The organism is Exiguobacterium sp. LL15, from assembly GCF_024436095.1.
Classification (GTDB): domain Bacteria; phylum Bacillota; class Bacilli; order Exiguobacteriales; family Exiguobacteriaceae; genus Exiguobacterium_A; species Exiguobacterium_A indicum.
The window spans coordinates 1,009,080-1,066,750 of sequence record NZ_JANFNX010000001.1 but is presented as its reverse complement, the minus strand read 5'-3'; the positions used below and the strand labels follow the sequence as shown (position 1 = coordinate 1,066,750).

The 57,671-nt window shown below is 47.1% G+C and carries 61 protein-coding genes (1 of these 61 only partly in view); 7 read left to right on the top strand and 54 right to left on the bottom strand.

Annotated elements, in window-relative coordinates:
* Positions 1–33: 33 nt before the first annotated feature.
* Positions 34–1,551, bottom strand: a complete 1,518-nt coding sequence (locus NOM72_RS05250) for a diguanylate cyclase (RefSeq protein WP_255998019.1) — start codon at positions 1,549–1,551, stop codon at positions 34–36.
* Positions 1,552–1,631: 80 nt separating this feature from the next.
* Positions 1,632–3,026: a class II fumarate hydratase gene (fumC, locus tag NOM72_RS05245; RefSeq protein WP_050677406.1), complete on the bottom strand. Its 1,395-nt coding sequence runs from the start codon at positions 3,024–3,026 to the stop codon at positions 1,632–1,634.
* A 118-nt stretch (positions 3,027–3,144) separates the two neighbouring features.
* Here fumC and NOM72_RS05240 point away from each other — a divergent pair, with 118 nt between their 5' ends.
* Positions 3,145–4,449 carry a hemolysin family protein gene (locus NOM72_RS05240; RefSeq protein WP_255998016.1) on the top strand — a complete coding sequence of 435 codons (1,305 nt, stop codon included), beginning with the start codon at positions 3,145–3,147 and terminating at the stop codon, positions 4,447–4,449.
* Between the two features lie 22 nt (positions 4,450–4,471).
* On the opposite strand, the gene NOM72_RS05235 is transcribed toward NOM72_RS05240, so the two are convergent.
* From NOM72_RS05235 to NOM72_RS16170, 3 genes are read right to left on the bottom strand one after another with little or no spacing between them, the layout of a single operon-like run.
* Positions 4,472–4,873: a reverse transcriptase-like protein gene (locus NOM72_RS05235; protein WP_023468589.1), complete on the bottom strand. Its 402-nt coding sequence runs from the start codon at positions 4,871–4,873 to the stop codon at positions 4,472–4,474.
* On the bottom strand, positions 4,866–5,825 hold the full coding sequence (locus NOM72_RS05230; protein WP_255998014.1) for a CobW family GTP-binding protein: 960 nt from the start codon (positions 5,823–5,825) through the stop codon (positions 4,866–4,868). The genes NOM72_RS05235 and NOM72_RS05230 overlap by 8 nt, the downstream gene beginning before the upstream one ends.
* An 11-nt stretch (positions 5,826–5,836) precedes the next feature.
* Positions 5,837–7,027, bottom strand: coding sequence for an HD domain-containing protein (locus NOM72_RS16170; RefSeq protein WP_255998012.1), 1,191 nt, complete (start codon positions 7,025–7,027; stop codon positions 5,837–5,839).
* A 139-nt stretch (positions 7,028–7,166) separates the two neighbouring features.
* Here NOM72_RS16170 and NOM72_RS05220 point away from each other — a divergent pair, with 139 nt between their 5' ends.
* Positions 7,167–7,652, top strand: coding sequence for a hypothetical protein (locus NOM72_RS05220; RefSeq protein ID WP_023468592.1), 486 nt, complete (start codon positions 7,167–7,169; stop codon positions 7,650–7,652).
* 270 nt (positions 7,653–7,922) lie between these two features.
* On the opposite strand, the gene NOM72_RS05215 is transcribed toward NOM72_RS05220, so the two are convergent.
* From NOM72_RS05215 to yvfG, 11 genes are all read right to left on the bottom strand, one after another.
* Positions 7,923–8,489: a deoxycytidylate deaminase gene (locus NOM72_RS05215; RefSeq protein ID WP_023468593.1), complete on the bottom strand. Its 567-nt coding sequence runs from the start codon at positions 8,487–8,489 to the stop codon at positions 7,923–7,925.
* 47 nt (positions 8,490–8,536) lie between these two features.
* A complete protein-coding gene (locus NOM72_RS05210; RefSeq protein ID WP_023468594.1) occupies positions 8,537–9,745 on the bottom strand; it encodes a toxic anion resistance protein in 1,209 nt (402 codons plus the stop codon).
* Positions 9,732–10,475: a 5-bromo-4-chloroindolyl phosphate hydrolysis family protein gene (locus NOM72_RS05205; RefSeq protein ID WP_023468595.1), complete on the bottom strand. Its 744-nt coding sequence runs from the start codon at positions 10,473–10,475 to the stop codon at positions 9,732–9,734. The genes NOM72_RS05210 and NOM72_RS05205 overlap by 14 nt, the downstream gene beginning before the upstream one ends.
* Before the next feature lie 256 nt (positions 10,476–10,731).
* Complete coding sequence (locus tag NOM72_RS05200) at positions 10,732–12,075, bottom strand: sodium-dependent transporter (protein ID WP_133207474.1); 1,344 nt, start codon at positions 12,073–12,075, stop codon at positions 10,732–10,734.
* Between the two features lie 170 nt (positions 12,076–12,245).
* Entirely contained in the window at positions 12,246–13,118 is an 873-nt protein-coding gene (locus NOM72_RS05195; RefSeq protein WP_035396868.1) for a diacylglycerol/lipid kinase family protein, read from the bottom strand.
* Entirely contained in the window at positions 13,115–14,632 is a 1,518-nt protein-coding gene (locus tag NOM72_RS05190) for an ABC transporter permease/substrate-binding protein (protein ID WP_255998008.1), read from the bottom strand. Before NOM72_RS05190 ends, NOM72_RS05195 begins: the two co-directional genes overlap by 4 nt.
* Positions 14,629–15,360 (bottom strand): ABC transporter ATP-binding protein, encoded by a 732-nt coding sequence (locus NOM72_RS05185; protein WP_035396921.1) that lies wholly within the window; start codon positions 15,358–15,360, stop codon positions 14,629–14,631. Before NOM72_RS05185 ends, NOM72_RS05190 begins: the two co-directional genes overlap by 4 nt.
* 184 nt (positions 15,361–15,544) lie before the next feature.
* The gene (locus NOM72_RS05180; RefSeq protein ID WP_023468600.1) at positions 15,545–16,180 is read right to left on the bottom strand and encodes a 3D domain-containing protein; all 636 of its coding nucleotides are present in this window, start codon (positions 16,178–16,180) and stop codon (positions 15,545–15,547) included.
* Between the two features lie 347 nt (positions 16,181–16,527).
* Positions 16,528–16,737, bottom strand: a complete 210-nt coding sequence (locus NOM72_RS05175) for a hypothetical protein (protein WP_023468601.1) — start codon at positions 16,735–16,737, stop codon at positions 16,528–16,530.
* 60 nt (positions 16,738–16,797) lie between these two features.
* On the bottom strand, positions 16,798–17,409 hold the full coding sequence (locus NOM72_RS05170; RefSeq protein WP_023468602.1) for an NUDIX hydrolase: 612 nt from the start codon (positions 17,407–17,409) through the stop codon (positions 16,798–16,800).
* A complete protein-coding gene (gene yvfG / locus NOM72_RS05165) occupies positions 17,406–17,636 on the bottom strand; it encodes a protein YvfG (RefSeq protein WP_217448908.1) in 231 nt (76 codons plus the stop codon). Before yvfG ends, NOM72_RS05170 begins: the two co-directional genes overlap by 4 nt.
* A 79-nt stretch (positions 17,637–17,715) precedes the next feature.
* Between yvfG and NOM72_RS05160 the strand changes: the two genes are divergently transcribed.
* Positions 17,716–19,290: an FAD-dependent monooxygenase gene (locus tag NOM72_RS05160; RefSeq protein ID WP_023468604.1), complete on the top strand. Its 1,575-nt coding sequence runs from the start codon at positions 17,716–17,718 to the stop codon at positions 19,288–19,290.
* A gap of 33 nt (positions 19,291–19,323) precedes the next feature.
* On the top strand, positions 19,324–19,641 hold the full coding sequence (locus NOM72_RS05155; protein WP_023468605.1) for a hypothetical protein: 318 nt from the start codon (positions 19,324–19,326) through the stop codon (positions 19,639–19,641).
* Between the two features lie 44 nt (positions 19,642–19,685).
* Here NOM72_RS05155 and NOM72_RS05150 read toward each other — a convergent pair whose 3' ends face one another.
* The 7 genes from NOM72_RS05150 to recU all read right to left on the bottom strand — a co-directional run bounded on the left by NOM72_RS05150 (position 19,686) and on the right by recU (position 28,100).
* Positions 19,686–20,240 carry a nuclease-related domain-containing protein gene (locus tag NOM72_RS05150; RefSeq protein ID WP_255998004.1) on the bottom strand — a complete coding sequence of 185 codons (555 nt, stop codon included), beginning with the start codon at positions 20,238–20,240 and terminating at the stop codon, positions 19,686–19,688.
* A 129-nt stretch (positions 20,241–20,369) separates the two neighbouring features.
* The gene (gpsB, locus tag NOM72_RS05145) at positions 20,370–20,684 is read right to left on the bottom strand and encodes a cell division regulator GpsB (protein ID WP_050677422.1); all 315 of its coding nucleotides are present in this window, start codon (positions 20,682–20,684) and stop codon (positions 20,370–20,372) included.
* A gap of 5 nt (positions 20,685–20,689) precedes the next feature.
* Positions 20,690–21,250 (bottom strand): SLOG family protein, encoded by a 561-nt coding sequence (locus NOM72_RS05140; protein ID WP_255998002.1) that lies wholly within the window; start codon positions 21,248–21,250, stop codon positions 20,690–20,692.
* Positions 21,247–22,431: a ribonuclease H-like domain-containing protein gene (locus NOM72_RS05135; protein WP_255998000.1), complete on the bottom strand. Its 1,185-nt coding sequence runs from the start codon at positions 22,429–22,431 to the stop codon at positions 21,247–21,249. The genes NOM72_RS05140 and NOM72_RS05135 overlap by 4 nt, the downstream gene beginning before the upstream one ends.
* Before the next feature lie 17 nt (positions 22,432–22,448).
* Entirely contained in the window at positions 22,449–24,713 is a 2,265-nt protein-coding gene (locus tag NOM72_RS05130) for a DEAD/DEAH box helicase (RefSeq protein WP_058264838.1), read from the bottom strand.
* Between the two features lie 103 nt (positions 24,714–24,816).
* Positions 24,817–27,453: a PBP1A family penicillin-binding protein gene (locus NOM72_RS05125; protein ID WP_052017100.1), complete on the bottom strand. Its 2,637-nt coding sequence runs from the start codon at positions 27,451–27,453 to the stop codon at positions 24,817–24,819.
* A 20-nt stretch (positions 27,454–27,473) separates the two neighbouring features.
* Complete coding sequence (recU, locus tag NOM72_RS05120; RefSeq protein WP_035396916.1) at positions 27,474–28,100, bottom strand: Holliday junction resolvase RecU; 627 nt, start codon at positions 28,098–28,100, stop codon at positions 27,474–27,476.
* 74 nt (positions 28,101–28,174) lie between these two features.
* Between recU and NOM72_RS05115 the strand changes: the two genes are divergently transcribed.
* Both NOM72_RS05115 and NOM72_RS05110 read left to right on the top strand, forming a co-directional pair.
* Positions 28,175–28,477, top strand: a complete 303-nt coding sequence (locus tag NOM72_RS05115) for a DUF1798 family protein (protein WP_023468613.1) — start codon at positions 28,175–28,177, stop codon at positions 28,475–28,477.
* Positions 28,478–28,652: 175 nt separating this feature from the next.
* Positions 28,653–29,567, top strand: coding sequence for a DUF3800 domain-containing protein (locus tag NOM72_RS05110; protein ID WP_023468614.1), 915 nt, complete (start codon positions 28,653–28,655; stop codon positions 29,565–29,567).
* A 39-nt stretch (positions 29,568–29,606) separates the two neighbouring features.
* On the opposite strand, the gene nth is transcribed toward NOM72_RS05110, so the two are convergent.
* The 13 genes from nth to bshA form a co-directional block, all read right to left on the bottom strand.
* Positions 29,607–30,263 (bottom strand): endonuclease III, encoded by a 657-nt coding sequence (gene nth / locus NOM72_RS05105; protein WP_023468615.1) that lies wholly within the window; start codon positions 30,261–30,263, stop codon positions 29,607–29,609.
* 4 nt (positions 30,264–30,267) lie between these two features.
* Complete coding sequence (locus NOM72_RS05100; protein ID WP_023468616.1) at positions 30,268–30,846, bottom strand: DnaD domain-containing protein; 579 nt, start codon at positions 30,844–30,846, stop codon at positions 30,268–30,270.
* 75 nt (positions 30,847–30,921) lie between these two features.
* Positions 30,922–32,211 (bottom strand): asparagine--tRNA ligase, encoded by a 1,290-nt coding sequence (asnS, locus tag NOM72_RS05095; RefSeq protein WP_255997997.1) that lies wholly within the window; start codon positions 32,209–32,211, stop codon positions 30,922–30,924.
* Positions 32,212–32,240: 29 nt separating this feature from the next.
* Entirely contained in the window at positions 32,241–33,422 is a 1,182-nt protein-coding gene (locus tag NOM72_RS05090) for a pyridoxal phosphate-dependent aminotransferase (protein ID WP_058264834.1), read from the bottom strand.
* Positions 33,423–33,436: 14 nt separating this feature from the next.
* A complete protein-coding gene (locus NOM72_RS05085) occupies positions 33,437–33,904 on the bottom strand; it encodes a hypothetical protein (RefSeq protein WP_023468619.1) in 468 nt (155 codons plus the stop codon).
* Entirely contained in the window at positions 33,901–34,071 is a 171-nt protein-coding gene (locus NOM72_RS05080) for a YpmA family protein (RefSeq protein WP_012370646.1), read from the bottom strand. Before NOM72_RS05080 ends, NOM72_RS05085 begins: the two co-directional genes overlap by 4 nt.
* A gap of 62 nt (positions 34,072–34,133) precedes the next feature.
* Entirely contained in the window at positions 34,134–36,950 is a 2,817-nt protein-coding gene (dinG, locus tag NOM72_RS05075) for an ATP-dependent DNA helicase DinG (protein ID WP_255997988.1), read from the bottom strand.
* 102 nt (positions 36,951–37,052) lie between these two features.
* The gene (gene panD / locus NOM72_RS05070) at positions 37,053–37,436 is read right to left on the bottom strand and encodes an aspartate 1-decarboxylase (protein ID WP_029341994.1); all 384 of its coding nucleotides are present in this window, start codon (positions 37,434–37,436) and stop codon (positions 37,053–37,055) included.
* A gap of 2 nt (positions 37,437–37,438) precedes the next feature.
* Positions 37,439–38,269 (bottom strand): pantoate--beta-alanine ligase, encoded by an 831-nt coding sequence (gene panC / locus NOM72_RS05065; protein ID WP_023468622.1) that lies wholly within the window; start codon positions 38,267–38,269, stop codon positions 37,439–37,441.
* Positions 38,266–39,105: a 3-methyl-2-oxobutanoate hydroxymethyltransferase gene (gene panB, locus NOM72_RS05060; RefSeq protein WP_255997986.1), complete on the bottom strand. Its 840-nt coding sequence runs from the start codon at positions 39,103–39,105 to the stop codon at positions 38,266–38,268. Before panB ends, panC begins: the two co-directional genes overlap by 4 nt.
* Positions 39,106–39,353: 248 nt before the next feature.
* A complete protein-coding gene (locus tag NOM72_RS05055) occupies positions 39,354–40,325 on the bottom strand; it encodes a biotin--[acetyl-CoA-carboxylase] ligase (RefSeq protein ID WP_255997983.1) in 972 nt (323 codons plus the stop codon).
* Complete coding sequence (locus tag NOM72_RS05050; protein WP_235515908.1) at positions 40,295–41,428, bottom strand: CCA tRNA nucleotidyltransferase; 1,134 nt, start codon at positions 41,426–41,428, stop codon at positions 40,295–40,297. Before NOM72_RS05050 ends, NOM72_RS05055 begins: the two co-directional genes overlap by 31 nt.
* Positions 41,415–42,557, bottom strand: a complete 1,143-nt coding sequence (bshA, locus tag NOM72_RS05045) for an N-acetyl-alpha-D-glucosaminyl L-malate synthase BshA (RefSeq protein ID WP_023468626.1) — start codon at positions 42,555–42,557, stop codon at positions 41,415–41,417. The genes NOM72_RS05050 and bshA overlap by 14 nt, the downstream gene beginning before the upstream one ends.
* Before the next feature lie 170 nt (positions 42,558–42,727).
* Here bshA and NOM72_RS05040 point away from each other — a divergent pair, with 170 nt between their 5' ends.
* Complete coding sequence (locus NOM72_RS05040; RefSeq protein ID WP_023468627.1) at positions 42,728–43,615, top strand: YitT family protein; 888 nt, start codon at positions 42,728–42,730, stop codon at positions 43,613–43,615.
* A gap of 42 nt (positions 43,616–43,657) precedes the next feature.
* Here the strand turns inward: NOM72_RS05040 and NOM72_RS05035 are convergent, their stop codons facing one another.
* The 18 genes from NOM72_RS05035 to NOM72_RS04950 form a co-directional block, all read right to left on the bottom strand.
* Complete coding sequence (locus NOM72_RS05035) at positions 43,658–44,338, bottom strand: zinc metallopeptidase (protein WP_023468628.1); 681 nt, start codon at positions 44,336–44,338, stop codon at positions 43,658–43,660.
* Positions 44,339–44,383: 45 nt separating this feature from the next.
* The gene (locus NOM72_RS05030; protein ID WP_023468629.1) at positions 44,384–44,986 is read right to left on the bottom strand and encodes a DUF1405 domain-containing protein; all 603 of its coding nucleotides are present in this window, start codon (positions 44,984–44,986) and stop codon (positions 44,384–44,386) included.
* A 54-nt stretch (positions 44,987–45,040) separates the two neighbouring features.
* Positions 45,041–45,832: a menaquinol-cytochrome c reductase cytochrome b/c subunit gene (locus NOM72_RS05025; RefSeq protein ID WP_023468630.1), complete on the bottom strand. Its 792-nt coding sequence runs from the start codon at positions 45,830–45,832 to the stop codon at positions 45,041–45,043.
* 40 nt (positions 45,833–45,872) lie between these two features.
* Positions 45,873–46,544 carry a menaquinol-cytochrome c reductase cytochrome b subunit gene (qcrB, locus tag NOM72_RS05020; protein ID WP_012370658.1) on the bottom strand — a complete coding sequence of 224 codons (672 nt, stop codon included), beginning with the start codon at positions 46,542–46,544 and terminating at the stop codon, positions 45,873–45,875.
* A 3-nt stretch (positions 46,545–46,547) separates the two neighbouring features.
* Positions 46,548–47,054 carry a ubiquinol-cytochrome c reductase iron-sulfur subunit gene (locus NOM72_RS05015; RefSeq protein ID WP_023468631.1) on the bottom strand — a complete coding sequence of 169 codons (507 nt, stop codon included), beginning with the start codon at positions 47,052–47,054 and terminating at the stop codon, positions 46,548–46,550.
* 104 nt (positions 47,055–47,158) lie between these two features.
* Positions 47,159–47,599, bottom strand: coding sequence for a DUF2487 family protein (locus NOM72_RS05010; protein WP_023468632.1), 441 nt, complete (start codon positions 47,597–47,599; stop codon positions 47,159–47,161).
* A 181-nt stretch (positions 47,600–47,780) separates the two neighbouring features.
* Entirely contained in the window at positions 47,781–48,311 is a 531-nt protein-coding gene (locus tag NOM72_RS05005) for a ReoY family proteolytic degradation factor (protein WP_023468633.1), read from the bottom strand.
* 28 nt (positions 48,312–48,339) lie between these two features.
* On the bottom strand, positions 48,340–49,602 hold the full coding sequence (locus tag NOM72_RS05000) for a tetratricopeptide repeat protein (protein WP_255997978.1): 1,263 nt from the start codon (positions 49,600–49,602) through the stop codon (positions 48,340–48,342).
* 35 nt (positions 49,603–49,637) lie between these two features.
* Entirely contained in the window at positions 49,638–50,894 is a 1,257-nt protein-coding gene (gene aroA, locus NOM72_RS04995; protein WP_058264830.1) for a 3-phosphoshikimate 1-carboxyvinyltransferase, read from the bottom strand.
* Positions 50,885–51,946 carry a 3-dehydroquinate synthase gene (gene aroB, locus NOM72_RS04990; protein WP_023468636.1) on the bottom strand — a complete coding sequence of 354 codons (1,062 nt, stop codon included), beginning with the start codon at positions 51,944–51,946 and terminating at the stop codon, positions 50,885–50,887. Before aroB ends, aroA begins: the two co-directional genes overlap by 10 nt.
* A complete protein-coding gene (gene aroC / locus NOM72_RS04985) occupies positions 51,943–53,097 on the bottom strand; it encodes a chorismate synthase (RefSeq protein ID WP_255997976.1) in 1,155 nt (384 codons plus the stop codon). Before aroC ends, aroB begins: the two co-directional genes overlap by 4 nt.
* A gap of 19 nt (positions 53,098–53,116) precedes the next feature.
* Positions 53,117–53,893, bottom strand: coding sequence for a CheR family methyltransferase (locus NOM72_RS04980; protein WP_023468638.1), 777 nt, complete (start codon positions 53,891–53,893; stop codon positions 53,117–53,119).
* A 192-nt stretch (positions 53,894–54,085) separates the two neighbouring features.
* Positions 54,086–54,502 (bottom strand): nucleoside-diphosphate kinase, encoded by a 417-nt coding sequence (gene ndk / locus NOM72_RS04975; RefSeq protein WP_023468639.1) that lies wholly within the window; start codon positions 54,500–54,502, stop codon positions 54,086–54,088.
* Between the two features lie 93 nt (positions 54,503–54,595).
* The gene (locus NOM72_RS04970; protein WP_023468640.1) at positions 54,596–55,558 is read right to left on the bottom strand and encodes a polyprenyl synthetase family protein; all 963 of its coding nucleotides are present in this window, start codon (positions 55,556–55,558) and stop codon (positions 54,596–54,598) included.
* Between the two features lies 1 nt (position 55,559).
* Positions 55,560–56,267, bottom strand: a complete 708-nt coding sequence (locus tag NOM72_RS04965) for a demethylmenaquinone methyltransferase (RefSeq protein ID WP_023468641.1) — start codon at positions 56,265–56,267, stop codon at positions 55,560–55,562.
* Positions 56,268–56,289: 22 nt separating this feature from the next.
* Entirely contained in the window at positions 56,290–56,868 is a 579-nt protein-coding gene (locus tag NOM72_RS04960) for a heptaprenyl diphosphate synthase component 1 (RefSeq protein WP_023468642.1), read from the bottom strand.
* 140 nt (positions 56,869–57,008) lie between these two features.
* Complete coding sequence (locus NOM72_RS04955; RefSeq protein WP_012370671.1) at positions 57,009–57,281, bottom strand: HU family DNA-binding protein; 273 nt, start codon at positions 57,279–57,281, stop codon at positions 57,009–57,011.
* Positions 57,282–57,366: 85 nt separating this feature from the next.
* Positions 57,367–57,671 carry the end of a hypothetical protein gene (locus NOM72_RS04950; protein WP_035396816.1) on the bottom strand. Its footprint extends 430 nt past the window's final position, so the window shows 305 of its 735 coding nt (coding positions 431–735); its start codon lies off the right edge, out of view — the gene reads right to left on this strand; its stop codon occupies positions 57,367–57,369.

The following is a 57,671-nucleotide window of genomic DNA, read 5'->3' as shown; positions in this document are numbered from 1 at the left end:
TGCTCCGTATGATGGACGAATGTGGCTGTTTTTTTAAGGAATTTGCATGATCCATTCAGCAATCCATTCCTCCATATCAGAATCGATCTGTGAGGTCATGATATAGTCTGTCGCACCGCATGATAGCGCATTGGCTAAACGATCGTCTTCTTGATCCGTCACGACCAAAGCATCAATGATCGATTCCCGTTGTTGTCTCCACTCCTCTAATCGTACAAAGTTCTCGCTTGCTAACTGATCGAGTGAAAGAATCGCCAATTGTATTGGCGACGTCCGTTGATCATCTAGCGGAATCACCTCAATATGGTATTTCGGATGACCCGGCATATCAAGCGTATGTACCTGTTTAAGGAATCCTTCCTCGACACGGATATAGACTGGTATTTTTTCGATCGATATCGCTGTCGAATAGGACACCACTTGATTACGACCATTACGTTTCGCTTGATACAGAGCTTCATCTGCCTCTGCTGTTGCTTGCGCCAGGGATGTGAGGAGATCAAAAGCAAAGGAGAGACCAATCGAAACCGTTACTTTTAATCCGTTCGCAAAAATATGGCGCTCGACACGCTCGCGAATTTTATTCATACTCGCAACGGCTTGCGGTACTGTTTCTGCTGAAAACAATAAGATGAATTCCTCACCACCGAAACGAATGAATTCATCATCGAGACGAGCGGCTTGTTGAACGATGGTAGCTAGTTCGGAGAGGACCAAATCCCCCGTTGGATGTCCATGTAAATCATTGATCCTCTTAAAATGATCGATATCAAAAATCGCTAACCCAAATGTCCGCTGTTCACGTTCGAGACGTGCTACGCGACGATCAAAGGCATTTTGGAGGTATTTCCGGTTATAAGCTCCCGTCAGTTCATCGACCAAGATCGTCGAAGATACGACCCTTAATTTTCGTAATAGTCTCGCTAGACGAACATGTCGTTCTTCATTCGTCACTGTCTCATCCCAGTAGTCATCGGCTCCCATCTCATAGCTGACTTGACGAATATCAGACCGGTTTGGACCTACGATGATGACGGGAACGAATGCTGACTCCATTTGTTTGATCAGTTTTTGGAACAACTCCAATGATTCCACGATAGATGAATGGTCGATAATGACGGCATCCATAGCAATATCATGTGATATCGACAACGTGTCTTCCACCGAACTGAAGAATCGTGACATATAGCGCTCCTGTTCGAGCGATTTTTTCCATTTGATATTCTCAAGAAAACGTCTTGTCACAGTGACGACCAATTCTTTTCGAATCCGGTTGGCGCGTGAACGGTCCGACAACTGATCGACGATTGGCTGCAGTAATTCTTTAACGATTGGCTGCGTGATGACCGCATTCATTTGTTCCCACGTCGCTTTTTCCCGACTCACTTGATCGGCAAGTCCTTTAAACAGTTCCTCTCTCCCGAGTCCTTCAAGCCAGCTTGCCAATGCGAGTAGTTCTGTTCGTGGCACGGCCGGCATCCGAAGTAACGTCTCGACCATGATGATCGTCTGTTGCAGTTGTTTTTCTATTCGTTTTCGACTTCGTTCCATCCAATCCCCTCTCTTTCTATACATCCGAAGAACAATCCTCGGATAAAGAGAAAGCGAGGGAAATCCCCCGCTTTTTCAACTCACGCTTTTAAGTTCGGACGGACCATATCTGCTGGTACGATCCATTGATCATATTGTTCTTCTGTTAATAAACCAGTCGCAAGTGCTGCTTCTTTTAATGTCGAACCTGACTGATGCGCTGCCTTTGCAATTTTCGCCGCATTCTCATATCCGATATGCGGGTTGAGTGCAGTGACAAGCATCAACGAACGTTCGACGTTCTCAGCGATGACGGACTGTTCTGGTTCGATTCCGATTGCGCAGTGGTCATTGAACGAATGCAAGGCATCTGTCAGTAAACGAACCGATTGTATGAAGTTATACATGATGACCGGCTTGAAGACGTTTAGTTCGAAGTTTCCTTGACTTGCAGCAAAACCAATCGTCGCATCGTTTCCAAGGACTTGCGCTGCGACCATCGTCAACGCTTCACTTTGAGTCGGATTGACTTTCCCCGGCATGATTGAGCTTCCCGGCTCATTTTCTGGAATCGTGATTTCGCCGATTCCTGCTCGTGGACCTGACGCGAGCCAGCGAACGTCGTTTGCGATCTTCATCGCGTCCATCGCTAACGCTTTGACCGCTCCATGTGTAAAGACGAGTTGATCGTGGCTCGTTAGGGCGTGGAATTTGTTTTCTGCGCTCGTGAATTCATATCCCGTCTCCTCGCTCATCTTTTGCGCAGCCAAATCACCGAACTCAGGATGTGCGTTGATACCCGTTCCAACAGCCGTACCTCCGATTGCTAATTCTGTTAACGGATCAAGCGTCCGTTCGATCATCTGCTTCGAAAGTGCAAGCATCCGGACCCAACCGCTGATTTCTTGACCGAGTGTGATCGGTGTAGCATCTTGCAAGTGTGTCCGTCCAATCTTGACGATATCCGCAAACGCGTTCGCTTTTTCGTCAAGTGTCGCATGCAACGCATCGATTGCTGGGAATAGTGATTCCAGCAAGACTGTCTTCGCCGCTAAATGCATCGCTGTCGGATATGTATCATTTGAACTTTGTGATTTGTTGACGTCATCATTCGGATGAATCGTCGTCTCACTGCCTTGTTCTTTTAACTTGCGTGTCGCGACCCGAGCGATCACTTCATTGACGTTCATATTCGACTGTGTACCTGAACCCGTTTGCCAAACGACAAGCGGAAACTCATCATCGAATTTCCCCGCGATGATCTCGTCACATACTTCAGCGATGACACCCGCTTTTTCTGCCTCAAGCACGCCTAAGTCGCGGTTCGCAAGCGCCGCTCCTTTTTTCAGGACTGCAAAGGCACGAATAACTTCAATCGGCATTTTTTCCGTTCCGATCTTAAAGTTTTCTAGACTACGTTGTGTTTGTGCGCCCCATTCCTGCGCTTCTGGTACACGAATTTCCCCCATCGTGTCACGTTCTACACGGTATTCCATAAACAAATTCCCCCTTTTGATTATTTCTCTTTTAGTTTAACGCAAAAGTAGACAGAATGGGAATGAGAGAGACAGTTTTCGGGAATAGTTTATTATCGAAAAAAGGAGTGAAGATTTCATGTGGTTGATTAACTTAACGATTGTACTGCTTTTGATTCTAGCAAACGGTATTTTTGCGATGACTGAACTCGCTTTGCTTTCCTCAAAACGGTCCAAATTAGAGAAAGCAGCGAATGATGGCAAAAAGTCAGCCCATGTTGCGTTAGAGTTACTTGATCGACCAACCGATCTGTTATCGACTGTTCAAGTCGGCATCACGTTAATCGGCATCGTCAATGGTGCCTTTGGTGGTGCCGCTCTCTCAGGACCGGTCATCAAGTGGCTTGCTCAATTCGCGTGGCTCGCCCCTTATGCCAGTACGATCGGCTATATTCTCGTCGTAACGATCATCACCTATATTTCTCTCGTCATCGGTGAACTCGTTCCTAAGCGTGTCGCCCTTGTCAGTCCAGAACGGGTCACGATGTGGCTTGCTCCACCGATGCGTTTTTTCTCGATTGTGCTTCGACCATTCATTTGGGTTCTAAGTAAGTCGACGAGTTCCATCTTCCGTTTGATTGGTCTGGATCGCCTGCAAACAGAAGACGAGACGGAAGACGAAGTCCGGCAATTACTGATTCGTGGTACGCAAGAGGGAACCTTCAATCGATCAGAAGCGGAGCAAGTCTCTCGTGTGTTTGATTTTCATGATTTGTACGCGTACGAACTGATGGAGCCGCGTACCGTTACCGAATGGATTGACTTAGCGGATGACTCCGACACGATCTTACAAGAGCTCCGGCAAGCACGACATCGAAACTTACCGGTTGGTCATGGTGACTTGGATCACTTTGTCGGTTTCATCGATGCGAAAGAGGTGCTATCAACGGAACGACCTGTTCAAGAACTTGAACGACTGATTCAATCACCACTGATCGTTCCCCGTCAATTAAAAGCAACCGTCTTGCTTGAACGGATGCGCAAAGAGACGGTATCCATCGCCTTTGTTCTTGATGAATACGGTGGTTTCCTCGGCATGATCACCTTATTCGACATCCTCGAAGCATTCGTTGGCGAAATTTCAAGCGTCGAGGAAGAACCGGAACTCGTCATGCGAAAGGATGGCTCCTTCCTCGCGGATGGTCTATTGCACATTGATGATTTAAAGCGGACGCTCGGTTATACAGAAGTCTTACCCGGTGAACAGTTGAACGCCTATCATACGGTTGCTGGTTTGATTCTATATACGTTAGGTGATGTACCCTCCCGTGGAAGTACTGTCGAAATTGGACCGTACCGGTTTGAAGTCGTTGATTTAGACGGACGACGCGTCGACCAAATTCTGATCGAGCGCATCGAACATGAACAAACACCCCTACCGTGAGGATAGGGGTGTTTGTCGTCAATCATGCTTCGTATAATCGTAACGCTTCTCGTGCGACACGATCTGCTTTGTTCTCCGACCGTGGAATCCACTTCACGAAAGCGAGTGGTAAGAGTTGATAACGCGCAAAGGCAGGATCAAAGATCGTCTGTGTTCGTTTGTTCTTGACGAATTCGCGTTCGACTGCGAGTGCAACCGCTTCTGAATCCGTCCGAAACGAAATGACGCTCTCGCCTTGTGCAATCAGTTCGTGCGCCCAATCGACGGCTTTCGCAAAAGCAATAAATTCTGCTTCATGATTATTGATCGCTTGAATTTGATACATTTTTTCCGTGACTTCTCCCTCGGAATTTTTACTGAAAAGCCCAACCGCCGCTTCATCATTTGAAGGACGGACCGTACCGTCAAAATAAAGTTCAACCATGTTCAATTGCCGCCTCGATTCCTTTTCGTATCGCTTGTTCATCTAGCCCTTTCCCAATGAAGACGAGCGTCGTCTTTGGTTGTTCGCTAAATGGTTCTCTGATTGCTGTGCCGTAAATCATGCCAGTACCTTGTAAAATGACCTTTCGATCCGTATCTGCAAAATGAATGATTCCTTTATAGCGATAGAGATCTTCCGCATACGCTTCTAACACCTCACGTAGGACCATTCCGAATCGATTTCGGTTCAAGGGTCGTTCCTCGACAATCGTCAATGCCGTGAAATCCTCAACCGACTGATGAATCTGATCCGTTTGTTGACTGAGTCGTACTTGCTCTTCTTTTGGAAAATGGAACGTTTCAAACAGTCGGTCCGATTCAAGTTGAGCCTGTTCCGTTTCAATGATAGCTGCAGAAGGATTTCGTTCGCGCAGTAAAGCGGACAACGTTTCGCGCTTTGATACGTCAATCAAATCCATTTTATTCAAGATCAGGACGTCAGCAAAGCCGATTTGTTTCACATTTTCTTGGAACGTCAGTTGACGTTCCAAGTGGTACGCATCGATGACTGTGACAACACTTGAAATCTGATAGGACTGTTCAACAGCCGGCTCAAAGTAGAATGTCTGTAGAATCGGTCCTGGATCCGCAACGCCTGTCGTCTCAATCAATAATCGATCAAACGATAACTCCCCATCTCGACGGCGTTTTGCGATCCGTAGCAACGCATCCCGTAAATCGCCGCGAATCGAACAACAAATGCAGCCATTCGTCAATTCGATCATCTCTTCGTCACTTCGTTCAATCAATACTTCATCAATATGAACAGAACCTACTTCATTGACGAGCAAGGCAAATTTTTCTGTCGGTTGAGAAACGAGATGATTGAGTAGCGTAGTTTTACCGGCACCTAAAAAACCAGTGATGACAGTCGTACGTATTTTGTCTTGCATGATTTCACTCCTTAGCGTCCTTGTTGCTGACGCCATTTTTCTTTTCGTGCATCGAGTAGATCAATCGCATGAAGATACCAAGCATCTGTCGTTTGCGGCGTAACACTTGATCCCCACTCGCGTTTACCATGGTGTGATAATACCATATGCATGAGACGGTGATAAACAGCACGCGGTAATCGGATATCTTCTTCTCGAAGTGTTTGTTCAAGAACAAAACAACCATATGGCATATGACCCATCAATACACCGTCCGGATCAAGCGCAATACCTGCCAGTTCTTCCTCTTCCTCTGTTACGTGCAACAGTCTTGAAAAACGATCTGTCGATGCACCCGCATGCGTATACTCCCATAGCTTTCCGATGTCGTGCAATAAAATACCGAGCAACAACTCATTCGGATTCGGTCGTTGATCTAACAGAGCAATCCCTTTTGCCGCTTGATAGAGGGCATCAAAACTGTCATCCCAAGAAAATTGACGTATCTCTCGTTCAGCTGCTTGGAAGAGTTCATTTTTATGATCGGCTTCTGCTTCTTGAATACATTTGAGTAGCGTCAAGTATGGTTGTTCACTATCACAGATTCCTCGACCAATCGTCATCATACAAGCAGTATGTTTCAGCAACCCACCGATATAGGCATGGTGATGAAACAGAGCAGCCGGTCGTGTTGAAAAATCCGCCCAGTACTGTCGCAGAATCGATAGTGCGATTTCTTGGTAAGGAGAATCAAGTTGATCGATTAGTCCAAACAACTGATCACGATACGTTTCAAGGGATTCATCTGCCGGTAATTGCGGCAAGAACTGCGTCGGTGAGGCATCATGAATCGGAGTGACGCGCTGAACGGTCAATGACTTGTTTCCGGATTGCGGCGGATATTCCTCTACCTTCGCCTCGACCCGAACGATTCGTGTTTCGAGATATGGACGAAGTGCTTCTTCTGCCGTTCCTTGATTGATCCACTGTTTTCCCTTACAAGATCCAGCGGGCGAATTGAACGTGAACTGTAACCATTCTCTCCCGGTTTGACCAGTACGGATTTCACCAGAGGCAACGAGTAACACTTCTTCGATTCGCTCACCCGGAACAAGCGTCTCTATCGAAAGTCCAATCGGTTGATTCGATTGATGGATGGAAAAAGCATCATTTCCATAAGAAGGCATTGTCACTTCCGGAAGTGCTTTGAATAATTGAATCACGTCATCTCACTCCTTTTTCTTCACTCATATCATAGCAGACACGATTTCATCACGACTACTAATAAACAGATATTGTAAGCGTTTTCTAAATGAATTATGATGAAACTGGAAGTCCATTTATGCTTAAGGAGGAGAAACGATGATTCGACCACTTACTCAACTATACAGTGAAGCTGTTGGCACACTCGATCAATGGACGGTATCCGAAATTGTGACACGCGATCAAATTCGGCAAGCTGTCCAGGTGTACGATCCATATCAAATGCATACGTCGTATGCTTTGGAACATTTGTTGATTCATGAATTGCGTGAGGCTTGTCATCATGTCCAAGAACAAGGGCTAACGTTGGCTGATGCGCAAACAGAGCTTCTCATCCTCTCTGCTTTCCAAAGTGATGCTGGCTACCAAGCAGAGGAAATTCAAGATATGTCTCCCACTGCAATCAAACGGCACTTGTCTTCGCTAGACGCCGCCTTCAACCGACTATTACATCAACTGTTTTTACATCAATCGCAACCAGACATCCTCTGTCAGCGATTCATGACGATCCTCTCAGGTGCGGTCGCCACAAAATGCGCAATCCGTGCTAAACGCCTCAAGGAAGCGACACTTGTTCATCCATAAAAAAATCCTGACTCATGTGAGTCAGGATTTTTCATTCAACGACCTGGCATTCCAGCTCCTTGATTGGTTTTGTATGAAAATGCGGCGTTCCGCTTCGTCATATTCTATAGTCATCATGCCAAACTATTCAAGTCCTGTCAATTCTTTTCTAAAAAAAAAAGTGGACCGATTTTCGATTGAAAATCAGTCCGAATGGAAGAGTGAATAATTACCATGGCAATGCTTGATTTCATCATACAATGCTATGGAAGCGTTTACAACCCTTTTTCGTTAAATTTTTTCAAGAAAATATTCGTTTGCGAGTGGCAAGTGGATGACTTCGATTCCACTTTGTCGCATCAGGTTCAGTCCGTCCCCATACTCATACCCTGTCGAATAAACGACACGATCGATTTTAGAAGCGATGAGCGCTAAACTACACGCATGACACGGACTATGTGTGACATAAGCTGTTGCATGACGCGCGCTCGTCGAATCAGCTGCTAGCTTACCGAGCGCGTTGATTTCAGCATGAATCTCATGTTGCTTCGACCATTCATGGTGTTCTTCCTGATTTTCGCACCGATAAAAGAGAGTTCCGTTTCGTTCAACCGATTCTTCAACAATCGGGTGGTCAGGACGTGATGTATAGAGAATACCATCTTGCTTTAAGTAAATTTCGTTGCAATTCACATGCTGACTAGGTGTTCCGTTTATTCCGATCGAAATTGGCTTTTCATCTTTAACGATGACACAGGCAACGGATTTTGAGGCACATTTTGAATGACGGTCTGCCATCATCCGTGCGAATAATAACCATGTCGTATCCCATTTCAACTGCTTCTCTTCATTATTCATTCAAACTCTCCTTTCATGAAGGAAAGGAACACGAAATGTCGTGTTCCTTAGTATGGTCGATTCGGTAATTCTCTACTTTTTGAGGCGACTTCGATGACTTTTTGTTTCAATTCATTCTCCATTCGCTCTAGTTCATGCTCTGCGTCGCGTCGCTTTTGTTTTCCTTCTTGTTGGATACGTAATGTCTCATCCAGTGTCTCGATCAAGTTTTGGTGCGCCACTTTTAACGATTCGACGGATACGATGCCTTTTTCGTTTTCTTCCGCAATTTCAATCGACGATTCCTTCAGCAACTTCGAATTTTGCTCAAGTAACTGGTTCGTCGTATTGGTGACATCCTTCTGCATTTCAAGTGCTGCTTTTTGACGCGACAGACTCAAAGATAGGACAACTTGGTTCTTCCAAAGTGGAATCGTATTGACGACTGCTGATTCAATTTTTTCCGCTAGAATTTGGTTATTTTGTTGAATGACACGAATTTGCGGTGCCATCTGCAAGCTAATTGTTCGGGATAATTTTAAATCATGGATTTTCTTTTCAAAACGATCCGTCAATTGAATCAAGTCATTCAATTCCTGTAACTTCGTTTGATCCCGCGATACCTCGACTTCCGTTCGTAACGGTTCGATTTCATGTTGACGAACGTGAGCGATTTTCGTCTCGCCAGCTGCAATATAGACGTTTAATTCCTCAAAATAACGCTTGTTCTTTTGATACATTTGATCGAGTAACGTGATGTCTTTCATCAATCCAAATTTTGATCGATCAAGATTGTGTACGACTTCTTCGAGATAAGCGCTCATTTTCTCGTATTGCAAGAAATACGTTTCCGCTTTTTTCTTCGCCCGACCGATGACCGGCACGTTCGACCAGAAGCTCTTTTTTTCTTGAAGCGTATCTGGATCCATTTGGCGGACACGCTGCATTAAGTCACTCAGTAATTTCCCTGCTTCCCCGCCGTCCTTCATCTTCACTTCACTTAAGACTTGATCAGAGAATTGGGATAGTTCACGCTGAACGGGCGCCCCGAATTGCATGACGGCATCCGTTTTTTGTAGATCGATCACCTGCAGTAAACGTTCAATCTTTTGTCGTTGTTCTGCCGGAACATCCGAAGGAATCATTTCTTCGACAGGGCGAGCCGGCATTTTGGGCGGTGTCTCCGCTACGTTTAAGTCGACCGACGGATCAGAAATCGTCGGTTGATCTTGCTCATCAGGCCATTGTTGCCATGTATCTTTATCAGAATGGGTCATGTCGGTAACTCTCCTCCTGTTTTCGTTGTTCAGTCTCTTGCGTCAATACCTTTTCAATCGTTAAGAGTTCCCGTTCTAAATCAACGGTATCCCCTTCAAGCAACAAGGTTTGTTGTTGCTTTAATTTTTGTCCGATCATTTTCAAGTTCGAAATCAATTGATTTTTCGTATCCAATTGAACTTGAGCGCCACGGCGTTCCAAATCGGCATATTTTTCTGAAATCGACAGTAAGGAATCCAGATAGAACGTAAAGAAGTCCCGAACTTTTTTGACGTCGCGTGGACTTTCATATAACTCCTCGAACAAGACATGTGCTTCCCGTGAGACGATGCGCATCTCACTTCTGATTTCACTATCTCGAATAGAGGGAACGATTTGATCGTACGTCTGGATTTTTGTGAATCCTTCTTCGATCGTCCGTTGCAATACTTGAAGTTCTAAATCATCCGTCTCTTCAAATCGGCGTGTCGCCCGTTCCGGTTTTAAAATGACACTTCCGACGAACTCGTCTTCGTCATCAAGTAGTAATTTCTTTTTCACATTTTTTCGCTTAATTTCGGTCGATTTCCGTTCTGTCCGATATCGTCGACCTGGTTTTGTTCGATAACCGCTCCAAATGAACCACAAACCAAGAGCGATGAAGATTCCCGAGAAGTTGAACGTATCGGCCAATTGTAGAAATACGAACATCATACCGATGGAACCAAATATCCACCATGAAGACTTCATGTCATCCCCTCTTCCTTCTTGCTGATTCTTCTATCAGGTTTACGTATCTTTATTTTAACATTACGTACGGTCTAACAAAAAGTTTCCCGTTTTTGCGAAATGTTATGCCTCATGTATTTATATTTCACCATACTTTTTAACGAATGACATCCGACCGAAGAATGAACTATTCTTACTTTCCTTCATAGTATCACCTCACAACAAATAAGGTAGTCGACCGTATTGATCGACTACCTTATGGAGAATACTTGATTTGTTATCCGAACAATGGCCAGACAAGAATAATGAGAATCGCGATTGGACTCAAGTAACAGACACTAACTCGCCAGATCGGAACCATTTTCTTCATCATTGGACTAGTCACCAATTCTTGCTCGACAAGTGCACGGTCTAACTTATAACCGGCAAAAATTGAAATCAATAATGCACCGATTGGCATCAAAATATTCGAGACAAGGAAATCGACGCTATCAAAGAACGTTTTTCCCATGAATTGAGCATCACCTAAGATTCCGAATGAAAGTGCAGACGGAATGCCGACGATAGCGATTGCGAGTGTCGCAAGCCATGTCGTCCGCTTTTTATCACGCGATGTCGCATTTTCCTTACGATCCGTTAATGAAGCAACAACGACCTCGAGCATAGCAATCGATGAAGTGATCGATGCGAAAGCAAATAGAAGGAAGAACAGTGTCAAGAACACCGATCCAAACTGGATCTGACTGAAAACGGTCGGCAATACGATAAAGAGTAACGCCGGTCCTTCTGCAGGATCAAGACCCGAAGCAAAAACAGCTGGGAAAATCGCGAATCCAGCTAATAATGAGACGGCGACATTCATCGCAACGATCCATGCGGCGGAACGATTAATCTCGCCACGTTCCTTCATGTAGGAAGCATACGTCAACATCGCTGATACACCGAGCGATAAGGAGAAGAACGCTTGACCAAGCGCACTCAGGACAGAAGTTCGGTTGAGGACCGAAAAATCAGGCTGTATGAAGAATTTAACACCTTCCATTGCACCATCAAGAGTCAACGATCGAACGACAAGGATGATGAAACACACGAATAATAATGGCATCATGATTTTACTCATTTTTTCAATACCGGATTGAACACCACGTAAGACGATCCAACATGTCAAAGCAAGGAAAATCAATTGCCCTGAAATGACATATAATGGTGAGGCGGAAATCGTTCCGAACAGTTCACCAAGTGAACCACTATCCATCGTCGTTAAACGACCAGTAAACCCAAGAATGGTATAAATTAAGACCCATCCGCCAATGACGCTGTAGAAAGACAGCAACAAGAAGCAGGCGATGACACCAAGTACACCAATGAATGTGAACTTCTTATGACCAAGTGCCGAGAACGCTTGAAGTGCCGTTTTTCCACTCGTACGACCGATTAAAAATTCGGCAATCAAAACAGGTAGTCCAAGTAGCAAAGTAAACACGAGGAACAAGAGTAAAAAGGCGCCTCCTCCGTTCGTTCCAGTCGTGTACGGGAATTTCCAGATGGCCCCCAGACCAATCGCAGATCCCGCTGCTGCTAAAATAAATCCAACTTTTGAAGCCCATGCGTTTCCTTTCATGGTGCTTCACCTCCTTTTCAAAATACTTTTTCATTGTACAGAAAGAATCTGTGAAAGTCATCCTTTATCAAATATTTTCTTTAAAGCGTCAAAGCATAACCGCATATATGTACTGAAATATAAAAAAGAAGGTCGTTTTTTATGACGACCTTCTCTTCATTCGTAATTTATTATTGTGTGCCTCCATACATGCGCAGGTACTCCGGCAACACTTTAACTGTAACCGGCGTATGGATGGCTTTCTCACCATCTGTATCAATGACTTTTGCATCTTTTGTTTTCAGCTGAAAACCACTCGTCAAGATATGTGTAAAGGAAGGATCATTAGCAAGACCAATTTTTTGAAGGATCACATCTCGAATGGTTGTCAAGTTTACTTCATCGACGATCACTAAATCAAGTTTCCCGTCATTATAGGCTCCATCTGATAAGTTCGTCTCGATTCCACCGAGTGATTCTCCGTTTGCCGCCAGAATGAGAACCGCTTCGCCGGTCATGTGACGACCTTCATCTAAAATCAGTTCATATTCGAAGGGTTGTGCTTCTAGACTTGAGCGAATCGTCGATAGATAATATCCCATCTTCCCGAGGCGTGCTTTTTCTTCTGTATCGATGCCAATCGATGCCTCTGCGACAAGACCGACACCAAGGAAATTCAAGAAATAGCTATTTTCGACTTGTCCGAGATCGACCTGAACAACGTGTTGCATCGCGATTGCTTCCGCAGCAAGCCGAGGAGCCATCGGTAAACCAAGCGTTCGAGCGAAGTCGTTACAGGTCCCTCCAGGAATGATACCGAGTATCGGGCGATCATCCAGTTTTGCGACCCCGTTGATTGTCTCAAACACCGTTCCATCTCCACCGATGACGACGACCGCATCAAATGCGGATGAATCTTCCGCAAATTGCATCGCATCTCCAGCTTGCTTCGTATTCTTGATGACGATTTCATCGAATAATGTACTTAATGGTTCGATGACTTCTCCAAGTAATCCGGTGCCGTTCGTCCCAGCTGTCGGGTTACTGATCAGTAAAAGTTTCATTGAATGACGCCTTCCTTCTTCAGGTAATCATGAGCGACCTCATTCGCCGTCTTTCCGCCGTATGCGACAGCTTCATTCATTTTTGACATCTCTTCATCTGAAATTTTACCTGATAATTGCTCAAGTGCTTGTTTTACTTCTGGATACTCCTCGATCGTCTCTTGTCGCAGAAGAGGAGCTCCTTCATATGGAGGAAATAGTTGCTGATCGTCTTTTAAGACGACCATGTCGTATTTCGCAATCTCCGGATCTGTCGAGTAAGCATCAATGACATCGATTTCACCTGACTCGATTGCTTTATAGCGCAATTTTGGTTCCATCGTGACGACTTTCTGGAAATTGACATCATATTTATCTTGAATCCCTTTATACCCATCCTGTCGATCCTTAAATTCTAACGTGAATCCAGCCGTCAACTGATTCGCGACCTGTTTTAAATCAGAGATCGTCTTCAAATCGTAACGGTCTGCTAATTTCTTTGGAACAGCTACAGCATAGGTATTGTTATAGTTCATCGGTGGTAGCAAGGCTAAATCTTGTTTTTCAAGACCGGCTTTTGCCTGTTCATACACTTCTTTTGCATCATTCGACTTCGGTTTTTCATTCGTCAAACTAGCGAGCACCGTTCCTGTAAACTCTGGATAAGCATCGATATCACCTGATTCGAGCGCCTTATAGACGAAGGTCGTCTTCCCGAAGTTCGGTTTGACTTGTACCGTCAAATCCGTTTCATCTTCAATGACAATCTTATACATGTTCATTAAAATTTCCGGTTCTACACCTAGTTTTCCAGCGACGACGAGATCTGGTCGTTCACTGCGACCGACAGCAAAAGGTGCGACGACGATCGCAACCATCAAGACGACTGCCGTTACGAGACGTGCTGTTTGTCGTTTACGAGTCGCTACTTCCGTTTGACGTAATAAGCCGTCAAATAAAAGCGCGAGCAGTGCTGCTGGAATCGCACCGAGCAATAATAGATAGTTATCATTACGGTCAATCCCGAGAAGAATGATCGAGCCTAATCCTCCAGCACCGATCAGGGCGGCAATCGTCGCCGTACCAATGATCAGTACCATCGCGGTCCGAATCCCGGCCATCATAACAGGTAAAGCTAGTGGGAGCTCGACTTTCCAAAGGCTCTGCATCGGAGTCATCCCACATGCGCGTGCCGCTTCCTTAATCGAAGGATCAACTTCGGCAAGCCCTGTATAAGTGTTTCGAACGATCGGTAATAAAGAATACAAGACAAGTGCAATGATCGACGGTACTGTACCGATCCCGACAAGCGGTATCATCAAACCAAGTAATGCGAGTGATGGAATCGTTTGGATGACTGAGGTCACACCAATCGACCACTCGCTCAGACGCTTGTTACGTGATAAGTAAATCCCAAGTGGAATAGCGATCACACAGGCAATGAGCAAGGAGATGACAGATAATTGGATATGTTCGATCAACGCTTGAAGCAATTCAGTCTTCCGGTCTTGATACGTTTCGATCAATCCATTCATTCGACACTCCCCCTGACTTGACGCATGAATTCTTGAACGAACGGATCGTTACTTGCTAGTACCTCGTCCTTCGTACCGATGAAAGCAATCTCTCCAGCGTTCATCAGACAGATGCGACTCCCTAGTTTCAACGCTTCATTCATGTCATGCGTGACGAACAAGATTGTTTTACCAAGCTCTTCGTTTAGATGCAACAAATCATTTTGTAATTGTTCCCGTGAAATGGGATCAAGCGCAGAAAATGGTTCGTCCATCAAGATGACGTCTTGTTCTGCTGCGAGTGCCCGCATAACCCCAACACGTTGTTGCTGTCCACCAGAGAGTTCACTTGGATATTTTTTCTTAAGTGAGGTGTTTAACCCAGTCAACCGAAATAATTCATCGACCCGTTGTACTACTTTCTCCTTATTCCACTTCAATAACTCAGGTACGACGCTGACGTTCTCCTCAATCGTCATATGTGGAAAGAGGGCAATCTGTTGTAAGACATAGCCAATTCGCCGACGGAGTTCATGTTCATTGATCGACATGATCGGTTCACCATCGATCCAAATTTGTCCTTCAGTATGATCAATCAATCGATTAACCATTTTCATCGTCGTTGTTTTACCGCATCCTGAAGGACCGATCAAACAAAAAATCTCGCCTTGTTCAACCGTAAAATTCACGTGTTGCACTGCCTTTGTTCCGTCTGCATACGTTTTGCCGACATCCTTGAATTCAATCACGAACCATCCCTCGTTTCCCGGTTTATTATCTTTGTAAAATTCCCCTTTCTTGGACATTCTAAAACCTATTCCGTCCACTCTTTCCCCTGTTTTCTAAATCCAACATCGAACAGATCGTTCTTTTATCCTTCCTCAAAACAAAAAAGACGATGGAAACTATCCATCGCCTAACCGTATACTGCTCTTATTCGAACGTCACCGTGACTTGACGGCGACCCCATTCTAAAGCTTCTTGTTTTGAACCGACAAGAAGATCCATGATTTTCCCGCGAATCGCACCACCTGTATCGAGCGCAATTGCGTCGCCGAAACCTTCTACATGTACCTTAGTTCCAAGCGGTACGACCGATGGATCGACAGCAACGATGCGACGTCCTTCGTATGTAATCGTATTCGTGACGTCATAACCCGATGCTGTTAAGGCACGACCATTATACAAACGGCTTCCATTGTTTTCTGGATTCGTCGTATATGCTGTCGTCTCAAACGTTTCCGTACGCTTTGTGGAACGGTTAGCGTTTGCTTGTGTTCGACTTTGTTTCTTTACCTGTCGTGTTTCCTTTTTGGCTTCTTGTGCTGCTTTTGCTTTTTGCTCTGCGTCTGCTTTTTGCTTAGCCAAGGCTTTTAGACGCGCTTGTTTTTTCGCCTCTGCTTGTTCACGCTTCTCTTGAGCAGCTTGACGCTTCATCTCTAATGGATTTTGTACAATCGTTTTCTCCGTACCGATCCCGATTTGTGCTGCCGACGCTTCATGATGCGGCAAAAGAATAAATATGAATCCCGCTAAACAAAGGGATAAAAGGAATGATGTTCGTTTCATGTTGATGCCAACCTTTCTCGCCGTTTTACGACCCGCACAACGTATCACGGTGACAAATAGTTTGAAAAGCGAACACCATGAATTGAAATATATCTGTTAAAAAGTAACGAAATGGTTACACGCTTACAAAAAACGCTCTCAATCGTTGTATATCAACGTTTTTATATTTTGTAACCGTTCTGTTACGAATTAATCTTTGTTACTCTTTTGTAATAAATGTATCTTTTCGATGTTTTCAGTCATTTTGTCCAATTCTTCAAAAATCAAAAGAATGTAGGATTTCATTATTATTCAGTTCGCTGGATGAACATAAAAAAACACACCAACATGTGGTGTGCTTTCATGTGTTACTTTGTTTTACGTTCTAACAATTCAATCTCTGACTTTAATAAGACTTGTTTTTCAAACTCTAATCCAAGTGCCTCAAAGTTTTTCGTGTGGGATACATCACCAACGACCGTATTTGTCAATACTGCCGTTACTTCCGCTACCCAGCCTTCTTTCGTTTTTACCATATCGCCAACGATATAATCGAATAACTCTTCTGTTTCTTCCATTTGACTCATCTCCTGACACGTTCAATTACAGTTAATCATATAAAATAACGACCGAAAAAGCTAGTCACGCGTCAATTGAGCTAAGAACTGACGCAAGATTTTAGCGGTTAATCCCCAAATCAGATAATCCCCGTGCTCATAAAAGTGCTCCGTGACTGTATACGTACGATCCAGATAGGCTTCTCGATTCGCCATGCGTTCGGTTGGCACTTCCTTACCGGGGCGGATCCGCCACTCCATATCTCCTTTAATCGGCTTCGAAGTCATCAATTCCGTTAATGACACGAGAAACACATGATCGACTTCGGCCGGCGAAGGATTAAAGTCCGTCGCATGAAGAATACCAAGATACGGGTAAATGATCGACCGGTTCGGTGTCACGAGTGGTTCAAGCGTTCCAATCACTTCAATCTCAGAAGCACTGACATTTAATTCTTCGACCGTTTCACGGACAGCTGCTGCTTTCGGTAATTCACCACCATCGATCCGACCACCTGGAAAAGCGATTTCACCTGGTTGCGAACGTAGTGTCTTAGCTCTCACTTGAAATAACAAATAGACTTCGCCATCTTGCTCGACTAATGGAACGAGTACAGCTGCCGCATGACGAGGTAAACGTTCTTCAGAATCTACGTAATGCTTTCGGATATCGGCTAAGTTCACCTGTTTCATCGCCCTTCTTGTGCAACGTGTTGGTACGCCTCTTCCAGATGGCGCATACGGACGATGAGATCCGCATTCTTAGCAATCCGGTCCGATAAAATCGATCCTGCTACCGTCTTGTAATAGGCGTTTAACGCATGTCGTTTCGTCAGATGTGCCTCATTCTGACGGATATATTCTTTAAAATTCGCAATCAATCGTTCTGTCGTAAAAAGTTGTTCGTTCACAAGTTTCATCCTTTCACACGTCAAGCGTGTCATCAATAGTTTAATGGTAACGAGTTTTGGCTAAGATGTAAATTAAGGGGGGTTATCCGTGAATAAAAAATTAGATGTCCTCATTATCGGTGCCGGACCAACCGGTTTAACACTCGCACTCGCACTCTCACGCTATGGATTATCCTTTCGCATCGTCGAACGTGCAAGCGGACCATCTGTCGTCTCAAAAGCGATCGGGATTCAAGCGCGTTCTCTGGAGTTGTTCGCAAGGCTTGGTGTTGCAGAAGACTTGATGGAGAATGCAATCAAAATCAATCAAGGAAACCTCTATGTCAATGGTGCATGGCAGGCAAAACTTGATTTTACGGATTTGAATACACCTTTTCCGTTCGTCACGCTGTTGCCTCAAAGTGAGACGGAACGGATTCTCGAAGCGCAACTCGCCAAATATGGACACGTAGTCGAGCGCGAAACAGAATTAACAGGGTTTGCTCAATTTCCAACATTCGTTACAGCATCCTTACAACATAAAGGAGAAACAGAGACGGTCGACGCTTCCTTCATCATCGGAGCAGATGGTGCAAACAGTTTCGTCCGTCGTGAGCTCGGGCTTCCGTTCAGCGGGAAGTCGTTTAAAGAATCGTGGGCACTGGCTGACATCGAGGTCGACTGGCCGCTCTCTTCTGAGGAGGTTCATATCTTTTTCTCTGATCATGGCGTTATCGAGTCGTTCCCTCTCCAGTCGAACTTGTTCCGGATTACCGGCAATCTAACGAGCGGACCTGTTCCGACCGACCATAAAGCGATTGACGATTTTTTACAAAATCGAGCAAAAGTACCGTTTGAGCTCAAAAAAGTCCATTGGTATTCCATGTTTCGCGTCCATAACCGGATTATCGAGAAATTCGGACACCACCGGATTTATTTGATCGGGGATGCAGCACACATCAATTCACCCGTCGGTGGTCAAGGAATGAATACCGGAATTGCTGATGCGATGAACCTCGCTTGGAAACTATGGTGTGTTCATCAGTTCAAGGCGAGTTTTCCGTTACTTGATTCTTACAGCGTCGAACGCCGAGAAGCAGCACAAGGTATTTTACGATCAACCAATCTTGCGACGGAACTCTTGCAAATCAATATCCCTTTTTTATTGCCCTTGCAGGAAAAAGTCATTCGAAATAGTCTCAAGATCGCACCCTTACATCATTTCGTGACGAACCGGATTGCACAGCTCAACAGCCACTACCCAGCGAGTTCGACCTTCGTCACACAAGGACACTTTAGTCCATTGACACCAAAACCAGGTGAACCGATGCCTTACAGTGAAGTCGTTCACCCGCGGACGAAAAAGAACGAACTATTGTTACGTCGTGCCGATCGGAATTTCTTATTACTACTGTTCTTACCAAAAAATGCAACCGATGATCTTCTTGAGCCATTCAAGGAACTCGCCTATACCTATCCCGATCTATTTGAGACAGTACCGATCCATCAATCCCTTAAAGAGGATGGTGTCGTCGATCAAGGTGGTGAACTGGCACGACGCTTTGGCATCAAGCAATCTGGATTATATTTAATTCGCCCTGACGGTTATATCGCGTATCGCCAACAAGGTTTGAAAAGTAAATCGTTCGCCCGCTATGTTGAACGTTTACTTTATGCGCGTTAACTCGGTATGATAGTAGGTGAGGTGAAGGCAAAGATGGATATACAGCTAGTTCGAACGGTTTTAATCATTCTTTTAGTCATTGCATTTCTCGTCATCGTCAGCAGACGAACGAAGGAAAACCTTCGATGGTCACTGATCGGGGAAGCATTTGGTGAAAAAGGAGAAGATTTATTAAAGGACGCTGCGCGACTCGAAGCAGCTGACTTAGAGATTCGAGTCGAACGCGGCGTCAAGACTTCGTTTTTATTCCGACGTTTCAGTAAAGACTTGGATGATCGCGTAGCGGTGTATGTCTTGAAAGAAGACTTGGATCAAGCTGAAGACATTCTTGCGTCTCGACCAAGACGATGAATTCAAACGAAAAGGCAGTGAAGCGAGCGCTTCACTGCCTTTGTTCATTCCTGTTGCTGCGCGAGATAAAACGCAACTTGTTTTCGTTCTTGCTCTTGAACAGGGGAGGATTTCTTTGAGACGATGAACGCCCGCACATCTTTAAAGCTGTGCCCCGTCGGGAATTTAATTCGTTCCGTCCGCATCTGTGGTGCATTCGGAAAAAGTGTAATGCCATGAATCGGAATGATGATCCCTTGTTCTTTTAGCGTTTTTCGAACCGCTTGAACGATTTGTTTCGACTGATGGATGGGATGAGGTGCAAACACTTTTCTTCCATGCTCAGCATCCATGACATGGCAAGATTCCTCCGTCATCCATTCTACGACCGCATCGTTTTGTAACACGAGGAACAATCCTTTTGGTCCGATCAGCGCAAAAGGAATGACTATCGTGTCAGAAAGACGAATCCGATCAAACAACATCCAATCAAAACGACAAACATGACGGATTTCATTACAGAGTGCATCCGTTTCACTCGTCGTCGTATTCACTTGTTTACTTGCAAAAAAACGACGGCGCGGTGGTTGAGGAACAGAAGCAGTCATGACTTGTAACATGGTTCATCATCCTTTGTAGTATGTATTATTAGTTATCTTAACACCGTTTTCGTTCAGATGACGATTCTTTCAAAAAGAAGGAAATAAAAAAGACACTTCTGATCTGACAGAAATGTCTTTTTTGATGCGTCAATCTTGGTGCGGACGTCCGAAAACGGCCTTCTCTAGATTCGAAATACGACGTAACATATCATAGTTCGATGAACTTGATACTTGTGGTTCCGCTTGTTCGACGCGGCGTTCTTCACGTCTTACCGGTTGTGCTGGTGCTTGTTTTAACGCCTCGTTCTCTTTCTTCAGACGTTCGATCTCACGTTCGAATCCTTCATAATCTTTAATGATTTGATCCAAATATCCATCGACATCTTCGATGACATAGCCACGGAGGCCGGTTTTGAATTCCTTTTTGTAAATATCGTCCGCTGTCAACAATGGCTTATACATCCTCTTCACTCCCACTGATCATTGTATTGTAATTCTTGTTCGAGCCAAGATAAATCATCTTGTGTAATTAAAAACAACTGATAATCGGATTGTTCCATTTCTATTCTAGCACGCTCTACTAAAAATTTCGCCGATCCTCCATGTTCTTCATCAAATACCGATAATAATCCTTGGCTTTTTTGAATCATGAACTCGGTTTTATTGCGTAACTGCGATGGATCCGTATACGGTTTCTGACTGATTGCTTCGACGAAGTCCGCTTGTTCAAGAATGGAAAGGTACTGCGCTTGAACTGGCTCTTTCCAGCGTGCTTCCTGTTCCAAGAACGGCAAAAGAATACCGAGACGAACATGGGGATACTCTTCCTTTAAATCAAGTATGACCTCGCATGCCCAGATTTCGCAACCCGGTGAGGCATTCGTGATAAACCACTCTGTGCCTCGATCCTCAATTAAGCGAATCATCCGCTCTCGATATGCTGCCTTTAAGACCCGGATCCCAGGGTGTTTTTGATCAAAGATACCTAGTTCATTGGGTTTGTATCCTGTGATGGCGACAACTTTCACGCGTCACACTTCCTTTTCAACCGACGTCCTCGATGATCCAGCTCTGCTAAGATTCGTTCTTTTTTCGTAATCAACCAATGATGTCGCTCGACGTGTTGTCGTGCTCGTTCCGTATAATCATAAGCAAGCACTGGATCTTTTGCAATGTGCTCTGCCCACTTCGCAAGCTCAACATACCCTAAATAACTGTCGCTCTTCAAGAAACACTCTCGAGCTTGTTCATGGTTCTTCATTTTTTTATGCAAATATCCTTGGCGCAACCATCCTTCTGCTGATAGTTCTTTGACTTGCTGAAAATGAGCGTGTGATCCTTCATGAATTCCGAGATCTGCCAGCCAAATCGCGATGTTTTCTTGAATTGGGGAAGGCGCCTCCGCTCGATGTGTGACGAGTCGGTTGCACGCATCATAGAGTCCGACAAGCGTCAGACAATCATCCAGATGATGTTGCAAGACCCCTGTCATGATATCCGGATGCTGGTGTTCGACGTACTGAAAGTAATGCATCGGCGCCAAAAATCCAGGTAAATCCCCTTCCCGTTCAAATCCGATTCGCTCTTCCATCGCTGTCAATCGATAGGAATCATACATTCCTTTAAAGATTCGTCGCGCGACATGAAGTAAATCGAGATGACCGACTTTCGGCAAACGCGGAACACGTTCCCGAACGAAGACATGACGTGTCTTGATTTGCGGCCAATCAAAACTTTTCCCGTTATAGGTCACAAAGCGGACATCATCTCCGATATCGTGCAGGAAGTGATGGTAAAAGGCAGCTTCAAAGTGCGGATGCGGTAAGAAATATTGTCGCATCAGCAATCCGCCCTGCTCAAAGCGCGCAAACCCGAGTAAAAAGATCGTCGTTCCAGTTCCTCGTAATCCTGTCGTCTCCGTATCAAAGAAAATGACTTGCTCAAGTGGAACATCTAGTGCAAGCGGTGGATGAGGAAGTTGTAAGGACTCATACACTTCAGCAAAGCTTCGGTCTCCATGCCGATCTGTTAATGCATATCGCTTGTCGATCCTGACAATCCACTCTTCTTCGAACGTCAAGATATCGGCCCCACGATCAATCCAGGCTTGCTGTTCGTCAGTCCACCCGATTGGTGTTTTCAGCGTCTCCACTTCAGGAGCGGAAGACACTTGATCCTCCGGTGCGGCGTCTGATGTAGATTTCAGCATACGTCTAAGACGATTTTTCATGATAGTTCCTTCTCCATTTCTGCCAACAACTGAATCGTTCGTTCTTTCTCGTCTGCTACGCCAACCATACCGATACAGGCAGGACAACCGTCCTGACACGGGCATGTGACGATCGAATCACGGGCGGCACGCAACATGACAGCGCGTTGCTTATAAATCGACTCCGCGAGACCGACACCTCCAGGGTAACGATCATATAGATAAACAGTTGGCTGTTGCGTGTGTGTCGCCTTGACTTGTGGCACGACGAAGACATCACTGGCATCACACATCAAATAAAGCGGTGCGACACGTCTGAGACTATTCGCGACTCCTTCTAGCACTTGTTCGAGCTCTGTCGAAGAGCGTGCGTGATCGGGTAACGTGAACCAGACACCTGTCGTATGAATTTCTCGTTCCGGTAAGTGAATTGGACCAGAGCCGATGTTCTCATGCGTACCGAACTTAATCTTCTTAAACATCGTCGCCATTCCGCGGACGCTGACATCACCGCGCGCAACACTATATTCTCCCTCTGCATACTGTTCATCTTCTTCGAGCACGGAAAGGTCGACTGAAAAATTAGCATCCGTATAATAATCAACGTCCACGGCACGGACGAATGCTTTTTTCTCTTCGAAATCCAAATGCTCAACTTGGTATTGATCAGCTCCGTGAAGATAAATGGCCTCGTCATGTAACAATGTCATCGCACTAAACGTATCCATTTCACCGATGACTCGATTCGGTACCTCGGTCTGATCGACGATGATGACGTTCTCTTGATCACTCGACCGAAGTGATATTCCATGAGCCGGAAACGCATCGTTCATCCAATAAAATCGATCGCCCCGTTCGTGCAGGACACGCTCTTCGACTAAGTATTCGAGGATATCTTCCGTCTCGAGCGTTCCAAATGATTCTCCTTTCGTAAAAGGCAGTTCAAACGCTGCACATTTGACGTGATCGACGGCAATGATCAGATTATCTGGATCGAGTCGGGCTGCTTCCGGGGATTGATTCAAGAATAACTCTGGTCGTTCTGCGACATATTGATCGAGCATACCGGAAGAAGCGACAAGAATGATTAACGCATCATCTTGACGGCGCCCCGCTCGTCCTGCTTGTTGCCAAAGCGAAGCAATTGTTCCCGGATAACCATTCATGATACAGACTTGCAGTTGACCGATGTCGACACCAAGTTCGAGAGCGTTCGTCGAGACGATACCGGTGATCTCTCCTTGACGTAACCGTCGTTCGATATCGCGACGCTCACTCGGCAAATAACCGCCCCGGTACCCTTCGATCGATCGCGGACCGAGCTCATGCGGATAGATGCTTCTTAGATACGTCAGTAAGACTTCAACGCGAACGCGTGACCGTGCAAAGACGATCGTTTGGAACTTTTTCTTGATGAAACGCATCGCCAGTTGTTTCGTCTCAAGCGTCGCAGAACGTCGAATGCCGAGTTGTGCGTTGACGATCGGTGGTTGATAGACAAGAAAATGTTTACGTCCTGTTGGCGCACCGTTGTCATCAATCAAACCGACTGTTTTTTCCGTCAGACGTTCTGCCAGTTCCTTGGGATTGGCAATCGTCGCACTCGTCATGATGAAGACGGGATCACTACCATAATACCGACAAATCCGTCGTAAGCGACGAATAACATTGGCGACATGACTACCAAACACGCCACGATAGGTGTGAAGCTCATCGATGACGATATACTTCAAGTTCTCGAACAGTTCGATCCATTTCGTATGGTGTGGTAGGATGCCGGAATGTAGCATATCCGGATTCGTGATGACGATATTACCAGCTTTTCGTACTTTTGTTCGAATCGTCGGTGATGTATCTCCGTCATAGGTAAAACATCGGATCGGCGCCTCTAATTGATCGATCAGTTCAAGTAATTCACTATTTTGATCCTGTGCGAGGGCCTTTGTCGGATAGAGATATAATGCCCGCGCGTTCGGATGCTCGAGCAGGTGCGATAGGACCGGTAAGTTAAAACAATAGGTCTTTCCGGAGGCAGTCGGTGTGACGATGACCGTCGATTCTCCCGCTTGTACACGTTCAAACGCTAACCCTTGGTGACGATACAATTGTGTGATCCCACGTGTGCGAAGGGCTTGTCGTAAACGCTCCGGGAGTCGTTCTGGAAAATCGACATAACGCCCAGCTGTCGCTTCCATCGTTTTCATATACGTAATCCGCTCCATGAACGAGCGGTCCTGTTTCAATTCTTCGAGAAATGCAACGAGCGTTTGTTTCGCTTGCATGCCTTCACTTCCTTCCACTTCTCATTATACAAAAAAAGAGGCAAGACCAAAGAACGAACTACTCGTCTTTGGCCTTGTCTACTTTACAAGTGACGCTCCTTTATTAATCTTCAGAGTCGTCTCCACTGTTATTCGGATTGTTCGGATTGTTGTTTCGTTCCGCTGGTACATTTGAGTTATTTTGAGCATTCGCCCCATCATTCGATGACGGTTCATCCGTCGTCGGCTCGTCCGTTGATGGTTCATCTGTCGTCGGTTCATCCGTCGTCGGTTCGTCCGTCGTCGGCTCGTCCGTTGATGGTTCATCCGTCGTCGGCTCATCCGTCGTCGGTTCATCCGTCGTCGGTTCATCCGTCGTCGGTTCGTCCGTCGTCGGTTCGTCCGTTGTCGGTTCGTCCGTTGTCGGTTCGTCCGTTGTCGGTTCTTCTGCTTCAGGATCCGTGACCGTTACTGTCGTCGAAACCGGACCTGATTTTTCTCCAGAAGCCTTCGCGACGACTTGGAATGTCGAGCGACCTGGCTTCAATCCACTGATCGCAATTCGATTCGTCGAGCTCGTTCCGACTGTCGATGATTGACCATCAGCATCCGTCATTGTCACTTCAAACGAGACATCGTCATACCCATTGGCACGAAGCGCAGCATCATTATAGTTCCAAGTCAGTTCACCGCTCTTTGTGTCTTCATCGTAAGATGCTTGTAATCCAGTCGGAGCGGGTACCGTCTTTTTTTCAACGACAGGTTCCTTCGTCCCTTTCACGTACAATTCGTTTCCGATACTGAGGACAGAACTAGGTTGTTCAAATGGTGCCGGCGTACGATCACGTGTCTTCGTGATGAAATCTTTCCAGATTTGTTGCGCCATCGTACTGTTATACGGACCACTGAGCCCTGCACCATTGTTATTGCCGGACTTCGTAGTTCCTGTCCATACACTGATTGAAACGTCTGATGTGTATCCAGCAAACCAGACATCTTTGTAAGCATTCGTCGTCCCAGTTTTTCCAGCTGCGTCAAACGATAATCCAGCGCTTGGGAACGTACCGCCTGGTTTCAAGACATCACGCAACATGTCCGTCAACATATACGCCGTGTAGTCTTCCATTGCTTTTTTCGATTTGACTGGTGATTTGATTTTTGATCCATCACTGTATTCAATCGATTTGATCAGGTGCGGTTTGATATAATCGCCACCGTTTCCGAGTGTCGCATAAGCCCCAGCCATTTGAGTCGTATTGAAACCATGCTTCATCCCACCAATCGCATAAGCTGGTGAAATCGACTCATCGTCTTCTAATTTCAAACCTGATTTTTCAGCGAATGCTTGAACTGGGTCACCACCGATTTCTTGATACGTTTGGATGGCCGGTGTGTTCGCTGAAATTTTTAACCAGTGGCGTATCGTATTCGTGCCACGGTATCCATCATAATAGTTACCAATCTCTTTTCCATTGACTTCTGTTGGTTTATCCGTCAATTGCTTCGCAGTCGACCATTTATCGTTCTCGATCGCTGGACCATACGCGAAGAATGGTTTTGCGGACGATCCCGGTTGGTGCGGTTCATTTGCGTAGTTTCGTCTCGCTGTTCCCTTACCCGGATTTTTTCCGTCTACGACAGCTAAAATCTCACCCGTTTGTGTATTCACTGCCGAAGCAGCTGTCTCTGCATATTCAGGCATTTTAACGATTTGGTCTTTTTTGATGGCTTCGTTCATATAATCGTGCATCGGTTTATCGATCGATGTATAGATTTTTAAACCTTGACCATAGATGTCTTTTCCTTCCAAGCCAAAATCATCTTCTAACTCTTTTGATACCATATCGAAGATGACACTATCGTAAGATTCATCCTTTGTTGACTTCGGTGCCGGATTGATCAATTTTGAGATTGGCTGCTTCACTGCTTTATCCCGTTGTGCTTCTGTAATGACGCCTGTCGTCTGCATCGCATTGAGTACTTGCGTCTGACGCCATTTCGTTAACTTCGGATCTCCTTTAATTGGATCGTATGCCGTCGGACGCTGTGGGAGTCCTGCGAGCATCGCGGCTTCCGCATAATTCAATTTATTTACAGGCTTATTGAAGTATGCTTTTGAAGCGGTTTGGATGCCAAATGAATTTTGACCATAGTAGTTTTTGTTCAAGTACATCTCTAAAATTTGATCTTTTGTATAGTCCTGTTCTAAACGAATCGCGAGCCATTGCTCTTGGACTTTCCGTGTAATCGTCTTATCAAAAGTCAGGAACGACTGTTTGACGACCTGTTGCGTGATTGTCGAAGCCCCTTCAGAACCAAATCCGTCCGTCACGTTCGCGATGATGGCTCCGCCAAGACGACGGAAATCGATTCCATTGTGCTGATAGAAACGACGGTCCTCAATCGAAATGAATGCGTCCTTGACGACTTCAGGGACTTCATCAATCGAGACGTATTCCCGACTCGTTCCACCTTTCGTAATTTCCTTCTTATTACTTGCGTAAATTTTTAGCGGCAAAGCATCACGTAATTCTGCTTCATCCAGCTCAGGAGCAGTAGCTACGGCATATGCTGCAAAACCGCCACCAATCAGCATCATTAAGATGAATAGACCGGTAGCAATCAGTAATAACTTTTTCCAAAGTGGACCTTTCCCACCGGAACCTCCACCTGACTTTTTCTTTTGGGGACGTTTCGTCCGTTTCATCTTTTTCTCAGATGACTTCGTCTCTTCACGACGTGCGACACGACTTCTTTCCATATGCTATCCTTCTCCTTCAATCAAAAAGTGTCTGAATTGAAATATAGTTCGTCCACTGCCTTTAAATAATCGATGGCAGGGTACGCGCCAGTCTCGACTTTGATACCGTCTCGTTCAATGACCGTCAGCGGAATAGATTTTCGTCCGCTTTCTAGCTGATCCCACCAGGGGAACACGTGCTCGACTGAAAGCACATATTGCACATTATACAGACTGAAACGAATGATGACAAAACAAATTCCTCCATGTTCGACACATTGGCGCATGTGTGCGATTTGATGGGGGTGAAAATTTTTTATCGGGAAGGATGTTTTATTCGTCGTCTCCTTCGCTTCGAAATCAATATATTTTCCGCGATAAACACCGTTATAGTCCGTCGTCGACGGTTGCTTGAAATAGGCTTCCTTGACGACCGCTGCCGACCGTTTTGGATAATCGACTTGGACGATTTGTAACGGAGTGGGTTTCTTGTGAATGATTGCCCGATTATGGGTCAAGTAAAACGTATTACTTTCATTCAATAATTTTTCGAGCGTCATCCCTCGATTCGAAAAGGTCGAATCGGTTGATCGCGCCTTCTTGATTCGGGTTCCATGCGACTCGAGTGGCTTTTGAAATTTTTTCCCGTTCGGGTAATTCAAAACGATTCCCCTCCTATCGCGTTTATTGTACCATGATATGTGATTGTACCGTATCGGCCGAGAGGAGTAGTTAAAAACCAATGACAATTGAACCGTTATTACAAGAGATTGAACGTATTTATCAAGAAGGACGTGCCGGAACCGAATATGACTTCAATCGTGACGTCGTACCGTTCGTTGAACGAGCGGATCAACTGATTGCACAGTGGCAAACGAATGCCCAGGATAGTCCTTACTTACGACCTAGCATGGTCGAAAGCGCCGTGGATCAACTAAAGCAAATTTCCGTTCAAGCATTTCAGCCAAAAACGAGTCTGAAACGCTTCAATGAAACGATTAAATCCGTTCGTTATATCGATCGCTTGATGAATGGTGAAGAATAACGATTAAAAAACAGGAATTATCTTCCTTAAGTCGAACACCTAATCATACGAGAGAATGTTTCTACGGTTTCACTTATCAGGCTATAGCTTTTCAGCCGCCTAGCGTGTAAAGTGGCATCAAGAGCATTTCTTTCGAAAAGACTGTGTAATTATTGTGCAATTGGAGGAGATTCATTTGAACAAACGGGTACAATCGAACGTCAAAGGCGTTGACGTCAAAGGATTTCCTAAGAATTCAACCCCTGCCCCGAAGAAATACATCATGTTCGTCGATGAAACTGGGACACCGAAAGGGAATACACAATTCAACTTAACGGGTGTCTTGATGGAATATAAATATGCCATCGATTCGGATGAGACCGGTGAACCAAGTCCGCTTCGTCAACGTTTGATGGATTTTAAGGCAAAAGTTTTTGAAGATCCACATATTCCGCTTCATTTGAAGGAGATTTTAAAAGCGGAGCATCCGTACGGTAAAGAAGATGGCATCACGATCGATATGTTACGACATTTCTGGATCGCCTTGCCGGAATTTTTAGTTGATATTGATTGTACGATCGTCAGCGTCGAAGTCGATAAACAGAAGCTACAAGACTTCTTCTCGACACCGAAGGATCCGTATGTCGTTGCCTTCGCTCATTTGATGAAGTCGTTTTATTCCTTCCTCGATGAGACAGAAGCAACGAGTGCGCGTGTTGTTCTTGAAAGCCGTGATGATTATCAAAACTTGCTCATTCAAAAGGCGTTCTTCGATATCTTCAATTCGGGAACGGTCCATCTCGACGTCGAAAAAAGTCGTCAAAAAATCAAAGGCTTCATCTTTGCTGAAAAAGACAGCGACCTCTACCAATCTGGTCTTGAGATTGCCGACTTGGTCTGCTTACCTTTATCTCGCGTTCGTCGTGGTGTCATCGAGGTAAAACCCCGGTTTGTCCATTATGGGGACGAAAACCGGATTTTTAAAGCCATCAAAGATAAGATTTACATTCGCCGTGATAGTCCGGACCAAGATTTCCGAAACTGGGGATTCAAAAAAGTACCGATCACGAAAAAGCGTCGTGAATGGTCCGATACTCCTTGGAATGGATGATATGCAAAAAAAGTGGATCCGGTATCGGATCCACTTTTTTTATGGTGTAGCTAGTCCTTTTGTCCGCTTTTTCCCCTCTCGACACATGTCGAGTAACGGGCACGCTTCACAGTTCGGACGTTGTGCCTTGCAGTGATAACGTCCAAAGAAGATGAATTGGTGATGAAGCTTTGACCAACGCTCCCGTTTGAAGCGACGCATCAGTGTCGCTTCAACCTGCGTGACATTATCCTTCCAGCGACAGATCCCGAGGCGCTTCGAAACACGTTCGACATGCGTATCAACCGCAAATGCCGGTACATCGAAAGCGACAGACAAGACGACGTTCGCCGTCTTGCGTCCAACGCCAGGTAAGGCTTCGAGCCCGGCGCGTTCCGTCGGGACTTCTCCGTCGTGTTGCGCAAGGAGTTGTGCCGCAAGCGCTTTGATGTTTTTGGCTTTATTTCGGTACAATCCCAGTCGTTTGATTTTATCCTCGATTTCCTCAACGGGTGCCGCAGCAAGCGAAGCAGGATCCGGATACGCTGCGAACAACCCAGGCGTCACCTGATTGACAAGTACGTCGGTCGCTTGTGCACTGAGTGCAACCGCTACGACCAGCTCAAACGGGTTGCGATGAATCAACTCACAAAATGCATCCGGAAACATCTCTTCTAACGTTGCTTCAATCCGATCGATTTCTGCCTTTCGTAACATCTCCTTAACCTCCCCGCCCTGCGAGATCCTCAAGCGTCTTGATCCCTTCACGTTCCCATGTCCGCAGAATTTGATTGATATAGGTCATTTTGCGGACATTATGATAGACTGCTTCTCGAAGTGCGGCAAGCACTAGCTCTTCCGAAATGTTCTCGATCGTCAACCACTGAATGATCTGCTCCATCTGAAACGGTGACATCATCCCGAGTTCCCGTTCGAATTGCTGGAAGACGGACGGGTTGATCGTATCAAAGTTCGGTGCTTCCTGTTCCGGTGGTGCCATCAGCTTTTCGTAAAGCGGAACAAGCGAATAACGTTCAGACCCATTGACGTTCTCCATTGCCAATAATCCTTTTTGTAATAAACCGAGTGTCGTCTCGATTGTTTCCGTCTCGGATAGTCCAAGTCGATTACTTAACTCTTCCGGTGACGGCATCTCCATACCTTCTGCCCGGCAAGCAAACAGTTGACCAATCAATGTGAACTCGACAAAACTGATGCCTAACCGTTTTGCCTCGGTGAACAATCGTTTCGGTAAGACGACCGTCCCTTCCTCGAATAATTGCACTAAATTATGATTCATCGTATTTCCTCGATTCTCTAGTCTAAACAAGAAATCGACCCGTCGAGACGATGGGTCGATGTTTTTCCTTACTGCTTATGGATAGAGGCGGTTTAGCAAACGTGGGAACGGAATTGTTTCCCGAACGTGCTCGACACCTGTGATCCAAGCGACTGTCCGCTCTAAACCAAGACCGAAGCCACTGTGTGGAACAGAACCGTATTGGCGTGTTTCGAGATACCATTTATAAGCACCTGTCTCGTCAAGACCATGTTTCTTCATCTCAGCGAGGAGTTTTTCGTGATCTTCTTCACGTTGTGAACCACCGACGATTTCCCCGTATCCTTCAGGGGCAATCAAATCATCACACAAGACGAAGTCTGGGTTTTCCGGATTTTCTTTCATGTAGAACGGTTTGATTGCTTTTGGCCAATGCGTGATGAAGACAGGACGTGCGAAGCTGTTTGCGATTGCTGTCTCGTGTGGTGCACCAAAGTCATCGCCGAATTCGATATCATCGAATCCTTGCTCCTTGAGCATATCGATTGCTTCCGTGTACTTGACGCGCGGGAACGGTGCTTTAATGTTTTCAAGGACCGTCAAGTCACGTCCAAGCAACTCAAGTTCTGCACGACAGTTTTTCAGTGCTGATTGCACAAGGTGCGAAACATAGTTTTCTTGGACTTCGAGGTTCATCTCGTGATCGTGGAATGCCATCTCAGGCTCCATCATCCAGAATTCGATCAAGTGACGACGTGTTTTTGATTTTTCAGCACGGAACGTTGGACCGAACGAGAAGACCTTTCCAAGTGCCATTGCTGCCGCTTCCATGTAAAGCTGACCCGATTGTGAAAGATACGCATCTTCATCGAAATATTTCGTATGGAACAATTCTGTTGTTCCTTCTGGTGCGCTACCTGTCAAGATTGGCGGATCCACTTTGATGAATCCTTCTTGGTTAAAGAATTCGTACGTCGCACGAATCAATTCGTTTCGAACGACCATGACCGCATGCTGGCGCTTTGAACGCAACCAGAGGTGACGGTTATCCATTAAGAAGTCCGTTCCGTGTGCTTTTGGTGTGATCGGATAATCGATTGCTTCATGGATGACTTCGATTTTTGAAATTTCCATTTCATGACCGATCGCTGTCCGACCGCCATCTGATTTGATGACACCTGTCACCCATAGTGATGATTCCTGCGTTAAGCCTTTTGCTTGTTTGAATAAGTCTTCGCCGACTGTTTCTTTGACGACGACACCCTGCATGAATCCAGAGCCATCCCGAAGTTGGAGGAAGGCGATCTTACCGCTTGAGCGTTTGTTTGCTAACCAACACCCGATCGTCACTTCTTCTCCTACATATTTGTTTACATCCCGAATCATTGCTTTCAACAGTCAACATCCTCTCTCTATTAAACGGCTGTATGTGCCGTGATGAATCCTTCAATCCGGTCGAGTGCCTCTAGGACACGTGCCGGATCCGTCGCGTAAGATAGGCGGACATAGTCCGGTGCACCAAATCCTGAACCTGGAATCAAGGCGACCTTCGCTTCAGATAAAACAGCTGTACACCAGTCATCGACATTATCGAATCCACACATCTCGGCAGCTTGCTTTGCATGTGGGAACAAGTAGAATGCCCCTTCCGGCTTCAGACACGTTAATCCTTCGATCTCGATGAGTCGTGCATAGATTTTTTCAAGTCGTTCTTCAAAGATGACACGCATCGCTTCGACCGGTGCATCGCCTTCTGCATACGCAGCAACCGATGCTGCTTGCGCAATCGATGTCGGGTTCGACGTCGAATGGCTCGCTAAGTTCGTCATCGCTGAGATGATCTCTTTCGGTCCGATTGCATACCCGATCCGCCAGCCTGTCATCGCATGGGACTTCGAGACACCATTGATGATGACCGTCCGTTCGCGCATCTCTGGCAAGGACGCGATCGAAATATGTGTCGCACCGTTATAGAGCAACTTTTCATAAATCTCGTCACTGATGACGAGTAGATCGTGCTTGATCGCAACATCTGCTACCATCTCGAGCTCTTCTTTCGAATAGACCATTCCTGTCGGATTCGATGGTGAGTTCAAGACGAGTGCTTTCGTTTTTGGGGTAATGTGTTGCTCGAGCAATTCCCGTGTCACTTTGAAGCGAGACGATTCGTCCGTTTCTAAAATGACCGGTATGCCGTCACTGAGTTTAATTTGCTCTGGATAACTGACCCAGTATGGTGCTGGGACGATGACTTCATCGCCTGGATCGAGAATCGCTTGGAACAACGTTGATAGTGCATGCTTTGCGCCTGAAGCGACCATGACTTCTGAGCGTTCGTATGGCATCCATAAGTCACGGCGTGTCTTTTCGATGATCGCATCTTTCAAGGCAACCGTTCCGCCAGACGGCGTATACTTCGTATCGCCCGCTTCTGCTGCCTCGAATGCTGCTTGGATGATGAATTCCGGTGTATTGAAGTCGGGCTCTCCCGCACCTAAACCGATGATGTCTTGACCTTCTTCACGTAGTGCCTTGGCTTTCGCTGTGATGGCTAGCGTCGTAGATGGTGTCAATTGTCGTACGCGTTTCGATAACATGTCGCCCACTCCCTTTACTTGATTCGTAATCGCTTGATGAAAGAACCTTCTTGATACGTGTAATACGAATAATCATAGCCTGTCGTTGTCTTTGAAACGATCTCGATGACGGCACGATCCTCAAAGCCGTACTTAGCAGACACGATGTCTCCTAGTTCCGGATGATCCGCGATGACCGTTTTGATGGCAATACCATCAGCAACTGGTCGTGTCTCAATCGTTCCTTTTTTCGGAACGAACGCCCGTACCGCCTGTCCATTCTGCTTCATCGTAAAAACGACATATTGACGTTTCCCGTTAAAGACTGATTCGAACCGGACGTCCGTTGGTTTGAGTTCTTTTTTCAGACGCGCCTCTGCTTGTTCGGCGACGCTCTGTTCCCGGTCTTTTGCCTCAGCGATCGTCACCTGATAAACGGCGGTGCCAAGTACAGTCAAAAGGATGAGTGCACTTAGCAGACCAAGCGTGATTTTCCACTTCATGTGCGGTAGATGGTAAAGACCATCTGCTCCTTGTCTTTTTCATCGAGAGCAAGACCGAACATTAAATCTTCCGTTTTCAGTGTCCGATTCAACAAGTCGACGATTTTATACGTATCGTCATGGCGGTTCACTTTGACGGTCGCAAGTGTTTCAATTTTTGAATCCATCTGTATGTCCTCCCTCATTTTTCTCTATCTATTATAATGCGATAGGGTTTATCTGAATAGACTTAATCGCCATCATTCAAGAACAATTCTAGTTCTGCCGTCAGTTCATCAAGCGGTTTTGATAAAACAGGCACTTTCGGCAGACTCGTGACGAACCGTTTTCCATAACGCGTCGTCTCAATCCGGCGATCAAGTACGAAGACGACACCTCGGTCGTTCGTCGTCCGGATCAAGCGACCAAAGCCTTGCTTAAAGCGAATGATCGCTTGCGGTAAGCTGTATTCGAAAAATGATGATTTCCCGAGTTTTTCGATCCGTTCCGAGCGTGCCTGGACGATCGGTTGATCCGGTGGCGCGAACGGTAGTCGGACGATGACGAGACAACTGAGATCATCTCCTGGGATATCGACCCCTTCCCAAAAGCTAGCCGTCCCGAACAAGATACAGGCGTCGAGTTGCTTGAACTGTTTCATCAGTCGTTGCCGTGAACCTTGCGTGACCCCTTGCGAGAGTAACGTAAACCGGTCCGGTAACAGCGGTTTCGTCGCTTCATGCGTCAGTCTTAGCAAGTCATTTGAGGTAAACAAGACGAGCATCCGTCCTTCCGTCACCTCTGCGATTTGTAAGATGGCTTCCGCAATCGTCTCTGCGAATTCCGGCAATGGTACATCCTGTAGGAGCGGGAGATCCGTCGGAATCATCAATCGCACGTTATCGGCATATCCGAACGGCGACGGAACGACGAAACGACGTGTCTCGAACGCATCGAGCCCTAAACGGTTCTCAATGAACTGGAACTTGTTCGAGACAGTCAGCGTCGCAGACGTCAGGATACACGTCCGTTTCGAAAAGACATCGCGTCGCAGTCGCTCTGAAATGTCGATTGGTTGTGTGTAGACCCGTGTTAGTTTCCGGTTCTTAACAGACGTCTCGATCCAAGATACCGTCTCATCGTGCGGGGCAAGCATCGTCTCGAAGATGGCGAGCTCCGCTTCTTCGATTTGTGACGTGATCGCTTTTAAATCTGCGACGAGTGAACGTTCGCGATAACTCATCTGCTCCCGGTGTTCATGGAACAGTTTATGAATCGCCCGGATTGCTTGACGCAAACGCCGCAACACCAATTCAACCCGCTTGGCACTTTCCTGGACGGCACGCATCGAACGGTCGAGTCGCTTGAAGCGAATGCTGACCATTCCTTCCCGTCGTGCTTTGCGGGAAGCCAGTTCGAGCCCGTATGCTTGAATAATCATCAATAGACCGTCTGCTTCTTCGAGCAACGTCGTCAGTGCCTCATCGACCGTCTCACTATGGGCTTCGACCATCTCGGCGATGTCCCATTCTTCCGACAGATCGAGCAAGCGGTGTAATAATTTTTTATCGGACGAATACCCGAGTTGTCGGAACAGACGATCAAACGTATGTCCATCAAAGACGAGACCAAAATGATGGCTCGCGACCTCTTCGATTTGATGTGCCTCGTCAAGAATCAACGGACTTCCTTTCGGTAAGACCCCTGCTTCGAACTGCAGATCACTAAACAACAAGGCATGGTTCGTGACGATGATCGTTGCATCCTTTGCTTGGCGAATCGCATGTTGGAAGAAGTCCCGGCTGTACCACGGGTCAAACCGCCCGAGTTGCGATTGGCTATCAGACTGGATCAACTGTTTGATCCCGATATTGCCTTGCGCTGCACCGCCTGGTAAGCTGACTTCTTCTAAATCTCCCGTTTCCGTCTCCGTCAACCAGACGAGTAGAATTGCTTTTGCGAGCGTGAAGTTATAAGCATCCTCTTGATCATTCAAGAAAAATTCGAATTTCCGTAAATCAATATAGTTACTCCGTCCCTTAAGCAATGCAATCTGGACCGGCGCATCGAACAGTTGACGCAAGAGCGGTAAATCACGCGCGAATAGTTGCTCCTGCAATTGAATCGTGTGCGTACTGACGACAATCGGGACTTCATGTTCAAGTGCGTAATGCGCTGCCGGAACAAGATAACCGAGCGATTTTCCTGTTCCTGTTCCCGCTTCGACGAGTAACGGTGTTTCTTGATCGAGCGATTGATAGACATGACGCATCATCTCGAGCTGCCCACGTCGCTCTTCATATCCTTCGAATAGACGAGGGAACGTAACGGAGTTCAATTCATCAACGAATGGTCCGAACGGTTCAAGAACGGGCGGATGTGCCAACCTCTCTATCGTCTGGCGCTTTTTCAAAGCGATTTTACGGAAACGATCAAACTGTGAATCCTCCTCGATGCCGACTAAACGAATCGCATGGTCGATTTCCTCTTCGATGGCACTGAACAGGCGTGGTGATAAACGTCTTAAGTGCTTCAATGTCTCAAGCGGCAACGTATGTAGTCGTTTGAGTAGTTCAAGCAACAATTCAGCCGTCGCCGAAGCGTCACTCCCTGCCCGGTGCGCCTCTTGATGGGCAAGTTGTAATGACTCTGACAGATGCGACAGCGCGTGGCTTTCTGCTGTCGGAAGTAAGATTCGTGCGAGTTCGACCGTATCGATGACAGGACCTGTGTACGGCAAGTATCCTTCCTCTTCTAACGCATCATTTAAGAAGTTTAAATCGAACTGCACATTATGTGCGACGAAGACACCACCGTCGAGCAATGATAAGACACGCGGTGCGATGACATCGAATGTCTCGGCCTCTTTGACATCCTCATCCGTGATGCCCGTCAACTGGGAAATGAATGGAGGAATCGGTTGGGTCGGACGCACGAAGGCAGACAATTGTTCTGTCAACTGTCCATCTTCAATGACCGCCATGCCGATCTCAATCATCTCATCGCCAGCCTTTATGGAATGACCTGTCGTTTCCAGGTCGACTACGACGTACTTTTTCTTCAACACTGATCCTCCACCTTTTATCCATCCTCTCCATGACCGGATGGCATTTCATTCTTCATCTTAACAAAAAAAGAGACCCGCTGACATGATCGGGTCTCTAAAATTTCATAAGATCGTGTGGGCGATTTCTTGAGACAACATTTGTTTGATGTCGTTCTGTTCATTTAGAACAGCCACTTTTGGAACATGTGTCGCGATTTCTTCCGTCGATAGTTGCGCGTACGCCATGATGATGACCTCATCCCCGACTTGGAAATGGCGTGCTGCCGCACCGTTCAAACAGATGACACCTGAACCACGAGCACCTTTAATCGCATACGTTTCAATCCGTGCACCGTTCTGATTGTTCGTCACTTGGACTTTTTCATTTTCAAGAATCCCGACAGCATCGAGTAAATCCTCATCGATCGTAATCGAACCAACATAGTGTAAGTTCGCCTCGGTGACCCGGGCCTTGTGTAGTTTAGCGTGCATGAATGTGCGTAACATCGTCATGCTCCTCTCGTATATAGTAAATTATCGATCAAGCGTGCCGATGCAAACTGCACGGCGACTGCTAAGAGAATCGTAGTCGTTTGTTCAGTGACGGGTCTTAGTGACGGGTAGTCGACGGCTTCGACGTAATCGATTGTCGTCCCTTCGAATCGAAGTGCTTCGCGCGTCCGCTCGAGAACCGTTTCAACAGGCACCCCTTGATCGAGTGCTTGTTTCGCTTGTTGCAACGCCTGCTGAATTCCTGGTGCTTGCGCCCGCTCCGTTTCCGAAAGATAGACATTGCGTGACGATTTTGCTAGACCATCCGCTTCGCGAATGATCGGGCAACGGACGATCTCAACCGGAACGAAGTAATCAGCGACATACGCTTCAATCAATGCGAGCTGTTGTGCGTCCTTTAAGCCGAAATAAGCACGGGTTGGACGGACGACGTTCAATAGTTTGCTGACGACCGTCAACACACCATCAAAATGTCCTGGTCGTGATGCGCCGCATAAGACATCATCACCGGAGCGGACCGTAACACGGGCCATATCCAGCGGATACATCGTCTCGTTCGTCGGATAGAACAGATAATCGACCCCTTCTGCCTCCGCGATTTTCTGATCGCGTTCCGCGTCTCGTGGATAACGATCCAAATCTTCGTTTGGTCCGAATTGTGTCGGGTTGACGAAAATACTCAAGACGACGACATCATTCTCTTGTCGTGCTTGTTTGAGCAAGGAGGCATGCCCTTCATGCAAGAATCCCATCGTCGGTACAAAACCGATTGAACCGGCTCCCGCTAAACATTCGCGTAACGTCTGGACGTCCTGAATGATCTTCATTCCTTAGTCCCTCCATAAAGCGCACCAATCAGTTCTTCGTCCATCTGGAACGAGTGTGCTAGTTCAGGGAAGGCACCGGCTTTGACGTCTTTGACGTAAGCAGCGATTGCTTCCGTTCCTGAAGTATTCCAGTCCGTGTACGCTTTGACGAACTTCGGTAAACGACCGACACCATACGTCAAGATGTCATGATAGACAAGTACTTGACCGGCGACGTCTACACCGGCACCGATGCCGATGACCGGAATCGAGAGGAGCTCTTGAATGCGTTTCGCGAGCGGATGCGGCACACATTCGAGGACGAGCATCTTCGCTCCGGCACGCTCTGCTTCCAAACTGTCTGCAATCAGTTGTTCGGCTGCTTCTAATGATTTCCCTTGGACTTTGAATCCTTCAAGGACACCAACGGATTGTGGTGTTAATCCGAGATGCGCGACGCAAGGCATCCCAGCGTCCGTCAAACGACGAATCGTCTTTAAGATCTCCCCTGCCCCTTCCAGCTTCAAGGCATCTGCCTGCGACTCTTGAAAGATACGCGCCGCTGATTCAAGCGTGCGATCAAATGAACCATGATAACTTGCGAACGGCATATCGACGATCATGAACGTCTGTGGTGCGCCGCGGCGTACCGCACGCGCATGATGAACCATGTCGTCGACCGTGACGGCAATCGTTGAGTCATAGCCGAGGATGACGTTTCCGAGGGAATCGCCAACGAGCAACATATCAACTCCTGCTGCCTCCGATAGTTTTGCTGAAGGATAATCATACGCCGTCAACATGACGAGCTTCTCTCCAGCTTGTTGTTTTTTGAGTATTGGACCCATTGTGTGCATCGTGTTCTCTCCTTACGTGTGTAGGGAGGACAAAAGGAAAACGCCTTCTTCTCCAAAATAAATGCATGCGGAAAAGAAGGCGGAATAATTGAATATCGTCCTTCTGTCCCTGTCCGTTAAGATCAAGGCAGTTGAAACAGCTAAAACTGGCACCTGTCAATTCGGTATGGTTCCGGCAAGCGGATACCATCCGTGGCTTTATTATACATGACGGGAAAAGCTCTCTGCAAACCGTCTGATTCAAACCTTTATTCTTTTTCCCAGTAAATCAGCTCTGCCGAATGAAAACGGGTTTCCCCCGTTTCCGTCTCAATCCGAATCGTGCCCGTCTCGTCAATACCGAGCAATGTTCCGGAAGCGGTCATCTGACGTGTCCGTAGCGTCACTCGTTCATGTAAGCGATCTGCGAGTGTTTCCCACTCGGAGACGAAAGATCCGAATCCTAGCTCGAGCCACTGCGTGTATAGTTGTTCAAATCGATTCAAAAACGTCGCGACGACCTCCGCACGTCGGAAAGTTCTTCCTGATTCTCGGACGAGCGAGGTAGCACGGTCTTTGATCCCTTCCGGAAATTGCTCGTGATGCACATTGATGCCGATGCCAATGATGACTGAACTGATCCGATCCGCCTCGGTCTGCATTTCCGTCAAGATGCCTGCCACCTTACGACCGTTGATCAAGATGTCGTTCGGCCATTTAATCGTAACTGGAACATCGAATGTCCGGAGAGACTGTGCAAGTGCAATACCTGCTACGAGCGTTAATTGACCTGCTTGGTGCATCGGTACATCTGGTCGGACGAGTAGACTAATCGCGATGCCCTCATTTTTCGCCTCATGCCACGTTCTCCCTAGCTGTCCGCGTCCATTCGTCTGGTGATCGCATACGACGAGTGTTCCTTCCTGCGCTTGCTGTTGCGCTTGCTCATGTGCAATCCGCTGCGTCGTGTCCAGTTCTTCGAAATGAAGGATGTGGCGACCAAGGCGCGCTGTCGTTAACCATTGTTCAATCGCAATCGGTGTCAGCAAATCGCCTTCATCGACTAATTGATAGCCTTGTTTTTTATTCGAGATGATCTGGTATCCTTCTTCCTTCAAGGTTTGCATATGTTTCCAAATAGCGGTACGTGAAATATTTAGTGTCTCTGCTAATTCCTGTCCGGAGTACCACGTTCGCTGACGAAGTGCGATCAAGATTTGTTCTCGGACTGAGTGCGCCATCGCTCTACCTCCTTCAATAATGTCACGCGGTCGTTTAGGCAAGCGCGCGTGACGACACTGTATTCCAAATGCAAAAGTGCTTCTTTGATCTGTTGTTTTTGAAGACCGAGGCGGATCATGTCTTTTCCGTCGACAGCGAGCTCTTTACGACTGCGAATCGGTAAGTCTGATCGCTCTGGATAATCCGTTCCGGTCATTTCCCGAAGGATCATCAGTTCCTCGTCCGACAATCGATAACGATCCCAGTCTTGTAACGGTCGGTGTAACAGAGGTATTAAACGCGTTGCGAGCTGCACTTGATGTTTCGATCGTTTCCAGCGCGTCAATTGATCTTTCGCGAGACCGGCATCGAGTACGAGTGTCCAGACGGCATCCTTTGAAACACCCTGAAACGACTGCTGCGCGAGTCCTTTGACGATTTCTGAAGTCATGCCGGGAAGGTAGCGTTCGATTCCTGTCCGGAGCATCGCCTGTAACGCCCGCTGTTTTCCAGGACCAAGTAAGAGCTTCTCGAACTCGATCGCGATCCGCTCAATCGCAACGGCCGCTAGATGCGGAGCGAGTTTAACGATTGCTTGTTCAGTTGCTTCGTCAAGCGAGAAATCCAGTTGGCTCATGAAGCGGAACGCCCGCATCATTCGAAGTGCATCTTCATTAAAACGTTCGGCTGGTTCGCCGACCGTCCGGATGATCCGCTCTTCGATGTCACGCGCTCCTCCAAACAGATCGACACGACCTGATGGTCTGAGTGCCATCGCGTTGATCGTAAAGTCACGCCGGGTCAAATCCTCTTCCAAACTAACGCCAAGCGTCACCTCGTCCGGTCGCCGGCGATCGCTGTACGTTGCTTCTGAGCGAAACGTCGTGATCTCGTACGGCACGTGGTTGAGAACGACCGTCACGGTTCCATGCTCGAGTCCTGTCGGAATGACAACAGGGAATAAATCGATGATCTGTTCCGGTAACATCGAGCTCGCTAAATCATAGTCTCCTGGTGTCCGGTCGAGCAACATATCACGAACGGCACCACCGACGATATACGCTTCACCACCGGCCTCCTCGATCGTCTGAATGATATGATGTGCGCCTTCAAGCAAGTTCATGACGCGCACACACCCGTTCATAGACTTGTTCATAACGACGAACAATCTCATTCGAATCAAAACGACGACGCGTATCGCGAATGCCCTCTTCTGCCATCCGTTCCCGTAACATCGGATCATCCGCGAGTTCACCGATTCGTGCCGCAGCCATTTTGACATCGTAGGTCGGAACGATATATCCGGTTACGCCGTCTTGTATGACTTCCGGTAAGCCACCTGCTGTCGAGACGACACTCGGGACACCAATTGCCATCGCCTCAAGAACGACGAGCCCGAACGCTTCTTTTTCAGACAACAGGACATGAATATCACTAATGGCGAGCAATTGCGCGACGTGTTCCTGTTTACCGGCAAAGATCACTTTGTCATAAATGCCGAGTTCCTTTGCGCGACGTCTCGTTTGTCCCATCTCTGGACCATCCCCGACGAGCAACAGACGCATCTTCCGGTCTTTCGCTGCAATGGCGAACGCCGCAAGCGTATCATCGATTCGTTTGACCGGTCGGAAGTTCGAGATGTGAATGACGACGACTTCGTCCGCTTCGATGCCGTAATGCCGCTTCAAGCGTTCATCCCGCATCGGATAATAGACACTCTCATCAATCGAGTTCGCAATGACATCGATGTCGTAGTGTGCGTTGAGCGTCGCATTCGTCTCAATCGCTAGACTCTCGGAGACGGCCGTGACCGCGTCTGATCGTTCGATGCCGTACCGGATTGCCGGTTGCATCTCTAAATCTTGCCCGATGACGGTGATGTCCGTTCCGTGTAACGTCGTCACGACGGCGACACCTTTTTTCTTTGCCATGTTTCGTCCGAGATCTGCACAGACCGCGTGCGGAACAGCGTAATGGGCATGGATGACATCGAGATCGAATAAATCAATGATTTCTGCGACTTTTGACGCTAACGTAATGTCGTATGGTGGATATTTAAAAACGGAATACTGATTGACTTCAACCAAGTGGACCGTGATGTTTGGCCGATATTCCGTCAGGCGAAACGGCATGCTCGATGTAATGAAGTGGACATCATGTCCACGATCCGCTAATTTCATACCAAGCTCCGTCGCGACGACCCCACTCCCGCCGACGGATGGATAACAAAGAATCCCAATTGCTTTTTTCATGATAAAACCACACTCTCTTTATGACTTCTATTCGTCTCTATTCTAAGCAATATCAATCGGAATGACCATACTGATCACTTTTCGACTGATTTTTACAGGAAAAGCTAGTCTTTTTCCGACCGTGCCGTTACCCTAGAGAAAGAGTCTTGATTTGAAAGGAGCATACGGAAATGGCACCTCCATTCCAATTTCCGATTCGGATCCAGAACATTTTCTGGATTTTGATCGGATCATTCATCTTTGCTTTTGGTATTTATCATTTTAACGTTCAAAATGAGTTAGCAGAAGGCGGTTTTACTGGGATTACCTTGATCTTAAAAGGACTGTTCGGATGGTCTCCATCGATCACGAACTTAGTGTTGAATGTCCCACTTTTTTTCGTCAGTTATAAGATTCTTGGTCGGACGACCTTCGTCTACACGTTGATCGGTACATTCAGTTTTTCCTTCTGGTATGGATTGATTGCCAAGTATTCACCACTCGTCATCGACCTGCGCGACGATATGGTGCTTGCTGCGCTCTTTGCCGGTGTCTTCATCGGCGTTGGTCTTGGCATCATCTTCAACAACGGTGGTACGACAGGTGGCGTCGATATCATCGCGCGTTTGACGAAGCGCTACTTCGGTTGGTCGATCGGTCGAACGTTCTTAGTCTTTGATTTCTTCGTCATCGTCGCATCCTTGACGTATCTCGATTATAAGCAGGCAATGTATACGTTACTTGCCGTCTACGTCGGTGCCCGCGTCATCGATTGGATGCAAGAGGGCACGTATGCCGGTAAAGCAGCGATGATCATCAGTGATCACCGGACAGAAATTGCCGACGGTATTCATGCGACGATGAACCGTGGCACGACCCGTCTAATCGCGAAAGGCGGTTACTCCGGACGGGATCTCGAAGTATTGTACGTCGTCGTCGCTCGCAATGAAATCAATCGCTTGAAGACGCTCGTTAAAAGTGTCGACCAGCACGCCTTCATCACGTTGCATGATGTCTATGAAGTAACAGGAGAAGGATTCACGTTCGATGAAAATCGAGTCCCAATCAAAGAAACGTAAAAAAACACGGATCGCTCAAACGAGCAATCCGTGTTTTTCGTTTTAGTCATCACTTGACGGGTTGAAGACGAGCAGTGCGAGACGAAGGAACTCGGCGACAGCAACGAGTGTTGCTGCGACGTACGTCCAAGCCGCTGCGTTTAAGACACGACGTGAACCACGTTCTTCTTCGGCATCAATGATTCCGTGTTCCGTCAACTGCGCCATCGCTCGATTCGAGGCGTCAAACTCGACCGGTAACGTGACGAGTTGGAAGATAACGGCACCGAGCATCAAGACGACACCAAGCATCGCAAGACCACTGAAACCGGCAAATAGACCAATCAACAACAGTGGGAACGATAAGTTCGATGTGATTGACGCGACAGGTGCGATCCGGTGACGGACACGCATCATATTGTAATCCGTCGCATCTTGAATGACGTGGCCGATTTCGTGTGCTGCGATCGAAACGGCTGAGACCGTCGAACCGTAATAGACGTCTTCCGACAAACGAACGACTTTGTTCGTTGGGTCATAATGGTCGGACATCGTTCCACCGATTGGCTCGAGACGGACGTTCGTGATCCCGTTCTGCTTCATGATGAAGTCTGCGACCTGCGCTCCCGTCACCCCACTCTGAATCGGAACATCTTGATATTTTTTATAGGTGCTCCGCACCCGCATCTGAGCCCAGATCGGGACGATGATGATGATCGCGAGATAGATCAAATAGTTTGCCACGAGACATCGTTCCTTTCTTTTTTTGATTATAGGTCTATTTTATGTTCAAGTGATCTTATTGTCAATTGAATCGCGCGCAACAAGCAGATATCCCATCAAAAGACATAATCCGGTCAACCAGAAGGAGCCATAGCCGATCCACTGGATATGCTCCGCAAGCGCTGGGTAACGCGGCCACTGACCGAGGACGTAATCCACGACATCGTTATGAATGACCCAGATGGCGACGAGGACGAGTTCCTTGACGCGAAACGTCATCAGCGGACTGTATAACAACGCCTGGAACGCCATCGCTCCGTGCGATACCATCAACATCAGTGCCATTGCTGTTAAGAACGAATCCCCCGTTCCAAGTTGATTTAACATCAAGGCGTTCATGACGACTGCCCAGACCCCATATTTGATCAATGTCACGAACGCGAGCGCTTCAAACAGTCGGGAACGTCGTCCGAAAATCCAAAGAAAGACGATAATCGTAAAGAAGAGGGATGCTGTCGGGCTATCTGGAATGAACGGATAGTAATACCACTTCGATGTCGCAAGTTGTGGTTCATACCAGTAGTAACCGTATAAAGTACCTGCTAAGTTGATCAATCCGACAATCCAGAGTACGGCTTTATGTCGGAGTAATGTCAAAATACCTTGCAATCGTTTCACCTCATCATCGACAAAAGCCGGAGGATTGCTCCCCCGGCTTTTGGCTTATTTATTGTTTTCGCCGCCTTCACCGTATGAAGCGATGAATTTCGCGAGTTCTTTACGATCCGCGTCTGATCCTTTGTACTGACCAGCAGGCATCGAACCGACACCTTTATCTGCGATTTCATAAATCTCTTCTTCTGTCTTCTTCGTACCAACGAGTGCCGGAGCTGCTGCTCCACCCTCGAGGTTCTTACCATGACAGTTGACACATGACTGGTTCGAATAAATTTCGTATCCTTTTGCCGATGTATCAATTTTTGGTCCTTCGTTCATCGTCAACTCACCTTGTTTATGGATTGTATCCCAGTGAGTCGTTTGAACAGATTCCCATGTCAAGAAGACGATTGAGACGACTGCGAGAAGCATCATGCTGACTGCGATCGGACGTTTCGCAGGACGACGTTCAAGACCTTGGTCGAGCCATGGCGCGACGAGAAGTGCTGTGAACGCAAGACCTGGGAGGATGACCGTTCCCATCAAGATGTACGGACCTGCAGCGAATTGGTATTTCAAGAGCTGATAGAGGAATAGGAAGTACCAGTCCGGAAGCGGAATGTACGACGTATTCGTCGGATCGGCAATGTTTTGAAGTGGTGCTGCTTCTACGATTGTCAATGTCATGAAGCCGATCAAGAAGACCGCTCCAACCATCCATTCGCGAAGTAAGAAGTTTGGCCAGAACGCTTCCGTTCGACCTGGATATTCCGAATAATCTTTCGACTTGTTCGGCATCCGGTTGTTGATCGACACCCGTGAATCGGTGACGAATTTCATTCCTTTACCACGATGCATCGTGTTCTCCCCCTTTTTTGTTGTCTAGATGATAGTCGGTTTAAAGTGGTCCAGAGATCCCTTGTTTACGGATCATCATGAAGTGGGCCCCGAGCAAGACGAACAATGCTGCAGGAAGGAAGAAGACGTGAATCGCAAAGAATCGAGCGATTGTACTTGCGCCGACGATTTCTCCACCCGCAAGGAGGGTCTTCGCGATACCACCGATGACCGGAATACTTTCAGCAATCTGAATCGTAACTTTTGTCGCGAACAATGCTTTCATGTCCCAAGGCAATAGGTATCCTGTCAGACCGAGAGCTAAGACGACGAAGAACAAGAGAACTCCGACGACCCAGTTCAATTCACGTGGTTTTTTGTATGAACCAGTGAAGAAGACACGTAATGTATGTAGGAACAACATTACGATAACGACCGACGCACCCCAGTGGTGCATACCACGAACGATTTGTCCGTGTGCGACTTCATTTTGAAGATAGTAGACGGACGCGTGTGCGTTGATGATGTCCGGTACATAATACATCGTCAAGAACATCCCCGAAAGAATCTGGATGACGATCGTAAAGAACGTCAATCCGCCAAAACAATAAACGAAAGCTGAAAAGTTATGTGCCGGGTTGACGTGCTCCGGTACTTCATGGTCGGCGATATCTCGCCAGAGCGGCGTAATGTCAACGCGCTCATCAATCCAATCATAGATTTTTTGCATCATCGCTTACGCACCTCTTTCGACTGGTTTACCAAGGTAGAGGAAACCATCTTTCTGCTGCATTTCATAACCATCGAGTGGTTTCGTCGGAGGCGTTCCTGGAACGTTGACGCCATCTTTCGTGTACCGACCGAAGTGACATGGGCAATAGAATTGCTCCGGGTGCGTCGGATCTGAACCGAAGCTGACTTGGCAACCTAAGTGTTTACAAATTGGTGAGAGGGCTAAAATTTCTCCCTTATCATCTTTGAACACCCAAGCTGACAACGTTTCTTCGAACTCATACCATGCATCTTGCGTTTGTTTCTTGAAGTCGACCCGTTTTGGTTCTGTCGTGATATCCGACAACTTCATTACTTTTACTTTATCGCCTGCTCCTGATTTCTTCAGGACTGGATCAACTGCGAAGTTGACCATCGGCATGACCATCGTCGCCGCCATGAAACCGCCGACGCCTGTCAATGTATACGTCAAGAACTGACGACGTGTTACGTTAGACCCGTTTTGAGCCATCTCGATCCCCCCTTGTGATGTACGCTGTGCCCCAAGACGACAGTACTTCACACAAATTTCTCACATGGTAATAGTATCTTAATAAAATCATTGCGTCAACCGCTTCATAGCGCGGTCCAACGGTTTCCTAACTGTTCGAGAACTTGTCCTACGAAATTCCCGACCATCTGACCTTGTTGGTCACGACTCATCGTCTCAAGAGCTAGACGTGGCACGTAGATAATCTCTTCGGCGGCAGTCTCCTTCCACCTTAAATCAGCAGTGATGAAGGTGATGAAACGGAATTGCCCGGAAGCAGCCGCTTGACGCCATCCTTCCAACTGTTCGATCGACGGTGCATCGATATAGGTCAGAGCAGGAACGAGCAACGCCCGTCCGGATAGCTGGCGTTCGACTTCGGACGCCACCGTCAATGTCATGTCTGCGCATTCCGCGTAAGCATGCATCGCCTCATCGAAACCGACCGGAAGCAAAGGCACGATCAGCGTATCGATGTACGCTTGCTCGCTTCGTGTCCGCTGTACGTCGGATGGTTTGAAACGCAAGTCATTTCCCCCTTTCTTCGTACTTACAATTCGTCACATTTAATGTATCATATCCGCATTTCCTCCTACTCTCTTAATGTGAACGTTTTATGAAATTCCACTCTATTTTTCTTCATATTTTGCACAAATCTTCACATACGAAAGGACCCTACCGCCTGCACTGGGCAATAGAGTCCTTCTGTTAAGGAAGTTGACTTCGAACGAGCCGTAACTGTTCGGAAAGAGAGTGGAATCGATGTTGATCGCGTGCATCCAGCGCTTCATCAATCAAGCGGACTAAACGTTCTTCTTCCTGCCGATTGACCGTGACCGCGATGAAATGTGTCGCTTCATCCGCTAAGCGCGGTTCAACAGCAACTTCTGGGCGAAACGGATTTTCCTCGAGTAAAGACAAATACTCGTCATCCATCATCATACCTTGGAAGTTCAACTCGATATAGATATCTTCCGATGTCAGGCGAATATCATGATACGCTTTTTCTGGATCTAGCGTCGTGACATTCCCTTTTTTGAAGAGAAATGGTTCCGCATCGAATCCGTATGTCGTCATGATGATTGCCTTCGGAGCGAAGGTCGCATTTTGAACGAAGTGTACCTGCTCAAGTTTTGCCTCATTGCGCAACCAATAATCGATGATCCATTTCGCTTCCCGTCGCTTTAACGTGTAATAGGTCAAGATGCGGCGTAAGAATCGCTGCTTTCTCTCTATCATCTCAATCCTACTCCCTTCTCCCGTGAAGTCATCCATCCATTCGTTCAACATAGTCGACAAGTTCGTTATCTTCTGGTGTCAACATAGCAGCGCGACGGAGAAGACGTTGTCCCTCTTCACGCCGTCCTTCCTCGACGAGTGCGAATCCATACTCTTTCAAGAAGAGCGCATCTTCGGTGAATGCACCTTCGACTATCGCATAATTCTCCATCGCTTGCGTGTATTCCTCTAAGGCATACAAAGCGCGTGCCCGGTACCATGTCAGAATCGGAGCAGTGACGTGTTCTTCGATGGCAGAGATCGTCTCGATCATCGCTTCGTGGTCCTCGTCTTCAGCAAGTAACGAAAGCAAACGTTCCGCTGCGACGATTGATTCCGGATTCAAGGCAAGTGCTTCACGCAACGCTTGGACGCTTCCAGCGCGATCGCCGAGTTTTAGAAGGAACAAGGCTTCCATCGTCCGCAACTCATCATTGTAATCGTCGCGCTCCATTCCCTGTTTGATGACGTTCAGCGCTTCTTTTGTCAAACCAAGTTCGGCTTGGCTTTCCGCGTATGGTACGTACGCCGACGTATAGTCCGGATCCTGTGCAATCAATTGCTGGAATGTCTCGACCGCTTTTTGGTGTTGACCGACACGGTGAGCCGTCATCGCAAGACCAAACAGTGTATGCAAGTCGGAGCGTTCTGCGACAGCACGTTCGTACAGTGGAATCGCATCTTCAAATTGTCCTGTCATCGCGAGTGATTCCGCGTAAAGGGCATCGAGCGGCAATTCAGCACGTAACTCTGGTCGCTCCGTGATTTCGGCGAATAACGGTACCGCCTGATCAAACGCACCGAGCGTCATGTAGAGCTCAGCCAAACCGTATGCCAGTAACGGTTCGTCCGGTGCAAGGTTACGCGCTTCCTTCAGTTTCGCTAACGCTACTTCGTCAAGACCTTGCGACTGATAGAGGTCAGCGAGTAATACGAGAGAACGTGGACCATATTCCGAGTCTGTTGTGTCGACCTGCTCGAGGACGGAGATTGCTTCTTCTTCGCGATCCAAATCGATATAACACTCTGCTAGTAACAAGGCGACTCCCGCATTACCCGCATATTCGACGTAAAGTGGCGCCAAGAGATCGACCGCCCGGTCAGACAATCCGAGTTCGATATAGAGATCGGCAACGGCGAGGCGGTCCTCATCCGTTCCTGTCTTTTCGAGTTTTTCTAATGCTGCTAACGCTTCTGAGGTGTGACCGTGTTCCAATTCTTCGATGATGCCATTCAATAGTTGTTCATTCAAGGCAAACGCCCCACTTTCTGTCATCCGCCTCTTGCTTACTCAGATTGGTCGGATTGAAGTTTCTTTAAATCATCATAGAACGTTGGGTAGCTGACTTCAACTACTTCGCGTCCATGAACCATAATTTCTGGATTGATCGTCGCCGCAATCGTCAACATCATCGCAAGCCGGTGATCACCTGCACTGTCGACTTCCGCTGCTTGCAGAGGTGTCGGTCCTTCGATGATCATGCCGTCATCCGTTGCCTCGATATTCGCTCCAAGACGCTGTAATGCCGTCACGACGGTCTCGATCCGATCCGTTTCCTTGACACGAAGCTCTTGTGCATCGCGAATGATTGTTCGTCCTTCCGCTTGCGTCGCAAGCAAAGCGAGTAACGGAATCTCATCAATCAAGGATGGAATCTGATCACCTTCGACCGTGATTGCTTGTAACGATGTCGTCTCGACGGTCACATCTGCCGTCTCCTCTCCACCGTCTTCTGAGCGATGATTGATTTCGACACTTGCACCCATCTGGCGTAACGTCTGTAAAAAACCAATCCGTGTCGGATTCATCAAGACGTGGGTCGTCGTGATGCGACTATCCTGCCCGATCGCTGCCGCCGTCCACCAAAACGCTGCTGACGATGGATCCCCTGGAATGTCGAGTGACGTTGCTTGTAAGCGTACAGGACCTTGAACACGAATGTGCCGACCATCCTCATGTTCAACGATTGCTATGTCAACGCCGAACTGCGGCAACATCCGTTCCGTATGGTCGCGTGACAGGATCGGCTCGATGACCGTCGTCTCACCCGTCGCATGCAGACCTGCGAGCAACACGGCACTTTTCACTTGTGCACTTGCGACTGGTAACGTATACGTCGTTCCGACAAGCGGCGTTCCTGTAATGTGAAGCGGCGCCGTCTCACCTGTGATGTTCGCTCCGAACAACGCAAGCGGTTCCGTGATCCGTTTCATCGGACGTCTACGTAAGGAAGCGTCGCCATCGAGCGCGTACGTCGCTTGACCGCCTGCTAGGATACCGCTCAAGAGACGAATCGTTGTTCCCGAGTTTCCGCAATCAATTGTCGCTTCTTGGAACGTATCCGTTCCGGTAATCCGAATTTCCTCTGGTGTTCGATCGATTTGTGCACCAAGCGCCTGCATCGCTTCTAGTGAAGCAAGACAATCGGCCCCTTCAAGTGCGTTTCTGACACGTGTCGTTCCCTCGGCGATTCCGCCGAACAGGAAAGCGCGGTGCGTCATTGATTTATCGCCTGGTACTTGTACTGTTCCTCTTAAGCCCATTCTAGACACCTCACTGTTTGATTGAATGCTTGGCGCAATCGTTCTTCGCTAATCGCTTCTAAAATGAAGCGCCCTTCTTTTTCAAGGACGAATCGAATCATTGCTTGGTGGTTCTTCTTGTCGCGACGCATCAGTTCAAGATAGGTCTTAAACGATTGTCGATTCGGTAATTCCGTTCCAAGACGGTGGAGCAATTGCCCGAGCTGCTTCGCCTGTCCGTCATTTCCTTCCAAGAACTTGACGAAGACAAGTCCGATCCCTACTGCCTCGCCATGCGCAAGACCAGGACTCGCATATTCAACGGCATGACCGAATGTATGTCCATAATTCAAGAACGCACGCATCCCTTGCTCCGTCTCATCTTGTTCGACGATATCCCGTTTCACATTGATCCCCCGTGCGAGCCAGTCTTCTAAGTCGAGTCCTTTGACAGCATCCAGCGAAATATCGAGTAACGAATCCGCAAATGATGGTCGCGCAAGGAACCCATGCTTGACTAACTCAAAGAAGCCACTTCGCCATTCCCGGTCTGGTAATGTCTGAAGGAGCGTTAAATCATATACGACACCACTTGGCTGATAAAATGCACCGACTAAGTTTTTACCGAGGGAGAGGTTGAGACCAACCTTTCCACCAACACTTGAATCATGCGCTAACAGTGTCGTCGGAATTTGAAGGAACGGGATGCCGCGCAAAAAGGTTGCCGCGACGAATCCCGCTAAATCACCAATCATTCCACCACCGAACGCAAGGATCAAGCTATGACGTGTCATCCCGTACCGAACCCCTTCTTCGAGTAGAGCGCCATAGACGGCAAGCGACTTACTGTTCTCCCCTGGCGCAACAGTGCTGATATGAACATCGATCGACGGCGATACATCCGCTAATGCAGCCTGCAATCGATCCATCTGCAAGTGATGTACTGTTTCATCCGTGATGACCCAAATGCGGTCCGCCTCGTTCAGCGCGGAAAGATGCGATAACCGGGCTAATGCCCCATTTCCGATAAGTACTGGATATGACGTGTTCAACCGGATATCAAATTCGATCAAAACGTCCGGACCTCCTCTTTGTAAGCAGCGACGGCAGCCTGAAGGCGATCGAGTGTCGATGTCCCGAACATTTCAAGGATAGCGACCGCAATCTCAAACGCGACGACGGCTTCTAGAACAACCGATGCGGCCGGAACGGCACAGGCATCACTTCGTTCGATTTGTGCCGTGAATGCTTCCTTCGTCTCGATATCGACTGATTGTAGTGGACGATAGAGCGTCGGAATCGGCTTCATCGCAATTTGGACGCGAATCGGCATGCCTGTCGACATTCCACCTTCGATTCCGCCTAGATGGTTCGTCCGCCGATGATAGCCGGATACATCATGAACGATTTCATCTTGGACGGTACTCCCCTTGCGACGACCGAGTTCATATCCGTCACCAAAACCGACTGATTTCATCGCATTGACGCTGATGACAGCTTGCGCAATTCGACTGTCGAGCTTTAAATCGTTTTGAGTGAAGGATCCGACTCCTGGCATCATGCCCGTCACGACGACTTCGATTTCACCGCCGAGTGTATCCCCTTCTTTTTTGGCCGCATCAATTTCCTCCATCATCCGTTGCCCTGCTTGTTCGTCAGCACAGCGAACGGGTGAAGCGTCAATCGTTTCCTGATGTTCGACGGGATCTTTCCACGGTGCATCGATGCCACCAATCGACCGTACGTGCGAGAACACTTCAATCCCGAGTTCATTCAGTAATTGTTTAGCGAAGGCGCCGACGGCAACACGTGCTGCCGTCTCACGAGCGGAAGAACGTTCTAGTACATCGCGTAAATCGCGATGACCGTACTTCAATCCACCAACGAGATCCGCATGTCCGGGGCGTGGACGCGTCAACGTCCGCGGGCGCTCCAACTGTTCTTCGAGCGGTTCCGCTTGCATGACTTGTGTCCAGTGCGTATGATCCTTATTCTCGATGAACAAACTGATCGGTGATCCTGTCGTGTATCCATGACGGATCCCGCCACGCGCATCGATTTGATCCTGTTCGATTTGCATGCGTCGTCCGCGTCCGTATCCGCCTTGGCGACGTGTCATTTCACGCTGGATGGCTTCGAAATCAATCGTGAGTCCTGCTGGCATCCCATCGATGATGACGGTCAACCCTTTTCCATGTGATTCTCCTGCTGTCATGTAACGCATTCGCTTCATCCCTTCCTGATCAACCGATTTTTTCGTAAAAGAAGCTCTGTTTCATCTTTAACCCAAACCGTTCGGGTTGGAAAATTTGTTCCGTTCCACCAACGAATAAGATTCCGCCTGGCTTTAAGGCCTCGACGAACGAACGATAGACGTGCGCTTTCGCTTCTTCTGTAAAATAAATCAGCACGTTGCGGCAGATGATTAAATCAAACCCCGTATCGTACCGGTCTCCTAACAGATTATGTTTACTGAAACGAACGAGTCGTTTGATTTCCGGAACGACTTCGAACGTTTGCTCTTGCTCAATGAAGTATTTCTTTTTACGCGCTTCGACGACTTCATTCAATGCAGAAGCTCCGTATCGACCAAGCTTGGCTTTTTCTAGGACGAGTTCATCCAAATCTGTTGCTTGAATCGTAAAGGCGGATGGATCGAGCCGTTCACTTAAAATCATCGCAAGGGAGTATGGTTCTTCTCCGGTCGAACAAGCTGCGCTCCACGTCCGGATTCGTCCATGTGCTCGCGACTCTAGGATCGGTAAGATATCTTGTTCCAATTGTTGCCAACGAATCGGATTACGGAAAAATTCACTGACATTGATCGTCATTCGATCTAAAAACTCGTCGTATAACGATGTGTCCTTATCCATTGCCTGCATATAAGAAGCAAATGTACTATATCCTTTTTTGTCACGTAACGCCGTCAATCGCCGTTTCATCTGTGCTTCTTTATACTGACCGAGATCAATCCCTGATTTGGTCTTGAATCGTTGAATAAAAAGTTCATAATCTTCCAATTGGCACACCTCGCTCACTCTCGATATCGAATGGTCATCTCCATGACCGGTTCAACTTATTTTCTATAGTAGCATAAAGCTATAGGCATTCCAAAAAGCAATTCGACAATTGGGTCATTCCGTTTTACAAGAACACGACAAAAGGGATTCGATCAAATCGAATCCCTTCCCCGTTGTCTTTCTATTCATGAATTACGCGTTGACTGGCTGTCCTTGAAACCAGAGGGCAAGCTCACGCTCCGCACTCTCGACACTATCTGAACCATGGATGACGTTCTCACTCATCGTGTTCGCGAAATCACCACGGATCGTTCCAGGTGCTGCTTCAAGTGGTTTTGTTTTCCCGATCATCAAACGCGAGACGGCAACGACGTCTGCACCCTCGACACGAAGTGCAACGACAGGACCTGATGTGAGGAAAGTGACCAACTCTCCAAAGAACGGTTTCTCCGCATGCTCTTCGTAATGTGCTTTTGCTAACTCTTCTGTGACGTTCATCATTTTCATTTCACGAATGATGAATCCTTTGCGTTCAATCCGTCCAATGATTTCCCCAATCAATCCACGTTCTACGCCATCCGGTTTGACCATCAAAAATGTCTGTTCCATCTCTAGTTCCCCCTATGAAATGCTTTTAGAAAAGCGCTTACATAGTCAGTTTACTGGCTTTTAAGAAGAACAGCAAGAAATTTTTGACAATCTTCAACCTTTTCGTTTTCCAACGTAGCGCGCGACTTCTTCAAGCGATCGCTTCGCAGAGGATTTAGGTAATGGTTCGAGACGTTTGATGGCACGATGGATGTAATGATCGACTGTTTGTTGCGTTCGTTCAAGAGCTCCTGAAGTTTGAAGAAACGACAATAAAGGTGCGACTTCTTCATGTGTTGGCATACTCTCGATTTTTGAAAGACGTTCATAAAAGACAGCATCTTCTGCACCATAAAAGACAGGTAATGTTTTGTGTCCATGACGCAAATCCTCTGCTACGGGCTTACCAAGTTCTGTGCGATTCGCTGTGAAATCAAGCAAATCGTCAGCAATTTGAAACGCAAGTCCGATATCTCGTCCAAACAACCGTAACGCTTTCGTATCGGCTGCAGAACAGTTCGCAACAATGGCACCTAGGTGACAACTCGCTTCGATGAGAATGGCTGTTTTTCGTTCGATCCGTTTGATGTAGCGTTTAATCGACTGTTCCCAATCATATTGGTCATAGATTTGTTCAATCTCACCTTCGCAAATTTCACGCATCGTATGGACCATCACTTGGACAAGTTCCGGCTTTCCGACTTCACCAATCAATCGAATCGCCTCTCCAAATAGATAGTTCCCGGAATACAGTGCGACTTCTTCATCAAAGTATTGCATGACAGTCGGTTTCCCTCGTCGTAGTTCCGCGTCATCAATGACATCGTCATGAACGAGTGATGCCATATGGACGAGCTCAAGACTGGCCGCCACACGAATCAGCTCATCCCGATCTGCTTCACCGAATTTAGACGCTAACAATACGAATGCCGGTCGAATCCGTTTTCCACCAGCCTTCAACAGTTGCTTTCCTGCCGCATCGATCGTTGGTTCCTCAGAAGCGATATGACTGATCAGAAAACGATCGACTAAATTAACTTCCTTCGTGACATCACGGTATATGGAATGCAGTGACATCTCACCACTTCTTCCCAAGGTGCATCGCAGCAGCCCCACCCGCGAATGCCTTGACTTCCACTTGCATGAAGCCTGCCTGTTCGAAGAGTTGTTTCAGTTCGACGCGGTCGAGGAACACTTCCGTCGATTCTTGTAGCCAGTTGTATTGATCGTATGATTTCGCAAGCAATCGCCCGACTTGTGGCATGATTTTTCCGAAATACAATGAATATGCCTCGCGGAAAATCGGTGCCGTCGGTTGACTCGTCTCGAGACAGACGACCGTTCCACCTGGTTTTAAGACACGATGCATCTCTTTGATGACCTGTAGATAATCCGGTACGTTTCGTAGACCAAACCCGATCGTCACATAATCGAACGAGTTATCACCGAACGGTAGATCCATCGCATTTCCGTGAATCAATTCGATGTTTTTCATATCGAGCGCTTCTACCTTCTCCACGCCGACTCTTAGCATGTTCTCTGAAAAATCAAGTCCTTTGATGACACCTGTCGGACCGGCTGCTTTCGCTAGTTGAATCGTCCAGTCCGCTGTTCCACAACAAAGATCGAGACATTTAGCACCCGGGAAGACTTGCATCCGGCGCATCGTCTCGCGTCTCCATAGTTTATGCAGTCGGAAGCTGATGACTGAATTCATTTGATCATAGTTCGTTGATATCGATTGAAACACTTCATATACTTTTTTTTCTTTATCTTTTGCCTGCACACCGCTCACCCTTTCCAAGATCTCATGCTACCGCCATCTGCTCGAGATGCGATAACAGTAATTTCTGTGCGACCAGATCCAATTGTTCTGCCTGTTGTTGAATGATCTGCCGCCCCTGTCGTGTCAGCCATTCTCGTTTCGTGATTGCTGCGAGTCCTTGCATTAATCCGAACTCTGCTGTTAACCATAAGAGAACTCGTTCTTCCGTCGATGCATAATTCATTTCGTGAAGGGCACACTTTGCCTCGTTGACCCGTTGAATCGTCCGTCCGAGTGAAACGAGAATCTCTTTTGGTAACCCAGCTAGCTGTTCGAAAAAGTAGCTCGAGAATAAATCTCCTGCTAATACAAGCAACTGTCGCTCCTTCGAACCGCGTAGGGTTTCATTGACACGCTCATGCAGACGTAGCGCTACTTGTGCGAAATGAATCGCTTTGACGAGTGCTTCCGTATCCAGCGTGTCATGTTGAGCGACATCAATCAACCAACTGATCTGTTCACGATCGATGGAAGGGAAATCCACATGTCGAGCCAATCGTGTCGTTTGTTTAGTGGTGAGTGCAGTGATGATTTCATCCACGCGCAGCTCATGTTGTTCCATGCTTTTACCCCCCGATCTCCAGTGCCATCTCGTTGATGGACGTTCTTCTTTTTTAATATACCATAATCGGCGGGCTTTCACGCTTCTGAATGTCCACAAAAAAGCCGCCCGAGAAAATCTCGGGCGACTATGTAGCCGGATTACTTCACAGCATCTTTCAATGCTTTACCTGGTTTGAAGGCAGGTACTTTACTTGCTGGAATCTCGATATCTTCTTTCGTACGTGGGTTGCGACCTTTACGGGCTGCACGCTCACGGACTTCGAAGTTACCAAATCCAATCAATTGGACTTTTTCTCCAGACTGAAGTGTCTCAGTGATCGATTCGAATGTTGATTCAACAACTTTCGTCACGTCTTTTTTTGTAAGACCTGATTTTTCGACGACTGCTTGAATGAGTTCAGTTTTGTTCATTACTTTCACCCCCTCCCAATCACTTCTTCGAGGGTAATCATACCCCATAAACGTTGCTATTACAACATTTTCGTGTAAATAACGTTCAATTTTCAGATTCTTCGCTCGATTTCTCTGAAAACACAGGTTCGCCTTTTTCGTTTATCGTGTAGCTTTGAGAATAGGCAGGAACAAAAGGTTGATCTTCATAGAGCAAATACCGAATATCTTGACCGACTTTCGGCTTTTTCTTCGCAGTTTGAACAGCTTTCTTCAACTCTGGTAAATAGTTGATGAAGAGGCGTCCTTGACCATCGACATAGATTGACAACTTTTCATCTGAATACGGACTTGGGACAGTCGGTTCTTTTTTGATGAATAGTTTTTTATAGTCAAGCGTAAACTGGTTTT

What these genes read in the sequence shown, in the direction of transcription:
- NOM72_RS04970 (WP_023468640.1), bottom strand. Translation starts at nt 55,558, where the DNA reads ATGTCACTGCATTCCATATACCGTGATGTCACGAAGGAAGTTAATTTA.
- NOM72_RS05115 (WP_023468613.1), top strand. Translation starts at nt 28,175, where the DNA reads ATGACAATTGAACCGTTATTACAAGAGATTGAACGTATTTATCAAGAA.
- NOM72_RS05155 (WP_023468605.1), top strand. Translation starts at nt 19,324, where the DNA reads ATGGATATACAGCTAGTTCGAACGGTTTTAATCATTCTTTTAGTCATT.
- panC (WP_023468622.1), bottom strand. Translation starts at nt 38,269, where the DNA reads ATGAAGATCATTCAGGACGTCCAGACGTTACGCGAATGTTTAGCGGGA.
- NOM72_RS05240 (WP_255998016.1), top strand. Translation starts at nt 3,145, where the DNA reads ATGTGGTTGATTAACTTAACGATTGTACTGCTTTTGATTCTAGCAAAC.
- NOM72_RS05250 (WP_255998019.1), bottom strand. Translation starts at nt 1,551, where the DNA reads ATGGAACGAAGTCGAAAACGAATAGAAAAACAACTGCAACAGACGATC.
- NOM72_RS05130 (WP_058264838.1), bottom strand. Translation starts at nt 24,713, where the DNA reads ATGCAAGCGAAACAAACGCTCGTTGCATTTCTCGAAGAATTGAAACAG.
- NOM72_RS05200 (WP_133207474.1), bottom strand. Translation starts at nt 12,075, where the DNA reads ATGAAAGGAAACGCATGGGCTTCAAAAGTTGGATTTATTTTAGCAGCA.
- NOM72_RS05135 (WP_255998000.1), bottom strand. Translation starts at nt 22,431, where the DNA reads ATGCTGAAATCTACATCAGACGCCGCACCGGAGGATCAAGTGTCTTCC.
- panB (WP_255997986.1), bottom strand. Translation starts at nt 39,105, where the DNA reads ATGCACACAATGGGTCCAATACTCAAAAAACAACAAGCTGGAGAGAAG.
- NOM72_RS04960 (WP_023468642.1), bottom strand. Translation starts at nt 56,868, where the DNA reads ATGGAACAACATGAGCTGCGCGTGGATGAAATCATCACTGCACTCACC.
- NOM72_RS05230 (WP_255998014.1), bottom strand. Translation starts at nt 5,825, where the DNA reads ATGCAAGACAAAATACGTACGACTGTCATCACTGGTTTTTTAGGTGCC.
- yvfG (WP_217448908.1), bottom strand. Translation starts at nt 17,636, where the DNA reads ATGAAACTTGTGAACGAACAACTTTTTACGACAGAACGATTGATTGCG.
- gpsB (WP_050677422.1), bottom strand. Translation starts at nt 20,684, where the DNA reads ATGTATAAGCCATTGTTGACAGCGGACGATATTTACAAAAAGGAATTC.
- panD (WP_029341994.1), bottom strand. Translation starts at nt 37,436, where the DNA reads ATGTTACGCACATTCATGCACGCTAAACTACACAAGGCCCGGGTCACC.
- bshA (WP_023468626.1), bottom strand. Translation starts at nt 42,557, where the DNA reads ATGAAAAAAGCAATTGGGATTCTTTGTTATCCATCCGTCGGCGGGAGT.
- NOM72_RS05195 (WP_035396868.1), bottom strand. Translation starts at nt 13,118, where the DNA reads ATGAAACTTTTACTGATCAGTAACCCGACAGCTGGGACGAACGGCACC.
- fumC (WP_050677406.1), bottom strand. Translation starts at nt 3,026, where the DNA reads ATGGAATACCGTGTAGAACGTGACACGATGGGGGAAATTCGTGTACCA.
- NOM72_RS05085 (WP_023468619.1), bottom strand. Translation starts at nt 33,904, where the DNA reads ATGAAGTGGAAAATCACGCTTGGTCTGCTAAGTGCACTCATCCTTTTG.
- aroC (WP_255997976.1), bottom strand. Translation starts at nt 53,097, where the DNA reads ATGCGTTACATGACAGCAGGAGAATCACATGGAAAAGGGTTGACCGTC.
- NOM72_RS05050 (WP_235515908.1), bottom strand. Translation starts at nt 41,428, where the DNA reads ATGAACTTGCTTGAAGGCGCACATCATATCATTCAGACGATCGAGGAG.
- NOM72_RS05040 (WP_023468627.1), top strand. Translation starts at nt 42,728, where the DNA reads ATGGCACCTCCATTCCAATTTCCGATTCGGATCCAGAACATTTTCTGG.
- NOM72_RS05125 (WP_052017100.1), bottom strand. Translation starts at nt 27,453, where the DNA reads ATGGAAAGAAGTCGTGTCGCACGTCGTGAAGAGACGAAGTCATCTGAG.
- nth (WP_023468615.1), bottom strand. Translation starts at nt 30,263, where the DNA reads ATGTTACGAAAGGCAGAAATCGATCGGATTGAAGCAACGTTAGAAGAG.
- NOM72_RS05220 (WP_023468592.1), top strand. Translation starts at nt 7,167, where the DNA reads ATGATTCGACCACTTACTCAACTATACAGTGAAGCTGTTGGCACACTC.
- NOM72_RS05150 (WP_255998004.1), bottom strand. Translation starts at nt 20,240, where the DNA reads ATGTTACAAGTCATGACTGCTTCTGTTCCTCAACCACCGCGCCGTCGT.
- NOM72_RS05090 (WP_058264834.1), bottom strand. Translation starts at nt 33,422, where the DNA reads ATGTTATCGAAACGCGTACGACAATTGACACCATCTACGACGCTAGCC.
- NOM72_RS05080 (WP_012370646.1), bottom strand. Translation starts at nt 34,071, where the DNA reads ATGGATTCAAAAATTGAAACACTTGCGACCGTCAAAGTGAACCGCCAT.
- aroA (WP_058264830.1), bottom strand. Translation starts at nt 50,894, where the DNA reads ATGGGCTTAAGAGGAACAGTACAAGTACCAGGCGATAAATCAATGACG.
- asnS (WP_255997997.1), bottom strand. Translation starts at nt 32,211, where the DNA reads ATGATTCGGGATGTAAACAAATATGTAGGAGAAGAAGTGACGATCGGG.
- NOM72_RS05055 (WP_255997983.1), bottom strand. Translation starts at nt 40,325, where the DNA reads ATGGCGCACTCAGTCCGAGAACAAATCTTGATCGCACTTCGTCAGCGA.
- NOM72_RS05205 (WP_023468595.1), bottom strand. Translation starts at nt 10,475, where the DNA reads ATGAAGTCTTCATGGTGGATATTTGGTTCCATCGGTATGATGTTCGTA.
- NOM72_RS05005 (WP_023468633.1), bottom strand. Translation starts at nt 48,311, where the DNA reads ATGATAGAGAGAAAGCAGCGATTCTTACGCCGCATCTTGACCTATTAC.
- NOM72_RS05100 (WP_023468616.1), bottom strand. Translation starts at nt 30,846, where the DNA reads ATGAATCATAATTTAGTGCAATTATTCGAGGAAGGGACGGTCGTCTTA.
- ndk (WP_023468639.1), bottom strand. Translation starts at nt 54,502, where the DNA reads ATGGAACAGACATTTTTGATGGTCAAACCGGATGGCGTAGAACGTGGA.
- NOM72_RS05015 (WP_023468631.1), bottom strand. Translation starts at nt 47,054, where the DNA reads ATGGCTCAAAACGGGTCTAACGTAACACGTCGTCAGTTCTTGACGTAT.
- NOM72_RS04955 (WP_012370671.1), bottom strand. Translation starts at nt 57,281, where the DNA reads ATGAACAAAACTGAACTCATTCAAGCAGTCGTCGAAAAATCAGGTCTT.
- NOM72_RS05210 (WP_023468594.1), bottom strand. Translation starts at nt 9,745, where the DNA reads ATGACCCATTCTGATAAAGATACATGGCAACAATGGCCTGATGAGCAA.
- NOM72_RS05175 (WP_023468601.1), bottom strand. Translation starts at nt 16,737, where the DNA reads ATGGAAGAAACAGAAGAGTTATTCGATTATATCGTTGGCGATATGGTA.
- qcrB (WP_012370658.1), bottom strand. Translation starts at nt 46,544, where the DNA reads ATGATGCAAAAAATCTATGATTGGATTGATGAGCGCGTTGACATTACG.
- NOM72_RS05235 (WP_023468589.1), bottom strand. Translation starts at nt 4,873, where the DNA reads ATGGTTGAACTTTATTTTGACGGTACGGTCCGTCCTTCAAATGATGAA.
- NOM72_RS05190 (WP_255998008.1), bottom strand. Translation starts at nt 14,632, where the DNA reads ATGAATGGATTGATCGAAACGTATCAAGACCGGAAGACTGAATTGCTT.
- NOM72_RS05025 (WP_023468630.1), bottom strand. Translation starts at nt 45,832, where the DNA reads ATGCATCGTGGTAAAGGAATGAAATTCGTCACCGATTCACGGGTGTCG.
- NOM72_RS05215 (WP_023468593.1), bottom strand. Translation starts at nt 8,489, where the DNA reads ATGAATAATGAAGAGAAGCAGTTGAAATGGGATACGACATGGTTATTA.
- NOM72_RS05180 (WP_023468600.1), bottom strand. Translation starts at nt 16,180, where the DNA reads ATGAAACGAACATCATTCCTTTTATCCCTTTGTTTAGCGGGATTCATA.
- NOM72_RS05170 (WP_023468602.1), bottom strand. Translation starts at nt 17,409, where the DNA reads ATGAAACAGGTGAACTTAGCCGATATCCGAAAGCATTACGTAGATTCT.